Consider the following 57,671-nt stretch of genomic DNA (forward strand, 5'->3'; position numbering starts at 1 on the left):
TAAAAGCTGGGAGACAGCCTCAACCTATCAACTTCTTCTTAGAACCTTTGTTCTAACCGTACTGAAAAATTCCGGAGTAAGGCCCAGGTATGATGCAATTTGTTTTTGAGGAATCCGTTTGTCAAACTCCGGATATTTCTCTCTGAAATCGAGATAGCGTTCTTCAGCTGTCAGCCGCAGCAATTGTAATAGCCTTAATTGATGTCCCGCTATTGAATGTTGATATAATATGCGGAAAAAGTGTTCAAGCTTAGGAACCTTGTCCAGAAACTGCTCCAGGCTGGTTTGAGCTATCTGTACCACTTCAGTATCTTCAATCGCAACAATATTACACAGAGAAGGGACCCGATAAGTCCGGCTGTGTATATCTGATATCCACCAATTCTCTATGGCAAAATAGAAATTTGTTTCCGTCCCTGCTTTGTCCAAACTAAAGGTCCTTAAACAACCTTTGTTGACATAATTCTCGTAGATACATATCTCTCCTTCACGAAGCAGATATTCTTTCTGTTTCAGCCGCCTCACCGTTAACAACGAACAAAATTCATCTGTTTCTTCTTTGGTAAGAAGTACATATCTACTGATGTTGTTAAGGATTTGATCGAATTCCATTTTATTTCAAAACTTAATATATACCTAATGCCAGCTTATCATTCTTAAGAAATCTTATTTTCCAAGCCATTGCAGTGGTCTAATTTTACTAAAGAAAATCTGAGGTTTATAAGTTACATAAGCATTTCTTAAAAATAACTATAAAATAAAAAAATGGCAAACATCATTAATAATAAGCTCACCGCCGACAATTCGCTGGTGATGCTGATCGACCACCAACCGGGGCTGATAATGAATGTAAAAAGCATGGAGCCCCTGGCATTAAAGAATAATCTCCTGGCTTTTGCCAATGCAATCAAAACACTGAATATACCAACCATTCTAACTTTTCAGGGATTAGGTGGCTTTGGTCCTATTTCGCCTGACCTTGTCAGGATATTTCCGGAAAGTAAACCCGTAAACCGAACTATCATCAATTCCTGGGAAGATCCTGCTATCAGGAAACAGATTGAAGCATCCGGCAAAAAGAATATTATACTTGCAGGCGTTAGCGTAGAAGTTTGTCTGGCCTTCCCTGCACTATCCATCCAGGAAGCAGGATATCAGGTTTATGCAGTAATGGATATTTCCGGCACATGGAGTAAGGATATCCAGGACTGGGCGCTTACCCGAATGGTTCAAAAAGGTATTATCCCCGTCAACTTCACAGCAGTACTAATGGAAATACTTGGAGATAATGCACGACCTGAAGCATCAGCTATTTATGGAGCCCTGAGCACCAGTTGGGGACTTCCGACTTTTATCGCAGAATATTCCCAACAATAAAGGCTTATTACAATACCATAAAAAGATAAAAGGCTTGTAAGATTAACTTACAAGCCTTTTTTAATATTGAACAAATGATGGAAATTATTTCACGTTCACTTTTGCTGCCTCTTCAATCACGGCTGCTACAGCCTGTGGCTGGGACATATAGATCACATGGCTCCCTTTGACGTCTGTAGTTTTTGTATTGGAACGTTTGTACATGGCGCGCTGGATCTCCGGAGCAATGCTCTTATCTTCTGTAGCGATGCATGCAAATGCCGGCTTATCCCTCCAGGCGGCATGGGTGATCGGTGTGGTGAATCCCTTCGCATAAAAAGCCCCCTGTGACGCATACATAAAATCGGCGAGCTCCTTTGGAATATCTGCACAGAATCCTGCATGGTATTTGGCTTTGTCGTAGTAAACAATTCCTCTCGAATCCGGAGGCAGCACACCGTTTTCGGGCGCTGGCGGTGCCTTTTGCAGCCATTGTAAAGCAGACTCTCCATTGTCGGGCTGGAAGGCCGCTACATAAACAAGTGAGGCGACTTTAGGATGATTCCCTGCTTCCGTAATAACAGCTCCTCCCCATGAATGTCCTACCAGTATAACCGGTCCATCCTGATTATCCAATACCACCCTCGTAGCAGCCACATCATCTTCCAGGGAGGTCAGCGGGTTTTGTACCACTGAAACATGAAACCCTTTCCTGGTAAGGTTTTCATAAAGCGCTCTCCAGCCAGAACCATCTGCAAATGCTCCATGTACCAGTACTACGTTTTTGATTTGCTGTGCCTGTATACTAACAGCTCCCAGGAAGCTCACACACAGTATCAGGATAAACACAAGACAATTTCTTTTCGCTTTTTTGAGTAAATTTTTCATTGCATTGGGGTTTTGATGATTTAATCAGTCCACTTCTTCGGCTGAATCCGCATCCAGGCGCAAACAGGGCCGGTTGGTGGCAAACAAACTATCCTATAGAACAGGAATGCTTTCAAAAAGTTTTCGGTAGACCTGGTAAGTAATTACCTCATCCGGAGCGGTGTAGTACGGTATATCTAGTCAAGCTTTCAGGGCGTGGCAAACAGGTTTATTTTTTATATTGTACCTGTTTGTATAAAAAAATACCTATGCCAAAGAAACTCGCTTTTTTAGTGCTCCCCGCTTTGACCCTTACCTTTCTGCAGACTGAAGCTCAAACACCAACCTTACAGGAGGTAACCAAACAAGGAAATGTATCACAAAGGGACGGAGAAAACATCATCTTTAAAAACGTTACGCTAAATGGAGAAAACTACCTGAGATGGTATAACTCCGACGGCTCAGCACAGGCCTATATTGGCTATGGCAGTGCCTACAATAGAAATTTCTATATTGACAATGGCAACCTGGGAGGAATTTACCTGCAAGGACGTACACTGATCAATAACGCGGCAGATGATGGCGTTTCTATGTTACAAATTAAAGGCCCCGTATACTCCAATGGTAATTTTCATACCGTGAAAACCAGCGGATACTGGGCCTCCGGTTCCAATAATTATGCGATCGGATGGTACACTCCCAATAACGATTTTCGCATCAGAACAGCAACACTTGACAGGTTCACTATTGATAACAACGGACAAACCGGGATCGGTACCATCACTCCTGCCAGTCAGTTACATCTGGCATCAGATCAGCACCATGCACTGACGATCAGCAGGGCTAACGGTACCTATGGGTTCAGGATCTACAGAAATGCAAGCACCGGTACCATATCTTTCCAGATCGGTATCAGTGCCACACCAGTCTGGGAAACCAAGATGCAAATCGGAGAAGGAGAAGGCCCTAACACCAGTCTCCTGCTCAACCCCACTGGTGGAAAGGTAGGAATAGGCACCACAACACCTCAGGCCACGCTTGCAGTGAATGGTGATCTTTTCGCAAAGAAAGTTAAAGTGACATTGGATGGCTGGCCGGATTATGTATTTGATCCCTCCTATAGTCTTCCTTCATTAGGACAACTGGAAAACTTCATCAAAGAACATAAACATCTTCCGGAAATACCTTCTGCAAAAGAAGTAAGTGAACAAGGGCTTGATCTGGGTCAAAACCAGGCCAACCTCCTGCGAAAGATAGAAGAATTAACCCTGTACATGATTGATCAGCATAAGAAAATGGAAGCGCAGCAACAACTTATATTGAATCAGCAGGAATTATTACAGGAGCAAAGCAAACAACTGAAAGCACTGGAGAATAAACTCTCCGGCGTAAAGTGATCAGGAACCACTACAAAATAAAAAAGGGCCTGCCGGTATAAATGCTGGCAGGCCCTTTTTCTATATAAAGCTGGCTTACTTTGGGTATGAAGCATCGATATCATTAATGAGCCAGTTGTTATTTACTTTTACCAGTTTGTAAATCAACTTATACCTATTTTTAAAACTCAGGGGGACAGTGGCTGTGTTGCCGGATATCACCGGTTTTGATTTTTGCAGGGCCTCCATTATTTCCTTCGTTTCCGGCGGGTCCTGGCTAAGCGTATATTCATCAGCATCTCTGCCGCTGGCATATCCTTCCTTTTTAATATCTTTTTCCATCTGCTGATAATACTTTTCTTTTTCTGCTAAATAAGCAGGAGAAAACAACCCTGTATTTTTGAGGTTATTCAAATACTCTTTGATATAAGGTTTGTTCAGCTTCAGGATGTCCAGACCGTCTACTTCTTTGAAGCATTGATTCTCTTTATTTACTGGACTTTTGGGATTATCCAATAAAGTAAACAGTTTTTTTACTGTTGAAGCAGGATCGTTTTGCTGGGCAGATAATGGGTGAAAAGCAAACAACATTAAAAAGAGGGTGGCAGAAAAAACAGCTATTTTCATTTTCCGATGATGGGTTGAGTTTTTATTTACTTAGGAACTAAATGTTAGTCTCCGGCGCGAAAATAACTAAAACATCCAACTGGAAAAATTAAGTTTCCCAATCATGGGTTTTGTTCCAGCAAAGGATTATTCACCACCGCCATGTCCGGTATCTGGAGTACGTAGTTGTTGCTTTTCCCTGGCAGCTGGTAGGCAAGCGGCTTCTTTTTTTCATCCGTATAATAAAAATGAGTAATGGCCGGCATACCCTGACGGCGCAGATCAAACCAGCGCTGTTCCTCAAAACACAGTTCCCGTCTGCGTTCTTCCAGGCACAACTGTAACAGCTGTTGGGGATTATTGTAATATCCTGCAACAGCCACTGGAACAAAAGCCTTGCTTGAAAACCGGTACTGGCGAAGACGATTAAGATCTGTTACCGCTTTTTGCAACAATCCCGCATCTCCCCTTTGCATATATTTTCTGACACAAGCTTCTGCCCTGTTAAGATAGGCCTCCGGTAAACGGAAAGATTTACCCAGCCGTGCTTTATAATTTACTTTTGAAAATTCGCCAGAGGTTTTCCAGGCATTTAAATAAACATCTGCACGGAAATCCCCTGGCTCGTAAGATGCATTCAGCGCATCAGAGGCACAGTAGCGGGGAGTAGTACTGAATTTGCTCAAACCGAGATAACTGTATTCATTTACACAACCATAAAGAAAAAGTATTTCCTTATTGAATGGATTGATGTAACATTCCTGCGATTTGTCTGCTGTATCCCTGAAAGACATGGAAGCCCAGAACCGCATATTTTCCAGCTGAAACCTTTCCGCCAGTAGTTTATCATCATATACAATCACGTTATCCCAGTTTTCCATATACAGAAATATACGGCTGGCAAGCAGCCAGGCAGCTTCTTTGTTCATACTGAAAACATTCTGATGCTCATCCGTTTTTTCCAACAGCAAACATCCTTTTGTAATATCACTTACAACCTGATTGTACACCTCCAATACCGTATTGCGGCGCAGGCAGGCATCCGTTACCTTACCTGATAATATCAGCGGTACCCCCAATGCTCTGTCAGGTGTATGAAGCAAGTCATTAAACGGCCATCCATAAAGGTTTACCAGCATAAAATAATAATAAGCCCTTAGTGCCAGGGCCTCCCCTTCCAGCTGGTCTTTCTCCAGCTGCCTCCCTTTCACCAGTTGTATATTATCCAGTACTACATTGCATCCTTTGATTCTTTGATAATATTTGCCATAAGTATCCGGATCATTATCCCCATTCAGCCGCATCTCCCGGTACATTTTTTTACTCCACGTAAACGCAGGCCTTCCCTGCCGCCAGCAGGAGGAACCTTCATCAGGCCCCATACATTTGATGTCATCATCCAGCAGACTCATATACGGATGAAACGAGCGGTTGGCATCCGGATATCCCTCGTACCGCAGTATCTTCCGGAGATCCGCCACTGTAGACGGTTTGAACTCATCCGGCGAAGGCTGTTCCAGGAATTTGGTGCAGCTGCCCAAAAAAAGCACCACCACAAACAGGATGCACCTGGCACACCTGCCACTTGTTCTGATATGTTGCTTTACCATTTTTTTCATGTTGCAGAAATATAGCAGTGTTCACCTATCTTATAGCTGCAGATTTATACTCAGCACATAACTCCTGTAGCGGGGCAGTGCAGCTGTATTCTCTGTAGCAGACATACTTTGTATCTCCGGGTCCTGTCCTTTCAGTCTTCTATCTCTTATCACAAAAGCATTATTAACGCTCACCGAAACATTGGCGCCGGTGACTCCTTTCATCCATCTGATATTTTTGTTATCCACCTGATATCCTATTGTGATGTAGTTACAACGCAGATGGTCACCCTTCACGGATATCAGGTCGCTATAATTATACAGATCATAGCGGTATAAAGTATTACCTTCTTTACTCAGGGAAAGGTCTCCAAAATACCTGCCAATAGAATATTCAGCAGGATCATACCTGAAAGAGTAAATAGAAGGGACGTTGGTAAATTTTTCATCCCCGCATTGCTGCCATCGCGCAATCAATTCTTTACTTACATTTTTATCGGGGGCAGGTGGCCGGTAATAACCTCCTGAACCTGCCTGCATCAACGGATTCAGACGCACAGTATATCCCAGCTGTACACTAAAACCGGTGGACAAGGAAAAGCGGCTCCATCGTACTGTTGAATGAAATCCTCCTGAAAAAACCGGTTCGCTGCTACCACTGTATACCAGATAATCAGCAGGGCTACCATGCAGTAAACGATCGGTATCTTTTTCTATGTCAAGGTATCTGAATAGTGGCTGGCCATCTCTGGGAGAAAGGCCCGCATAAGGGAAAGACCACAGGCTGCCCAAAGGTTTCCCATTAACGACGGCCTTGCCTTTTACTAGTGAAGCCAGCTTTGCATTGGCGCGTGTATCCATCACCAGGTTATTGTTTTTCCCCACTATCACCTGCACCTCCCAACTCAATTTTTTCCTGTTAACAGCGATCCATTGCAACGCCAGCTCCCATCCCTTATTCAATATTTCCCCACCATTTATAAACGAATCGGAAACCCCGTATTCTTCCGGTACGCGCTGTTTCATGATCACATCAGAAGTTACCTTGTAATAATAGTCGCCTGTTATCCGGAGGCGGTTGCGGAAGAGCGCCACATCTATACCGGTATTGATACTTCTTGTTTTTTCCCAGCGGAGATCGGTATAGGGTAAATTCCGGATGCCCAGATAATGCTGACCGGTATATGGATCAAAAGACGGGTTCACATTGGTGGCCAGCAAATAAGGAGATATCGATTCTACCGTATTACCCTGATACCCGAAAGAAGCCCGCAGCGCCAGGTTGTCGAGCCACTGTGTTTTTTCCAGCCATTTCTCTTGTTTCATATTCCAGCGGATACCTGCAGACCATATAGGATTAAACCGGTGAGGAGAGCCGGCTGCAAAACGATTGGAAGCATCCGTGCGTGTATTTACACTGACAATATATTTTTGCAGATAAGCATAGGAAATGCTGCCATAAAAAGATAAAAAATTAAAGACGGAGTTGACAGCAACGGGCCCGTCATCTGTTTCGCAGCCTGGCTGGGCTGTACTTTGGGATTGTCCTTCGTATACATTCCGGCGTACTTCCATACCAGCCATAGCGCTGATAGTATGTTGCTGCCGTTTACCGGATGCCTGGTAAAAATGCAACGTGTTACGCCAGGTCAGACTTTTTTTACTAATGACATCAGTATGAAGAATATTAATATCCGCGCCAAACCTATCCTCGTAATTTGCTTTACGTAAAAGAGCAGCAGCAAATGATCGTTCATCTGCCCAACGCCTGTTGCTGGTGGCATCATGCTCAAAAGCATATACAGACTCCCAGCGGAATTTTTGTGCAAACCTGACATTCAGGTTAACAGCCACATTGATAGAATTGCAGGTATTGGTATTCCCGGAATGGGCCAGTTCATCCAGAAAATTAAAGCGTAGTAACGGTTTGCCATATACGAAATCCGCCGGAGCATAGGCCTCGCCCATACTGGCGTAATAATGTTCATCTGCCTTAATCACCCGGTTTGTATTCAAGGCATATTCAAATGGGTTGAGGCCATCAAAAAAGCCCTTTGTACGGTAGGAGGAACTGCTGAAATAAATCCCTGCATCGGCGAATTTCAGCAGTTTGATATCCGCTTTGAAGCGTGTACTGGTCCGGTCCATTTCATTCCCGATGGCATTGCCATTTTCGTTGGTACGTCCCAGTGAGCCAAAGTAGCTGATACGGTTGTTCCCCCCACTTATGTTTGCATAGGAATTAATGGAAAGTGCATTTCTGAATAGTACGTTGAACCAATTTGTATTATTCCGTTCCAGTTGTGCTACTTCCGACTGGAAGGTCTCCGGGCTGATTTCATTTTTGAGCAAGCGGAAGAGGGCCCCTTCGTAACCTACAGATGGCAACACGTCATCCGGGTAGATGATGCCTTTGTCAAAAATTTCTCTGGAGAGAGATATTCTTTCTGAGGCATCCATCCGGTTCATGTTTTTATAACCGGGTTTATCCGTTACCGTTATATCGGTCCGGATATTCAATTGCGGAGGACCTCTTTTTCCTTTTTTGGTAGTAACCACCATCACACCGTTGGCGGCCCTTGAGCCGTAAATAGCCGTGGCCGACGCATCTTTTAGCACAACGATCTCCGCTATATCATCCGGATTGAGCCCGGTGATACAGTTGCCCAATATGCTGAGACCAGCTTCTATGGCAGCCCTGTCTGTGGCTTTCATGAGCTCTGTCTGATTCTCCGTTTTATATGGATAAGGAGATTCGCTCACAATACCATCTATTACCCATAAAGGCTCCTGGTTACCCAACACGGTAGAAGTGCCGCGGATACGTATTTTAGGGGCTGTACCTACCCCGCCGGATGACATCGTTACGTTTGCCCCGGGGATACTCCCCTGCAGGAGCTGATCTATCCTGTTAATGCCCGGTATACGCAGTTCTTCGTTTTTTGTTTTAAAAACAGCACCCGTCATCTCCCACCCTTTTACCCGTTGATAACCGGTGACAATCACTTCATTTACCACCTGCGCATATGTCTTTAATTGCACCAGGAGGACAGTATCTCCCTTTATCTGTACTTTCCTGCCTTCAAAGCCCAGGCAGGAAAACAACAATGTTATGCCGGACAGTGTCTCCAGCTTATACCTTCCGTATTCATCTGTCAGGGCGCCTTTACCGGTGCTGGTATCCACTACGCTGACATAACTCACCGGCTGTCCCTGTTCGTCAGTTACAATGCCCGATACCTGTACAGGTATAACTCCGACGCCTATACTACGTTTATGGTCAGTTACCGGTCTGATAATAATAATGTTCTTATCTACCAGGTATTCCCAGTTGTATTTCGGTAATACCTTATCCAGTACCGTTATTAACGGCACCTGTTTTAAATGGAGACTGACAGGGCCAGGCAACTTATCCTGACCGCTGCTATAAAAAAACTGAAAGGCCACCTGCTTCCTCAGCATTTGTATCAGCTCATCAAAGGAGATATTTTCCACGTCTACGGTTACCAGTGGGAAGTCCTTTGCCGGCGTATCCTGCGAGCATGCAGCATGAACCTGGCATAAGCACAGGTACAAAACAAACCCTATCCGCAGCAATAACCTGCCCGGCAACTGGACATGCAGTATTTTTCTACCAGTGGCATAGATTACTGCGGTACCAAATTTTTCCTTATATAGAGGGTCAACGGCCAAAATTTTCTTTCCTTTATTTAACATTAAAGGCTGGTTGTTACCTGTAAATGTTATACGAGTAAACGCAGGAAATCTAATATTTATGCTGGCGGGTGATTACCTTATGGTCTTTTTTGCAGTATGAGCATATTCCCTTCTTTTGTGACCCGGATATTCAGGGCTTTAGACAATAAGGTATCCATCATAGCAATACTGGGAGCGTTTATCTCAGCAGTAATACGATAGGAAGCCAGTTCCTGATCCTTGAAAACGACCTTACATCCGAAATAATCTTCTATGATCAGCGCGGCTTCTTTTAAAGTGGTATTGGCAAAAATGAAACGTTGCTGTCTCCAGGCAGTATGCAGCAGGGTGTCTACAGGCTGCAGCAACAATTCCTTTTGCGTTCCTCCATATTCCAGCATCTGGCCTGGCTGCAGTTTCCTGGCGGCTTGGCGGTTATCCTTAAACTGCACCGTAACGCTGCCATGGTTCAGTACCACGCGGGTTAGCTCGTGACGGGCATATACATTGAAGGCAGTGCCAGTTACCCAAACATCCAGGTCAGCGCTATGCACTACGAAAGGGCGTAATACACCATTCTCATCTGTAACGTGTGCTACGGCGAAAAAAGCTTCTCCTTCTATCCACAGCTCTCTTTTACTTTGGGTACCGAAGTTGCCCGCATATTTTAGCTGTGAATTGGCATTGAGCACTACTTCAGAATGATCAGGCAATGACACACGGGTAACTTCTCCACTGCCGGTATGCTGATATATGAAGGGCGTTTTTCTCCATTGCCAGAAACCCAGGGCCAGCAATAATAATATACTGGCGGCGGCCAGCATTTTTTTATAGTACTGATTGATACCACGGATGTTATCTTTCCGGGTATGGGTGTCTATGTTTTCCCAGATGCGCCTGGTACGGCTTTCATCAGGGATATGCGTTTTAAACCGCATGCGGTTAAGCAGCTCAAATGCGTCCTGTATGGCCTCCTTTTTTTCCGGATGCTGTTCCTGCAGCCGTTGCCAGAACATGGCTGTTTCCGGATGATTATACTTCACCCATTCCTGGAAGTATTCATCAGCAAGGAAATCATCCGCCTCATACGCTAAATAACTCTCCACCGTTTGATGTTGCTTCATACACGTTTAATTCAGGAAAAACAAGCGAAAGAAAAGATAAGTGATCACGGTGATAAGTGTTTCGCGCAGACAACTTAACGCCCTGAAAACATTTTTATAACAAGCCTTGACGGTAGTGCCCATAATCTGTGCGATCTCTTCATAAGATGCATTTTCATAGAACCGTAGATAAATGGCTTCTTTCTGACGAACAGGAAGCTTTTGCAGGGCAGTTTCCAAACGCTTATCCCTGGCTATTTGCAGCTCTGCATTGATATGATTTGTTTCTGCAGAATATTCTATATCCAGGAAGATATATTGTGATGCATACCTTGACGTTTTTTCTGCCCTGGAAAGCTTTCTGAAAAGCAGGTTGCGGAATGCCTTGAATAAATAATTCCTGACAGAAGCTGGCAGTGAAAGTCTTTTTCTGGTATCCCACAAACGGATAAAGAGATCCTGTATCGTATCTTCAATAACATCTTCATCCTGAGTAAACTTTAAACCGTAGTTATAGAGGCTTCCCATGAATGTATTGAAGAAATATGCCAATGCCTCCTTATCGCCCGTCTGTAAAGCAAGCCAACGCCCCTGATCTTCGCTGAGCTCATTGTTCTCCATTCATTTAAAATAATTCTTTTCTAATATATAATCAAAATAATTTATTTAGAAATTATAGGAAAAAGACAGACTTGCACCGCTGTATGCCGGCACCATTCTGCAAATACCGCCCACACACAATAACCCCGCACGTTGTCTGCCATAACTCAGTGACACACGCGCTGCTTTATAATTACAGGCACCACCTACACTGAAATAATGAATCTTCTTTGATTGGTAGTTCGACATATCACTTACAAAGAATGACCAGCCCGGAACATAGCTATACTCCAGCAATGCAGCAGCCCAGTTTTTTTCATCATCTGTTGTCCACAGATGTTGTAATTCCACGCGCAACGCATTTTTCCTGTTTAAGTTCAGCAACACATCCGCAATGGCAATATTGGCATTTACCATTCCATATCCGGGCCCTTGTATATAGCCCTGGTTGCAGTTCAGATTGATGTAGGAAAAAATTGTTTTCATCAGCGGCGACCATCTTCTTTCCATGCTGAAATTCAGATCACGGTATAATTCCGTAGGCCCAAACCGCCAGAACGCAGATTCAAACCCTTCTTTGGATTTTAACCGGACAGTATCCAGATTACGATACAGAGAAGCCGTCAGCGAAAGTTTGGTACCATAATGGCCACCTAATGCACTTCCTCTTTTCAGATGATAATAGATATCTGCCTTCCCTCCTATCTCTCCCATTGACTGTGCTCCATAGGGATACAGATTAGGCAAAGCATAGGTATAGAGTTTTGTTAATGCAGGCAGATAATTCACCAAAGCAATGTTATCCTTCTGTGTTCTGTCTGTCCTGAAGTCCATACTTTCCACCCGGCGGAAAGCAATATCCATACTCAGATCCTTATTGGTGGTGATGGTCTGGTTGATATACAATACAGATCCTTTTCTAAAGATATTTTTATTGAGATCTGTTGGATCAGCGCTTTTACTTACATATTCCACATTCAGATCGTAATGCGGATGTGTGAGTCCAAGCCTGGCTGAATACGCATTTACTCCCGGAGGAAAAGTTTCATCGGGGCCGGTATATTTCTGATAACGGTTCACCACACTACCTCCTATTGTCAGGCCCCAGCTATGTTTTACTTTCAGCAGGTCCAGCGGATCCAGCTCCAGATCTGCTCCTCTGAAGATGCCTTCCCCGTTTTCCATCAGCACCCGCTGTGAGCCATAGGATACTTTGAGGCGGATACTTTTCAGCGGAGTAAAACGTACATTGACGCCGTCCATTATATTATCGATGCCCAGCTGCCGCTCTTCATAAGAACGGAAGATCAGTCCATTACCATATTGCTCATAAAAATTACCGGCGGTAATATCTATTTTATCTGTTCTGTATCCGGCAAACCGATGCGTAAGCTTCGAACCTTTCAAGCCTTCCGGATATCCCATTAACACCGGCAGATAAGCTTCCAGCTGTATACCGGCATAAAAATTTTTAAGTGTGTAATTAAGGGTAAAGTAACTATTGGTTGCAATTTTATCACGGGGAGCCTGTGCCTGCGTTGCTTTATCATCTACATAATACTGATTGTTTGATTCCAGTCCCCCGCTGAGTTTCCCGGGTATTTCCTGTGCTGATAAACCTTTGCTGATTCCTGTTATCGTGATGACAATAAATATCAGTTTCTTCATAATCCTGCTATTTTTTTCACTGCTTCCAATAAATGATATTCATCTCCCGGATTATACCCGGCATGCCTTTCCACCACCGTCCCGTCGCCATTGAGTATAACCGTATAGGGTACATTGGCGATACCCAGCGCCCGGTACAGATCTTTGTTATAATCATTATATACTTCGTACTGCCATCCCCGTGAGGCAACCAGTGACTTTATGCCGCTACTTGTCCTGGCATCATCAATGGAAATAGCGATCAGTTTTACACCGGATGTTTTTTTCCAGTTATCATAATCATCCGCGATTGTTTCCAGTTCGGATATACAGGGTTTGCACCAGGTGGCCCAGAAGCTGATGATCATCGGTTTGCCGTTGTTGGAGAAGGAACCGACCTGTACCAGCTTTCCTTCCAGATCTTTCACAGACACATTGGGCAGTTTTTGCTGACTTTTATTATCCTGCGCCATGGCAGCTGACAACCAAAAGAGTGACAGTACTACCATCATTATATAGATCGATACCGTTTTTTTTCCCATGTTGTTTGTTTTAATTCAAATACTCCGGCAACCATAGTATCGTCACTGACGATGGTTACCGGAGCATTCCGGATATAAGGTGAGAATACAGATACAAGTATGTTGTTAATCGAATTTCTGGGACTGTCCGGCTACTACTACCTGTGTGTTGTAGGTGTCAACCAGCTTGCCTTCATCATCCTGTCCATATACCAGCGCAATGAGCTGGCAATTGGCCGTTTTGTATTTGCTGATATCAACGCTGTAATCCTTTGAATAAATAGCGCCTTTAGCCTTATAAGCAGCGGGTATTTCATCGCCCTTTGCATCTGTCAGCACTTTCCTTATCACATGGTTATACGTGTACCCGGTGATGTAATGTGGCAGTAGTGTCAGGGGGCCAAGATCCGGATCATTTTTATAATCATTGATCACCTGAGGATCGGAATAATAGTTGGCCTGGCGCGGGCCTGTCAGTCCACTTTCCAGGATATACACCACGATCTTTGCTTTCGCAATGTTCAGGGCCTGGCCCATACCTACTTTTACGGTGATATCAAGTGTATTTCCCTTGACAGCGCTGTTGATAGCTATACCCAATACCGCTTTCTTTTTCATGAACGTATTGACCAGGGAATCTGCCTGGACGAAATTGATATTGTTACTGTTATCATACCAGTCAAGATCAGCGACCCTTTCCAGTTTGCTGGTAGGATAGCCTTGTACGTTCAGTTTTTGTTCAATAGCTGATCTTATATCCTTTCCAACATCAAAGGTGTCAGAAGCATGAAGGGCTGTTACAATCAGATTCGGATATTTTTTGTGCAGCTTCTCCAGCAGGATGGGCATACGCGGACACCAGCCACACCAGGTGCCTGTAAATTCTTCTACTACAACTTTTTTGGTATACGTTTCAGGGGCGCCGGTTTCAATACCGGGTTTGGTAGTGTCTCCGCCTCCGCCAGGACCGTTGGCATTATCCTTTTTGGAGCAGGAGGTGATGAACATGATACCTAATATCAGCGAAATAGCTGATAAGGCTTGGATGGATTTTGATTGCATAGAGTACTTTTTTGGTTTAAATACCTGGGTTTTAACTGGATTCGTTTTTAATAGTGATCTATCGGGCAAACAGTCTCCTCCTGCATGCCAATACGGCTGCAGTAGGGTAATCTTCCGGGTCGTTATTAATAAGTATATACAGCCGCTAGCTGTTTTTACCCACCGGAATAATTTTTTTTTTGAAGATTTTTTTGGGGAGAGATGGGTGCGAATGTAATATCCTTGTTGGGAAAGGATTTCAGCCTGAAAATAAAACTGGCCAAATAGTGTTAAAACTATTTGACCAGTAACCTTTACTACCAATTATCTTATCTGTCAGTATTATTTAGGTAAACTGATAGCTGTTAATTTTATGGTATCGTTCAGAGCGGCTTCCTGTATCAGCCCGATGCCTGGAGCATAATAGGAAACCCAGGTGGAGATACCTTGAGAAGCATCACTTCTCGATCTGCGCTCTACTTCTACCCGCAATACGTTCTGGAATACTTTGTTACCTACTCTGACCGTTTCCTTTCTGCCGGTAATTTTTCTGGAGATAGTAGTCGTAACACCATTTTCCACTTTCTCTTCGGTCCAGCTATCTACTTTATCATCTATCCATTTCCAGATCCGTGAAGTGTTTTTGGGCACGCTGGTGGCGTTTTCAAACTGAAGGTAGGTACCCTGTTTAAACTGATAGTAAAGCAGAGAATCCTTTCCACTGGAATTATCCTGTAGAATAACATATCTGGCCGTATCTGTTACGATATCACGAACACGTTGTATAGTGAAATCGGTCGTTTTATAAGGGTACCAGATCTCTTTTATCTGATAGGATAATTTCATACCTGTTGTATAAGGGAAATAACTGCTATCACCTTTGATAGTGAGCGCGATAGTATCTCCGGCAATACTACCATAGGGGGTATTAGCATTTCCACTTCCCGGATTATTTCCAGGACCATTACCAGACCCATTACCAGGAACAACGGATGTCGGATTGGAACTATCAGATTTGGAGCACGCTACAATACCGAGGGCAATGAGGCCAATAACGGGGATTACCTTCTTGAACATAGAACACTTAGTTTGTGTTTATTAACCATTACATTTAAATATTAAATGTAGTATTAATCTAATAAGGGAGATATAATTTTTGGAACAAGAAAAGAAAGGAGCCTATGCAGTCTTCACTTTTGACGGTTGAATTCCGTATACCCGGCTCCGTTAGGAATAACAATGCCGGCTTTCTTGGAAATGTCGTATCCGGTGGTCAACTTTGTATAAAACTAAGACCGATGATCTTACAATTGCTTCGGAATGCCACACAATGGTTGACAATTAATAATAAACAGATCCTTATTGATCCTATGCTTGCGCCCCGGGGGGCATATCCTGCTGTTGCAGGAACCGGTAATGAAATACGAAATCCTACAGTAGATCTTCCTATTGACGCAGAAGCCCTGGATACATTATTATCGCAGGTGGATGCGGTGCTGCTGACACACCTTCACAGAGACCATTGGGACCTGGTGGCGCAGGAACGGCTTCCAAAAGACATGCTTATCTTGTGCCAGCCCGCCGACGCCGACAAATTAAAGGAAACCGGTTTTACGAATATAACAGTGATAGAAGAGTCCCTGAACTGGGAAGGCATTTCAATATCCCGTACCGGCGGACAACATGGTACCGGTGAGATCGGTATCCGAATGGGTATTGTATCCGGTTATGTACTGGAGCATGGAGGACATCGTCTTTATATAGCCGGTGATACAATATGGTGTGATGAGGTGAAGCTGGCACTGGACCGTTACCAGCCACACGTGATTGTGGTCAACGGAGGAGCCGCACGATTTGAGACAGGCGATCCTATTGTCATGGATATAAAAGACATCCTGGAAGTATGCAGATATGCGCCGGATGCAAGGGTATACGTTGTACACCTGGAAGCCGTTAATCATAGCAGAGAAGATAGGAATGAGGTGAGAGCTGCCCTCCGTAATGCAGGACTGGAGGGGCAATGCTTCGTACCTGATAACGGAGAATTTTTTCTTCGATAAATAGTAATTGGAGGGCTTGTTTGTTCAATAATTCCAGCGCCAAAGTATTCTACGAAATAAAATCACCCAAAATGAAATACTTAATTCCATTCTTACTGATAGCAATCCTGAGTTATCAGGCAACTTCTGCACAAACGAAAGACTATCACGAAAAGTATATCGTTCAGGACAGCATTTCATTAACACTCCCCAGCGGCGGCAATGTGTGCGCGCTGGTGATCAGAAAAGATACCAATATACAGCAGCCATGTCTGCTGATATATAATATTTATGCCGACACCTCCGCCAGGAAATACGAATCCCGCAAAAGCCTTGCCGGCAAAGGATATGTTGTTATTGAAGTTAACGCACGTGGTAAATACTGCAGCACCGATGCCCTGGAACCCTTTGAGCATGAAGCCGAAGACGGGTATTATATTATTGACTGGATTAGCAAACAACCCTGGTGCAATGGGAAAGTGGGCATGCTCTCCGGAAGTTACCTCGGCTTTACACAATGGGCTACTGCCAAACATTTGCACCCTGCATTAAAAACCATTGTACCGGCAGTCGCTGTTGCTCCGGGTGTTGACTTTCCGTTTCAAAATGGTGTTCCTCTAAGTTATATGCTGCGCTGGCTGCATTTAGTGAGCGATCATAAACTTACTAATTATGGCGTTTTCACAGACTCTGCCAGATGGAACAATGTTTTTTTAAAATGGTATCAAAGTGGCGCAAAATTCTCTTCACTCGATAGTATAGAAGGCGCAAAGCATCCTCTGTTTCAACGTTGGCTGCAGCATCCGGACTATGATGAATACTGGAAAAAAATGACGCCACAAGGAAAGGATTTTGCCAATATCAATATTCCTGTCCTGAGTATTACCGGTTACTGGGATGACGATCAGCTAGGCGCCATGTACTACTATAAACAACATTTGCTGCATAATAAAAATGCTAACCATTATCTGGTAATAGGCCCTTACGACCATGGCCACGCTCAGAGTGGCGGCATAGATACATTGGCCGGATTACCTATTGACAGCGCTGCAATTTTGGGCGGCAACCTCGTTTATAAATGGTTTGATTATATTCTAAAAGACAGTAGCAAGCCCGCTCTGCTCAGTAATAAAGTGAACTTTGAAATTTTGGGAAAGAATGAATGGAAGCATGTGGCATCACTCAATGAAATGTACAATGATTCGCTGGAATTATTTCTGAGCAATGGAAATTTGCAAAAAACAAAACCGGCCCACACACAATTTATACAACAAACCATCAATTTCAAAAACAGAGCATCTATTAAACAATCCGGTGATGACATCATAAATTTCCCCACCCTGGTTCTTGATAGTCTTTCTCTGCTTCCTGAACAATTGATATTTGCCAGCGAGCCTGTTGAAACACCTTTTGCCATCAGCGGAAGTTATGAAGCCAACCTGAATTTCAGCATCAATAAAAAAGATGTGGATATCCGAATAGAACTATACGAGCAACTACCCAATGGAAAATATGTGGCATTTAGCTCAACGGTACAAAGAGCCAGCTACGCAAAAAGCAGGAGCCAAAGGCAATTGCTACAACCTGATAAAAAAGAAACCCTGAAAATTAACAACACATATGCTATAAGCAAACAACTCAGCAAAGGCAGCAGGATTGTTGCCGTAATCGGGGTCAACAAAACCCCCTACTGGCAAATTAATTACGGCACCGGAAAAAACGTAAGTGAGGAAGATATGAGTGACGCCAAAGATCCTTTGAAAATAAAATGGTATGATGACAGCTATCTCAAATTCCATATTTTAAAATAGCCCCTCAACAACTTGCCGCCGCTCTCTTCGTTGACAGCGGCGGCAAGCTATTATTCATTTATACGTTTTTAAAATTGTAACGGAGGCCCCACCCCAATCTCTCGGACAAAAGGTCAGGCAATGCTCAGCTTTGGGCGGATAAGGTTTGCAAAATGTTTGTTGGGAGCTATCGAATTGAAAATATACAATTCTATGCGTCCGGACATAACCCTTCAATTGCTGACCCGGTGAAAATTCAAAAAGTACCATTTAAGTTCTTTGGGGTGGAAGGAGTTGATAGCGTGGCTGGTAATGATATCAGCATATTGAAGGTACGACAATTGGCTGATAAATGCATAAGTGTCCATATCATGCCCTATTCCTGTCTGGCTGGACCTTCCATGCCCTCTGCGGTCGAAAGCAATGACTCTGAAACCCTGGTTCAGGAAAAAAATCATCTGAGCATCCCAGTCATCGCTTGACAATGGCCAGCCATGATGGAAAACCAATGGTTGACCTGTTCCCCAGTCTTTGTAATAAATTTCGGTGCCGTCTTTTACTGTAATCCTGTTCATTTTTTTGAGTTTAATTGATGTTGAATAATAATTCAGAACACAGTTTTGCTGAAGGGATGGGAATCAATCAAGCTAACATATGACGTACTCACAGGCCCTTCAACACGTTCTCATTTATTGAACAAAACTCGGCCTTTAGCTATCTGTCGCCAATAATCTACATTAAGATTTAAGGTAAGTAGTCAGGCGTACGCTATAGCTGGATAAGTTATTTTTAACCCGTTGATACACTGTCCTGTCGCTCTATTAAAGGCAAATAGTATTGCATCATAACACTTAACATTGAGTTAACACTACAGTATTACATTGGGCTTCATGTATGGTATAAACACATACTGGATAATTAAATAACTTATGCCTATTCTTTTTTTTCCGCTGTAGCTTGTTGACTTAAACCCCTGTTTATAATAAATATAAATTGGTTCACACAGTCTGACGTGAATGATGGTCTGTAAGTTATACCCTTAAAAGATATTCTGTTATTAAACAATACCTATGAAATATTGTATCCTCAGTGCATTGATAGCAGTGTACTGTTGCGTTTTGCCTGCCGGTCTGCAGGCCCAGTCTACAAAAGAGCCGGGCAGCGGCGAGTACATACCACAACCGGTAGCTCCATCCCCTACCGCTGCTTCGCTTGGGAAGTTCGGCGAAATACCAGTGAGCCTATACACAGGTGTACCTGATATATCCATACCCATATGGACCGTAAAAGAAGGAGATATCAACCTGAATATTTCTGCGGCTTACCATAGCGGAGGAGTTAAGGTAGAAGAAGACGCAAGCTGGATAGGACTGGGCTGGGCTTTGAATGCTGGTGGCGTTATCACAAGATCAGTAAGAGGAAAACCGGACGATGAAGCCTATCTGATAGCAGCCTATCCGAAAATACCAGATCTGTTGCTAAATCCGGATAAAATAGGTGTTACTCCATGTGAAGCCTGGGAGGGTACAAAGTTTGCACGTCTGGTAGGCAGAGGCCTGTATGACGGCGAGCCAGACTCCTACTATTTTAATTTTAATGGTTTGTCCGGCCAGTTTGTTTTTGATCAGAATGGCATACCATATACCATACCTTATCAGAAGCTGAAAATCGAAAGGCTCTCCAAAGTGGATTGGGTGATTACAACAACTGATGGTACCAGGTATAAATTTGGTGGCGACGACTGTAGTGAGTATACACAAGCCTATTCTGTTGTTTATCCCTATTACGACTGGGGTATATCAGAGAAAAACAAAGACCTTGTCATGTCACATTATTCTTCCTGGTATTTAAAGGAAATAGAGTCGCCTAATGGACGGAAAGTATCCTTTGAGTATAGTGATGAAAATTATCAGGTTAATTCAGGCATCTCACAATTCGTGTATTACGAGTTACAGATGGCGCCAATAGTGAAAACACCGGATAATTCAAGTACCCTGAGTGATATAAAAGGTAAGCGACTGAAAAGGATTATTTATTCAGATGGTAGTGTTTCATTTATTACAGATAAAGACAGAGAAGATGTAATGAATGGGCAACCAGCGGCCAGGGTGCTAGGCAGAATCGAAATTGCAGATGCTGCCGGTAATCCGGTGAAATCGTTTGTATTCAATACCGATTATTTTAAAACAGCCGGCGCTCCGGAAACATACTTAACCAAACGGTTACGGCTAAACTCCATAGTAGAAACCGCTGCAAATGGAATCGACAAGGCAGCTCCTTATGAATTCACCTATGATGCCGCCTTTACACTTCCTGCAAAAAACTCCAGTAGTCAGGACCATTGGGGATTTTTTAACGGAAAAAGAAATAAAGATCAGTTTGATCACCCCATACTTGTTCCATCTATCGTTAAAGGATATACTAATGAAACATTTATTGGATACTTCGACAGGTCTTGCAGAAGCTGCCCTGTTGTTGAGTGTAAAGAGTATCCTGCCGGATGTGTGCAGTTCAATACCGGTCTGAAAAACTTCGAGTTCAATGGGGCTGACAGAAGTGCGGATTTTGGCTACGCCAAAACCGGTATACTGACTGCTATCAAATATCCGACCGGCGGCAATACTGTTTTTGAGTATGAACCACATGACTATGAATTACCCAACAAGGTGTATAAAGTCGTCACTATTTCGAATAATGTGCTGGCTGCTTGTCATGATCCCAATAACCCGCCTACTATAGATGGTAATACTTGTTACGTTAAGAAAAGTTTTACCCCGAAACAGTCTATACCTGCGGACCTGCAGCCGCAGAATACCCTTGTGCCTTTTGATCTTTCGCTTGCTGTCAGACTGGATGGAAATGATAACAAATGTTGTAAATGCGGAGCGCCTTATGCATATTTTAAAGATGTTACCACCGGGAAGTTATTGATTGAAGTATATGGGTTTTCGGGACTGAGCCAGGATCCGATAATTGATGAAGCCATTAAGAATGGTGGAGCTACCTTCCGGCAGGGAACCAATGTATGGTATTTCAATAATGTGAGGTTAGAAGCCGGACATACTTATGAAGTATATGCCAGAACGATAGACTGCCCGCCGGAACGTTGTGGCGAAGTTCCGGGTTGCCCTCCCAATCAGTCTCCCCGTATGGAATCATATATTAATGCTTCTTTCAGTTACAGAACAAACGAAGTAGAAGCTTATAATGGTACGAGCAGCGGTCTTCGCATCAAACGTATCACCAGTAATACAGGCCCTAATGATACCAAACCGGTTATAAAACAGTTTGTTTACCGGATGTCTGAATCGAAAAATCTTGTTTCGAGCGGAGTACTGATTGACGTTCCTATTTATTATGATTTTTACACCAAAAAAGGATGGGTACCATTGGGTCAAACAGATGTAAGGTTAAATGTGTTTGCCATGGAAACATTTGATATAAAAACCAAATTGATTTCACTTACCTCCGGTTCAAAATTTGCGTTGGGGCAAAGTCATGGCAGCTTTATCAGTTATCGGGAAGTACAGGAAATATCCTGCCTGGATAATAACTGTACAGGAATTCCGCAGGGCAGGAAAGTTACCACCTTTACATCTGCAGCAGACTATCCCGACCCGAATGCCGGGGTATTCGGGTATGTATGGTTCCCTCAAACCTATCCGGATAATAGTTGCCCTGATAAGTTTGGAGATCCCAGGTACCTATACGACTGGAGGTTTATTACCAGAACCGCAATAGATCGGTTTGAAAACTATTTTCCATATCCGCAAAAGAATAGTATGGACTGGAAACGTGGACTGGTACAACAGGAATTAACTTATGACAACCAGAATAACTTAGTTATGAAAGTGGAGTATAAGTATAATGATGTTGCAGACAACAATAACCGCAAGGTTATTTCCGGTCTGAAGATATCCAGATTCCCACTGGAAGATGAATTCTGGAAAGAATTCAGACCCGTTGGTTATCCTCCTGATGTACTTTATGTGAAAGGATCGCATCTGTTATATGGCAGATACGATATAATAGCTGCCTGGAATTATCTGGCCGAGAAAAAGGTAACAGAATATCATGAAGGATTTGAGCCTATCGTAAACTCCACAAAATATTTTTACGACAATCCCGTACATGCCCAAACTACCAGGATCGAACAACGAAACTCCAAAAATGAGAATATTTCCGTAACGATGAAATATCCGCTGGATTATACTATCAGCGGTGCTGCAACCACCCCTGCGTCAAAGGGTATCAGCCTGTTGCAGGAAAAATTCATCGTAACTCCTGTAGTAGAGAAGATAACACGTCTGTCTAATGAAGATGGAAGCAATAGCAGAGTAACCAAAGGAACTTATGTGCTGTTTAAACCAGATCAGCCTTTGCCGGATATTGTTCATGAGCTTAACATTGCTTCAGGACTTACCGACTTTAAGGCCGCATCCATTACAGCTACAGCAGCTACCATTGATGACAGATACAACCCAATACACTCATTTTACAAATACAATGCAGGAAACGTTCTTGAATATGGAAAAGTCAACGATGTAAAAACAGTGTACTTGTGGGGATATAAAAATCAGCAGCCTGTCGCGAAAATTATCGGCGCCGATTATAATACAGTTAAACAATATGTATCGCAGGCGATATTGGACAATCCTCCCAATGATCAAAGACTCAGAGATGAATTGAATAATATCCGTACTGCCTTACCGGATGCATTGGTAACCACATATACCTATCATCCTTTGTTTGGCATGACAAGTGAAACCGGCCCCAACAAACAGACTGTATATTATGAATACGATGGCCTTGGCAGATTAAAGCTGATTAAAGATCAGAATGGCAAGATCGTTAAACAGTTTGAATACCAATACCAGCGGCCAGTAACAGAATAACGTCATACCCTGTACCATTATGAAGAAGACCTCTTTTGTATTAAAACAGGTTGCACTTGCTGCTTGCCTGATATTAAACCTGCCGGAGATTTCCGCCCAGGCACCGGATGGGTCAAAGCAGCCCACTGCAACCGCTTCTCCCCTGCCTCCGGGTTACGGAAATACTGTTATAAATTTTATCCGTACACGGGAGCCCAATATGCCCACCAGCGATAATGCGCTGGTGGGCAGCACCACCGATATAAAAGCCGTTGCACAGCACACACAATATTTTGATGGACTAGGCCGGCAGTTGCAGACAGTACTCAAAGGTGTCAGCAGTACAGGGAAGGATCTGGTGGCTCCTGTTGTTTATGATGAACTGGGAAGAGAACAATACAAATACCTTCCTTATGTGCCCCAGACAGGTAATACCAGCGACGGTAGATTTAAAGCAAATCCCTTTAATGACCAGCAGTCCTTTTACCAGAATAATGTGGTAAATCCGGGAATGAAAAATGAAAGTGTTTTTTATAGTCAGATAGCGTATGAAGCTTCTCCTCTGAACAGAGTGATGAATACCTATGCAGCAGGCAACAGCTGGGCGAAAACCGGCGGGGACCGGCCCATAAGAAAACAGTACATGGCAAACGCAGTCAATGATTCTGTCAGAATATGGAACATATCCGGGAATAATGCTGTTACCAATGCTATATATGCTCCGGGGCAGCTCTACAAAAATGTGACCACTGACGAAATGGGCAACCAGGTGATTGAATACGAGAACAAGGATGGTTATCCCGTATTAAAGAAAGTGCAACTGTCTGACAACCCCGGTACGGCACACATGGGATGGCTGTGTACCTATTACGTGTATGATGAACTTAATAACCTCCGCTTTGTCATTCCACCGCTGGCAGTTGAAAAGATCACAGACACCTGGAATTTTTCCTTAATAGCAGCCGGATTATGTTTTCAGTACCGGTACGATGGAAAAAAACGGCTGACTGAGAGGAAGATCCCCGGCGCCGAATTAATAGAGATGGTATATGATATTCGCGACCGGCTGGCCCTTTTCCGTGATGGAAATATGAAAAATGATGGCAGATGGTTAATGACATTCTATGACGGTCTTAACAGACCAAGAGAAACAGCCTTATACAAGTCTGCTGCTACTAAGGATGCTTTGCAGAACACCATGAACAGCCCACTCGCCGATGCAAATACATCCTATCAGGTACCTGGAATAAAAGACCTCGTTGTTGCTGTTCATGACCGCAATACTTATGTAGCTACGAATGCAATAACACTGGATAATGGCTTTGAAGCCGCTAGTGAGATGGAAGCTTATATTAACCCATCTCTGACTGGCGGAACAGTTAACATACCCGTCTCAAATCCCTTGCCCAACATCCCGCAGCAGGACCTCACACCCCTAACCTACACTTTCTATGATAAATACAATTTCACCGGAGCGCACCCGGTAACCACTGCGGACTTCAACAAGCTCCAGGCTGGCGACAACCCGTACGCTGAACCGGATGCTTTACCTGGTAATATGACACAGGGAAATATAACCGGAACAAAAGTAAGGATACTGGACACCGATCAGTGGCTGACCACTACCTTCTTTTATAACGATAAAGGAAGATCCGTGCAGACTGTCAGTGATAATATTGCCGGTGGAAAGGAGACACTCAGCACTTTATATGATTTTAGCGGAAAAGTACTCAGCACCTTTCTTCGTCATACCAATCCACGCAGTGGTGCTACCCCACAAACCAACGTGCTGACGATGCTCAGCTACGATGCTGCCGGAAGGCCCGTGAGTGTGAAGAAAAAAATAAATGATGATCCTGCACTGGAAAGGATAATTGCAGCGAGTGATTATGATGAACTGGGACAGCTCAAAACAAAAGCCCTTGGTGTAAAAGCCAATGGTCAGGCTATTGAGCAGCTGACTTACGAGTACAATATCCGTGGCTGGATGAAGAGTATCAACAAAGACTATTTGAATGGCAGTAGTAGTCTGTCTCACTTCGGCCAGGAGCTTGTTTATGATTTCGGTTTCAGCAACCATACCTATAACGGCAATATCGCCGGTGTCCGCTGGAAAGGCTGGAATGACCCGCTGGTAAGAGCTTACGGTTATAGTTACGACAAAACAAACAGGCTTACCAGAGGAGATTTCTCACAACAGAATGTAGCAGGTGGAAATTGGACAAAGGATAAAATGGATTTCACGGTAGAAGAAATCGCCTATGATGCCAATGGTAATATTATGAGAATGGCCCAGAGAGGAATGGATGGCATTGCGTCCCCTGTCATGCTGGATCAACTGACATACAAATACGAAGACAATAGCAATAAACTGTTGCTGGTAAAGGATGATAGCCCCGTTGCATCTCAACTCGGTGATTTCAAGGACGGTAATAAAAACGGAAATGATTACGAGTATGATCTGAACGGCAACCTTAAAAAAGACCTGAACAAGGATATTTCATCCATCAGGTATAATCACCTGAATCTCCCGGCAGTAATTACCAGTGGTAAAGGCGACATCATTTATCAGTATGATGCCCTGGGAAATAAGGTACAGAAGATAGTGACAGATAAAACAACAACACCTGTCCAAACTATCACCACCAGCTATATAGGTAGTTCCTTATACCAGAACGATACGCTTAAGTTCCTGGGTCATGAAGAAGGCCGTGTACGGCTGAAATATAAGACAGGTAACCCTCCGGCTTATGTGTATGATTATTTCGTGAAAGATCATCTGGGTAATACCCGCCTGGTACTCACTGAAGAAAATGATATATCTACCTATGCTGCTACCATGGAAGTTCCTGCAGCTGCCCGCGAAAATGCCTTATTCAGCAATATTGATGTCACCCGTGTTCCAAAGCCGGTTGGTTATCCCGCAGGCAGCAACAATACCAAAAACGAATCTGTAGCCCGGCTAAATGCCAAAGATGGTGGAAAGAAAATTGGTCCTGCTATTGTACTGCGTGTGATGGCAGGCGACACTGTCCGGATCGGCGCCCATGCGTTTTATAAATCGCAGGGCCCCAATCAGAAGCGGCCCTCCGATGCTACTCCCGAAAATATGCTTGCTGACCTCATACAGGCATTCGGAGGAAATAATATATCTTCAGCTGAACATACTGCGGGTGCAGTAAACAATCAATCACTCTTCAATACCAACTTCTATAATCATGATTACAGAAGATTAAAGGAAAAAAGTCCGGATGAAAACAAAGCCGACAAACCTAAGGCTTACCTGAATTTCGTACTATTCGATGATCAGCTGAAGCTGGTAGAGGACAACAGCGGCCTGAAACAGGTGAAGGGAGAACCGGACCAGCTCCAGACCTTGGCTGTAAACCCAATGCCGGTTAAGAAGAGCGGTTTCCTGTATGTTTATACCAGCAATGAAAGCGCTCAGGATGTATTTTTTGATAACGTTGTGGTGACGCAAACAACGGGTAAAGTGATAGAAGAAACACATTATTACCCGTTTGGGCTGACTATGGCCGGTATCAGCAGCAACGCCCTGAAAGGAAAGAACTATCCCGAAAACAGAATGAAGTATAATGGGAAAGAGCTGCAGAACAAGGAATTCAGTGATGGCAATGGGATGGAGTGGTATGATTATGGTGCCCGCATGTATGATGTACAACTGGGAAGATGGAATATGATAGATCCATTGTCTGAAATGTATCAGCAGTATACGCCCTATAACTATGTCTTTAATAATCCGGTGGGAATGATTGATCCGGATGGCCGGGAAGTGAAGTCTACCCATACCGATTCATTGGGAAAGGTACTGGCTGTTTTTAACGATGGAGACCTGGGCGTTTATAAACATGATGATGCGACTACCGCAGATGAGGTGCGCACCAAAAGGCAGGAAACAAAGTCTACCGATGGTGGCGGTACAAAAATGGGAACAACAGAGTACTGGGATGAGTTTATAGACCCCGATACCTATGAGGCGAAAGGCAGGATTATGTTTGGAGAGTCCTGGGACAAAGCCATCAAGGATAAACACGAACTGGCAAAAAGTTATGGCAACTTAGTTGTAGTTGGGCAGCGGTCTAAACTTAACCAGCCACTAGACCTCAAGAATGATGTTAACTATGCACCACATGGAATCATGACCGGCAAGCTGTTGAACGGAAAATATGCATCGGCAAGATCAGCAGGGAACTACCTTGCCGGCTATAATGGCAGGGAAATCACTATGTTTGGGGGATACGCCGGGAATATAAGCTTTGACACCTATATGAGATTAGCAGGAGCATTGCAACAAGGACATTATAATAAATGGAATGCAGCAATGATATTACTGTTCAAAGTGGAATATGGCCCTGCGCCCTGGTTTGGGGAAATGGAATATACCGGCAGAATGGTAAAGAAAGGTTGGCAACATTCAAGCAAATAAGTATGGGTAAATTTAAATCGTATGTATTAGCGCTCATTTTACTGGTATTGCTGGGAGCATTGACACTTTATCTGGTTATCCCCGGAAAAGATGCTTTCGAGGAATATAGGATTATCCGGGTAGCTGCAACGGATAAAAAAGAGGCTGTTTTTATCCGTCAGAAGATATGGGGGCTGACCAGTGATCACCGCATTGTCTACATCACTGCAAGCAAAGAGGATAAGAAGGACCCTGATGGGAAAACAGATTATATATTTAACGGATTTTCATCCGTGTTCTATAAACAGGAAAAGGATACCATCTTTATATTCTGTTCTGTTCCGTCCGACATTCCTCCAAACTGGAACAGTCCGTATCATGTGGTCCAGGTGAAATTGAACAATCCGGATGAAATGGATTTGCTGGATAAAGAAAATTATAAAAAGAAAGCACTGATACTTGTTAACTAGTTCCCCGGACTGAGGTCCAGGGCTAAAATTGTAACGCCAATATCAAGCCTCCCGGCCATCCCGGGCGGCCTGATATTGGCGTTACGCTTATCATCTAATAAAAATAAATTTGCGCAGTTAAATAGTTGCACTTATATTTGCAGTCAAATGGCTGCGCAAAATGGAAACTCGTAGAGATGTATTTCAAGCAATAGCAGACCCAACCCGCAGGGCGATTTTGGGCCTGGTAGCTTTGCAGGCAATGACCCCTGGTGCAATTGCTGAAAACTTTAACTCATCAAGACAAACGATCTCAAAGCACATTCAGATTTTGAACGAATGTGAATTACTGAACCAAACTCAATCAGGCCGGGAAATCTATTATCATTTCAATCCTTCAAAAATGAAAGAAATAGCAGATTGGCTGGATCCATACCGGAAACTATGGGAAGGCAGGTTGTCGGCAATGGATGACTTACTTACGGAAATGCAAACAAAAAAAGGAAAATCAAAAAAATAGTTTACTCACAATCTAAAATCATAAAAAATGAACAAACAAATGTATCCATGCTTATGGTTTGATGGTCAGGCCAGAGCAGCAGCAGATTTTTACTGCACCATTTTTCCTGATTCAAAAATAATCAACGATTCCGGGATGGTTGTAAATTTTGAGCTCAACGGGCAGTTCTTCATGGGCTTAAACGGAGGTGATAACTTTAAATTTAATGAAGCTGTTTCTTTCGTTATTCCATGTAAAGACCAGGAAGAAATTGATCACTATTGGTATAAACTTATTGCAGACGGAGGAAAGGAAGGTAATTGCGGATGGTGTAAAGATAAATTCGGGTTTTCCTGGCAGGTAGTTCCTACAATATTGAGCGAGCTGATGTCAAATCCCGAAAAAGGACAACGTGTTATGCAGGCTTTTCTAAAAATGAAAAAATTTGATATTGAAGCCTTACAAAATGCCTGAGAGCGGGAACTAAGACTGTTCATTAATTTACTTATATCATCACGCAAATATGGCAAAGCAAATTGAAGTTACCAGAATATTTAATGCGCCTATTGAAATGGTTTGGGAAATTTGGACAGATCCTGAATTAGTAAAGCGTTGGTGGGGCCCCAAACATTATATATCACCTGTAGCGAGAATTGATTTTCGCATAGGAGGTAAATCCCTGGTAAGCATGAAGGCTCCGCTGGAAATGGGTGGTCAGGAGTTTTTTTCGATCTGGGAATATATAAAAATTGTTCCCTTAAAAACAATTGAGTTTATTCAAAATCTGGCTGATGAAAACGGTAATAAAACCGATCCTGCAAAACTGGGTATGCCTTCAGATTTTCCTCTTGATATAAAAACTGTCGTAACCTTTAAAGCAGTCTCGGATAAAAAAACAGAGATGACTGTTACTGAATATGCAGAATTTGGTACGATAAGCCACTTCGCACAAATTGGCCTGGAACAAAGTATGGAAAAAATGGTTGCTATTTTTAGTTAATGAGAACATAATAACAGCACTATAGAGATAGGAAAATCAAAATAGAATCATCGGTAAAAATCATTTAAAATAACATTTGTTTCACGATCAATATCTATATACCCGCCAGGTAATAGTTCCATAGTAGGGCCAGCCCATTGTACAGCAAATGCACCAGCATTGTGGTAGTGAAAGCAGGCCGGTTCTGTTCCTTGGACCGGGCATAACAATAGGCCAGGATGATGCCGGGAAAATACATGGTTAACACATAGCCATTGGAATAACTATGGCTGAAAGCGAAGAACAGCGAGGACGCAATAATATAGCAGTGCAGAAACCACCTATGCAGGCCCTTTTTAAAAATGCCGGTGATCGCATAGGGTATAGCCTGGAAAATAAGGGTCTCTATCGGTGGAGCAAGTAATATCATTACGCTGATTCGTTCTGTCATGCTTTTAGGCCGGTACCCGCCAACATCCACCCCCAGGCCGTAGAGGACAAGACTTATCAGGATAGCATACAGAAAACTAATCAAGACCGATATTAATATTAACCGGAAATCGATCCTGCCTCTTGGTATTGGGTTAGTATCCATTTTTACTGGCATAGGTTTAAGCCGGGAAATTACACAAAGGCACTGTATTTTACACCCTACCGGTAGTTTTTATTTTTGCGTGTCCTCTTAACTTTTCTGCGTGATTATATGCTAAACAAAAGAGCCTTTCAAGTTCTCACTTGAAAGGCTCTTGTTAACTGCCCCACAGGCCATCATGAACGCCCAGAGCCACCAAATAAAGTTTTCTCTTTTTATCTTCTTTCAGGTCTTATTATCCTGCCTATCTTATCGATATAATACCATTCGGTTCTACCAGGGATTTTCACACGAGCGAAACCGTTTTTGAACGAAGTAGCCTTATAAAAGGAAGGTTCAATTACCCAGGCTCCATCATGATTAATATACCCAAATCCACTCCGGGATTCTATCAGTGCTAAGCCTTCGGAAAAATTTTCGGCAGATGTTATGGGATATGTATTGAGGATGGAACCTTTAGGTTTTAAAATATCTTTGTTAATCACAACATCACCGTTCCTATTGATATACCCCCAATTGTCATTCAACTTCACCTTAGCTAAGCCTTCGCTGAAATTGCCGATCTCCTCGAATTGTGGCTCTACCTGCCAACGATCTTTGATATTCTTCAACCCGGAATAAGGGCCCCGATATCCTTTCTCAACAAATAAAGCATCTTCGCCCAAATATGCCAAACGTCCCACTGCAGTATTCAACGATTTCCCTTTTGTATCTATGTAACGGATCTCTCTGCCGACAAAATGTCCCCGGGGATAGTATATAATTTTGATGACGCCATTATGGAAATCATAATATTCATTTCTACCTAAATAATGCGCATCATCTGGAGAGACAGCCTCTGCCCGGAGTTCGAATGCTATCTTGTAAGTACTATCGATGTATTGATAATATGTTCCACCATCTGCCTGTTTCTCAACAAATGCATAGCCTTCATGAAAATCACGGACTGCAGAGAACTGCGGTAAAACCACTTCTACCCCTTTTCCATTAATGAATCCCCACTTGCCATCCCGATATACACGCGCATAGCCGTTTTTGAAGTCGCCGATCTTGTCGTAGCGAAACTGCGTAATGAGCTTACCTGTTGTATCAATACATCCATACAACTTATCTACTCCGCCAACCACTGCAAATCCTTCTGAGAAATTGCGGGCTTCCCTGAAATACTGATTGAATTGATTTTTACCTGCTTTATTAATGAAATGAGGATTTGAACGATACTCCGACTGTACAATCGCAAACCCATCTTTGAAAGGTTGGGCACTTTCGTATATCGGTAAAATTTGAAACACTCCGCTTTTATTAATATAACCGAACTTGTTATTCTTGCCAAAGCTTTTAATCATTACTTCGCCATATTTATCGGCTGCAACAACTGCTAATCCGTCACTAAATTCCTCCGCCTCCATAAACAAGTAGTGAGCGGGTCTTAACTCAAAATCAGCCGTATTCGTGGCTCTTAGCGTATCTTTATTACCGGTACTCGCTTTGGAACGACCTGCAGCTATACCTTTCTGTACAATTGCCCGTATATTCTCCGGCAATTTACTTACATCGGTAGCATGATATTCCCAGGTAGCCCCTTCCCTCTTCGTATAAATTTTGTAGTAATAATCATAAGCATCCGAAAAATACATGTCCCCAATTTTTTGCTGAAACCCCATTCTTTTGACACTTGTTTCCAACTGATCCTGCGGTATATCGGGGAACTGCTCTTCCATGTATTCATACTTTCCATTTACGACGATGTAATGCGTGCAAACATTATACAAACGCTCATTAAACAGATACCAGAAATCCTGGTAACACATGGTTACATCATCCACTCCATCTGCCCGATGTGTTGAATCTACAGTATACTCTGGCTGCTCGAACTCATTGAGTTGAATGGTCAGATTCTGAAGATGTGCATACTTTTGTACAGTGTATTGCACCGTTGGTAAATCATCTCCGAATTGGGGACGGGGATCGAAAGACTGAGCCTGGGAACTTATTCCTGCCAATGCTAATGCAGTTATACAGAATAGAGATTTCATATTGATAGTCTTCATTAGAATTCGGTATTCGGATCAGGAAGATAGATTGGAATTTGTGTTCCATCCCGGCGTATATATTTCCATTCTTTATTGCCTTCCGAAAAAACAACGCAGGCAAAACCGTTTTTAAACGGACGGGCATTTTTCAAAGTCGGTTTGATAAACCAATGCCCATTGATGTCTATATATCCATATTTCCCATTCACTTTCACAACAGCGAGTCCTTCTGAGAAGTTAGATACATAGTCGAATGAAGCTTCCTTTTGTACTGCACCCGGAGGATCAGCGACACCTGGGTTAATAATGATGCGGCCGGATTTATCTGCAAAACCCCAATTACCATTACGCATAACAGCTATGCGGTCGTCAGACATATTGCCAATCTCATCATACACTGATGGTATTACCCAATCTCCATTTCGATCTATCAGGCCCATTTTACCACAGGCTTCTACCCTGGCATATCCATTCACAAAATGATGAAGTGTTAACTCACAACCACGGGATTTGACACGGATTACTTCTTTACCAGTGATATTGATATATATTTGTTTGCCATCTCGTTCAATAATGGCAATACCATCATAAAAATCTCCCGGTAACAGTGTCTCATTTCTTAATTCATTTAAGGTTGCAGGAACTGCTCTTTCATTTGATCTAAACTCATACGCCACCTGTCCGTCCTTGCCGATATAATAGCTTCTATATCGCCTATCTCCTTCTTTTCCCACTAAGGCATACCCTCCTTTGAAATCATGTGCGTTGTCAAATTGTAATATCAAAGCTTCTTTCCCGCTTAAGTCAACAAAGCCCCATTTTTTTTCATACATCACAGCGGCCATACCTTCAGAAAAGGAACGGGCATCATCATATTGCATCCTGGTAACCTGTGCTCCCTGGGTATCAATAAATCCGAAACCAACATCCCGATATACAAGGGCACGGTGTTCATTGAACAAGTATGCATGCTGAAATTCACCATCAATATTTCCGGCATATTGATCAGGAATATATTCCCAGAGATCAGTATTAGGGTTCATTACCAGGGCATAATGCTCCTGATAGTCTGAAGCCTTCAAATAATATGGCTCGTCCTGTATCAAAACACCCGCCGTATCAATATATCCGTATAAGGTGACTGAATTACCGTCTTTATCGGTTTCTGTACCTGCTACACCGATAGCAGCAAGACCACCATGGAAGTCATTTGCTACATGCACAGCATTCTCCAGAGCAGCTTTCCGCCGCTTTTCGTCTTCTTCCGCCATACGTTTAGCATAACTGGCGATAGAATCTTTAACACGTTGTTGTAAAGAAACGGGAAGCCTGGCTACTTCCATGGGATAATGTTCCATGACCACCTTACCTGCGTGGTTTTTATAAAAGCGGGAATAACTGCTATAATCACTATAACAATAGATGTCGCCTACCAGGAGCATACCCAGGGATTTGAATACTTCACTATTTGTGATTTCCGCGATATTGGTACTGTTATACTCCGTGTAAGTGTAATGCAGGGCGTTATTTACCAATACACAATGCATAACCTCATCGATCTGCTTTACATCATTCACCGGAAACCATTCTGGCTTCGTTAATATGGCTTCCATAGTAGTGTCGTTGATTTTTGGGTAGGAAATCGTAGCCCGTTGTTTACCTGCTGGTTGGACTAGATTAATGATCTCCAGTTTCGAGTTGAGAAACTCCTTCACTTTCGCCAGATCTGCTAAATACAAATTCTGTGCTGCAAGTTGATGGCAACTGAGTGTTATAAGGGTTAACACAACCACCCATACGAATATAGATTTCATGAATTCTTAGGTATAAGTATTGTGAATATAATACATATTTAAATATTAAATCATTCTTATATATGCATTATGAATCGTCACTTGAGTATACGGAGAGAAGTTGTGGGGAAGTGTTTAAAAGAACTTTTCTGCTGGCTCAAAGCGGGAAAACCTGACACTCACAAAAAACAAAAAAAGGTTGCAAATTTTTGATTTACAATCTTTCCTAGTTCCTAAGTGGCGGCATATTATCGAATCAGTTTTTATCGGTTTTAATTCAATTAAATGCTGACACCAGCTGCGGTATAGATTTTTCGGATACGGTTTCCAGAATTTTTTCAAATACATCCATAGATAATGAATTGATACTGCTTAATTCCTGTAGTGATAAAATATTCCTGTATCAAAGATGGTCCAGCGACAGGCCTTTTGTCCGCAGCTTTTTAACCCGTTGTTAGCCCAGGTATTGCAGGTGCAAAACAGGTTATATCTCCCTTGGGCCTCGTAAAAAGCGTCGTCATCGCTATAATTGGCATTTGTATTTATTTTGATCGGCATACCATCTATGCCAGGTTTAAAGGTATTACTGATATATTGTATTAATCTTGTATACTGGGATTTATTGATCATGATCTTGCGACAGTTTTCATTTTCCTGCAGCTGGCGATAATAAGTAGCATGGATAGCAGCTGTACTTAAGGCAAAAGCTGCTTTGAATGCGGTACTGAATTTAAGATCGGCCCAAGTGGGTGTTTGCAGGTAGAAGCCCTTATCTCCCCAGCCGAAAGCCAACAGCTGAGCACTGCTGTCATTGGCTATGGTGTTGTCAAAACGAATGCGGGTGCTCCAGTCGATCTGCTCTGTGTGTACAGGTACCACCAGATCGGTATGTACACCGTTAGTGAGTATGTATATAGGAATATCAGCATCTGCGACCTGCTCTTTTGAGGTGCTCATACGGGAAAGGATATACGCCGATGAAAGGTACAGGCCAACAAACAGGCAAAAGGTTAATAGCGTATAGGTAATAATTTTAAAGACTTTCTTCAAGGACTTGGTTTTTGAGCCGGTAAAATAGAGAATTCTGTTTATTATAGCAATTCACTTTGACATAAGGTTTTCAATTAAATTTGTGGAGATGTCAAGGACAGAATAGATGAACCCTTTCTCATTTCTACACTGCATTTTAAGAAAAAAACGGAGTTACACCAACAGAAAGCCTGACAATAAGCGCCGGCTGCTGAATATGTAAGTCTGCTGTTTCCAGAGAAAGGTGGCATTCATCGAGGATAAGCCAGATTTTATAAAAATCCCGCCGGGCAGGCGCCAGATCCATAGGTCTGTTATTTAACTGATAGTCTGCTGCCCTAAAGGATGTCATCCGGAAATTATTCCCATTATTTGCCATATCTTAAAAGTATAAAAAACAAATATTTTTCATTCCGAAATTCTCCCGGCAGAGCATCAACACAAAAAACCTCAAGCAAAAGATTTCCTGCCTGCAGTTGCCGTTAAGGATTGTCCGACTCACCGAAACCCGATACAACCTAAGCGCTAAATAAAAAAGTCTTCCAGGTTTTACTTGAAAGGCTTTTATAACCTGTGGCCCACTAGTGGAATGCAAGGCTTTCTTTGCTTGTGGTAAATTTTCTTATCACTGTATATATACTGCATAGGATAGTACTATTTTTAAAATTACTAACAAGGAACCTTATCTTTTAAAAGAAATATGTTTAAGTTTTAAAAATCCTTAATGAATTTACAGAACACATCGATTAGTATTTGCAGTTAATAAAAAGAATTGTTAGTTTTTTTTAACTTTTCTACATAGATTTATTAACCCCTTTTTCTTCTGCACTGAATCCAGTGATTTGTGCTTTTCTTTTTTTCCCGATGAAAGTATCTACTCTGTAGCTGAGTGACGGCAGAGCCGTGCAATCACAGTCGGGGTTTATTGATCAATTAATATTTGAAGTTTTGTAACGTGATATACGTATGTATACATGGAAAGTCCGTGTTTGTTAATTATCATAATGTAATCTTATTCAGTTACCTACCTGGATAATATTCATTCAGGAAGAATCATGTCTGTCTCATATATGATTCCCCTTAAAGCCGGTTACCATAGCACATGCCTGATGTTATCGTATGCTATTACCCTCGCAAAAAAAACTATTGTAAAATCCGTTGTTAACACGTTTATTTTATGAAGAAACAAGATAGTCCTGCAACACTGTCAGCAATGTTGATAAGGCTCAAAGATGTTAAAGATAAAGGGATCACTTTTATCGGAACAGGCAACAAGGAAGAGTTCCTTTCATACGGCCAACTTTATGCAGATGCCTTGTCCTGGATGTATTATTTGCAGGAGCAGGGGCTGCGCTCTGGTGATGAACTAGTGTTACAGGTGGAAGATAATAAAACCTTTCTGCAGATTTTCTGGGCCTGTATATTAAGTGCTATTATACCAGTCCCGGCTTCTGTTGCCTACCATACAGAGAACGTAACCAAATTAACCAGGATAAGCGCATTTTTAAATCATCCATTCCTGGTCACTAACCGTCCACATTATGAAAAACTATGTGAACAAAAGAATACAGACAGGAACTTCGAAGAACATTTTGATCGTGTGCTTTTTACGGAAGATATGAAGCATGCAGGCAGAGAAGGACAGATATATCCTGTAACTGCGGATATGATTGCATTCCTGCAGTTCTCTTCTGGTTCTACAGGCGATCCTAAAGGAGTAACATTGACCCATGCCAATGTGATCGCCAATATATGCGGTTCTTTATTGGTGAACGATTGGAATGAGCAAGATAGTACGCTGAGCTGGATGCCGTTAACACATGATATGGGTCTGATCTGCTTTCATCTATATCCGCTCCAAATAGGCATACAACAATATTTTATGCCCACGGATTTGTTTATAAGGGCTCCTTTAGTATGGTTGCAAAAGATATCAACTCATCGCGTTACGATAACAGGTTCTCCCAACTTTGGTTATAAATACTACCTGACTCAATTCAGGGAGCATAAAGCGAGCGACCTGGACCTGTCTTGCCTGCGTATCATTAATAATGGTGCAGAACCCATATCAGCAGCTTTATGTCGCCGTTTTACAGATACGATGAAGAGCTGTGGTCTTCATCCTCATGCAATACGGACAGGATATGGATTGGCAGAAGCCACACTGAAGGTGAGCTTCACGCGTTCTTTTCCTGCGTTGAAAACTATTCTGGTAAAGAGAAAAATGTTGACCCTGGGCAACTGTGTAATAACACATGACAGCGTACAGCCCATGCCTTCGGAAAGTACACTTGAGCTGGTAAATGTGGGAGAACCCATCATCGGTATGAATATCAGGATCTATGATGAACAGGACAATATATTACCGGAGGGTTATATGGGGCTTATCCGGGTCAAAGGGGATAGTGTAACCCGAAAATATTATAACAATGCAGCGGCTACAAACGCTTCCATCAGTAAGGATGGATGGTTGAACACAGGTGATACAGGATTCATGTGGGAAGGGTGTTTGTATGTCGCAGGAAGAGTAAAGGATATCATCTTTGTAAATGGTGCAAATATATATCCGCATGATATAGAAAATACATTAGAACAATTAGAAGGTATCGATACGGGAAAAGTGGTGGCTTGTGGTATACCGGACAAAGAAACTGGAGTAGAGGCTATTGTCATCTTTGTGGTGCACAAAGCCTCAGTAGAGGCATTCAAGCCTCTTGCCGATGCTATAAAAGGATTTATTGCAGCACGTTTGGGCTTGGAAATAAAACAGGTCGTACCAGTGAGAAAAATACCAAAAACCACCAGCGGAAAAGTGAAACGGTATTTATTGGCGGAATCCTTTGTACAAGGCGATTATACAACTATTATCAACACAATGGAGGAAGTGCATAAGGGTACTGATAAAGTATCCCCGCTGTCTGCTCCTTCTGCCCTGTCTAAAGATACAATTGAGCAATGGTTATGTGAATGGTTACAACAGCGTTTTAATCTTACAGCAACAGATCTGGTGGTAGACAAGCCATTTTCTGCGTATGGTATGACTTCCATGCATGTAGTTGTCCTGGCAGCCGATCTGGAAGTGTTGCTGGGCACTACGGTTGAGAAAACCATTATTTATAATTTCCCTACCCCGGCTACCTTATCAGCATATCTTTCGGGCACAGGTAATGATGCAAAGAAAGAATCTGAGCTGCGTCATAGCGAGGGTGATGATAACGACAGTATTGCAATAGTGGGTATTGGGTGTCGTTTCCCCGGAGATATTAATACCCCGGAAGCATTCTGGACATTTTTAAAAGAACAGCGTAGTGCCATTACCGTTACCCCGGAAGATCGTTGGGATGTGGCAGCCAATTCTGCCACAGAGGAGATAACCTCCGGAAAGATGTATACTCAGCACGGTGGCTTTCTGAAGCAGGTGGATAAGTTTGATCCGATGTTTTTTGGTATCTCACCGAAGGAAGCTGCTTATATGGACCCGCAGCAACGGCTGTTACTCGAAATATGCTGGGAAGCACTGGAGCATGGAGGATTTTCAGCATTAAAGCTGAGAGGTAGTGATAGCGGGATTTTTATTGGCATGGGATCGGATGATTATGAAACGATCATTCATGATAACAAGGAGCATTCTTTTGGTGAAGACATGGACAGCCTCGGTGTTGAAAGAAGTATCGCTGCTGGCAGGATCGCCTATACATTCGATTTTCATGGCCCGGTAATGCAATTGGATACAGCTTGTTCCTCCTCTCTGCTCTGCATCCACCAAGCCAGGTTAAGCCTTATACGCAGAGAGTGCTCTCTGGCCCTGGCAGGCGGGGTAAACCTGATGCTGACACCTGATACTACTGCTAAGCTATGTCAGATGAATGCACTTTCTCCAACCGGCTTATGTAAATCATTTGATGACAGCGCAGATGGATACGTGAGAGGAGAAGGCTGTGGTATAGTTGTAATGAAGCGATTGAGGGATGCATTGGCAGATGGCGATAATATCCTTGCGGTGATCAAAGGTTCAGCAGTTAACCACGATGGGCTCAGTAACGGACTTACAGCGCCGAATGGTACCATGCAGCAGCAACTGATCAAAAAAGCATTGAGAGATGCTTCTGTTGGTGCAGAAACTGTGCAATATGTGGAAACGCATGGAACAGGTACCCGTCTGGGTGATCCTGTTGAAGTACAGGCTTTACAGGCTGTATATGGAGATGCCAGTACAAAAGACAAGCCATTATTGATAGGGGCTGTTAAATCAAATATCGGGCATCTGGAAGCAGCGGGAGGTGTAGCCGGGTTTATCAAAACGGTGCTTTGCTTACAACATGGAGAAATACCGGCCAGTCTGCATTATGAGGTTCCCAATAAATTTATACCCTGGAATGAAATGGCCGTTAAAGTAGTCGACAAACTGGTGGATTGGCCCGCTGCTGTAATAAGAAGAGCTGCCGTGAGTGCATTTGGATTGAGCGGGACCAACGTACACGTTATCGTGGAGCAGGCACCCGATGTAAGCAGTGGTGCGGAGGCCCAGCAACGACAGGTCGTGTATCCTTCTTATCCTTTGCTCTTATCTGCTAAAACACCCGCAGCACTGAAAGCATTGGCACAGCAGTATATTCACTTTTGTAATAATAACTCCGCTGATTGGCGGGATATAGCTTATAGTACAGCAATAACCCGTGATGTATTCCAGCACCGGCTAGCATTACAAACAACTTCCAAACAAGCAGCTGGAAAATACCTGCTTGATTATGTAAACGGTATAACAAATGAAATAAGGTCTGGGGTTGCCCAGGCGTCGAAAGGTAAACTGGTATGGCTGTTTACTGGGCAGGGAACCGAAAACTGGAATACGGGGAAAGAATTATATGAACATAATCCGGTGTTTAAAAATGTAATAGATCAATGTGATGCTTTTCTGAAAAACCGTTGGGATATTCAGTTGGTAAAAATATTTTATGAGACGGATGGCGCTGAAAGAGATAAAATTTTACAACAACCCATGTTCGCCCAGCCGGCCGTATTTGCTATTTCCTGTGGCCTGGCAGCTGTATTGAAATCCTGGGGCGTATCTCCATCTATAGTAGTAGGGCATGGTGTTGGGGAATATGCGGCTGCATGCATTGCCGGTGTGTTTAGTCTGGAAGATGGATTGACACTGATTGCTGCAAGGGCTCAATTAACGCAATCAATTAAAGAACGGGGAACAATGGCAATTGTTTTTGCAGATAGTGAATCAGTAGCATCACAAATAGCAGCATATGGTAAAGACCTGTCAATTGCCGCAATCAATGGTCCTGTGAACACCGTAATATCAGGAAAGGAAGACGCTGTAACCTTGGTGTTACAATCGCTAAAGCAGCAAGGTATCAGAAGCAGGAAACTTCCGGTGTCGCATACCTCCCACTCCGCTTTTATGGAGCCCATGTTGGATGAATTCAGGGAAGTTGCCGCCGGGGTTAAGTTTCATCAACCTGTAATTAATCTGATCTCAAGTGTCACCGGTATGCTGGCCACCCCAACTATAGCCAGTCCGGATTATTGGTGTGAACATATTACGGCTCCTGTACAGTTTTATAAAAGCCTCACTACTATAACAGAGCAGGGCGGAGATATGCTGATGGAATTAGGGCCGCATCCTGCACTCCTGCCTTTGGCACAGATGACGCTGGAGTATCCGGAAGATAGCCTATTAACCAGTTTAGAACATGGTGTATCATCCTGGAGTATTATGTTACAAAACTTAATGGCCTTACATGTAAAAGGTATCTCTGTGAATTGGGAGGAGTTTTATGCGGAATGTCTATGCCAGAAAGTAACATTACCTGTATATCCATTTCAACGCCAGCGATATTGGATACAACAGGTAGAAAATACACCGGTAGCAATGACATCTCCTGTAAAAATTAAGGAGATAACGGATACCAGGGATCAGACTGCAGACAGTCATATGGATACCTTAGCGTATCTCCGCGGGACATTGGGTGAACTCTTGAAAATTCCTGCTGCAGAGATTGACATACATAGAGAAATACTATTGCTGGGCGCCAATTCTCTTACTTTGATCCGTATGGTAAAAAGCATAGAGAAAAAGTATGAGGTGAAATTCACCATCCCCCAACTATTCGAAGCACTGACTACGCTTGATCAACTGGCAACATATATTGAAGCGCATAAAACAGTTCAGACGGCTCCTGAAAAAACTGATCCGATACCGGCAACAAGTGATGTCATACAAGCTCCGGCCGCGGCCTCAGATCTGAATAGCGTAGTTACTGCAGTGTCAGCAGTAATACAGGAGCAAATGGAAAATATGCGGCAGCAGATTCTGGTCAGTATGGCGCAGCAATTCAAACTGCTGGCCCTACAACTTGATAGTGTAAGGAGCGTACCTGGTGCAATTGAAACAGTTGCATCCGGCGAGATGAAAAACATTCCGGAGAATGGCCATCACCCAATGGAAGAGAGAAATCCCAAAGGCGAAAGTTTCTCATCAGAAAGCAGCTTATCTGCTATCACCAGGCAGCAGTCAAGGCCCTTACATATCCCATTATCCTTTGAGCAGGAAAGTTTGTGGTTTATTGATCAGCTAGAAGGATCAGTTGCCTATCATGAATACCTCGTTTACAGGGTAGAAGGGGCGATTCAGGTACCGGCTTTAAGATATGCATTGCGGCAGATTGTTAATCGGCACGAGGTGTTGAGAACAGTATTCACACTTGAGGATGAAACGCTGTTTCAGAAGGTATTGGCAGCCGACCAATGGGAATTGGAAATAAATGATCGTACTGTTTATGAGGCGCATTCCCAAACATTGGAAACGTATCTCATCCAATTAGTAAGTGCCCCTTTTGATCTGTCAAAAGATTATATGCTGCGTGCACAGCTGATTCACCTTTCTGAGGTGGAGCATATATTGGTATTAACGACACATCACATTGCTTCTGATGGTTGGTCTATTGATATTCTTTACCGCGAGCTGGTTGAGTTTTATACCGCGTACATGGAATCGCGCACTCCTCAATTACCTTCTCTAAATATGCAGTATGCAGATTATGCGATATGGCAACGGGAGTCCCTATCAGAAGAAGTATTGAATAATAAACTGGTTTATTGGAAAAATAAGCTGGAAGGGGTTATTCCGCTAAACCTGCTTACTGATCATCCACGGCCAGCTGTTCCGGGCATTCAGGGAGCAGCTTTTACTTACAATATTGACTTCGAACTGACAGACGGTTTGCGAAATCTGGGCAAACAGCACGGGTCAACCTTATACATGACCCTTCTGTCTGTATTTAATGTGTTGCTGTACCGCTATAGTGGTCAGGGAGATATTTGTATTGGTACTTCAGTTGTAACAAGAATGAAAGAGGGCGTAGAAGAACTTATCGGTTATTTCGTAAACACGCTGGCTATACGGAATGAACTGAAGAGTGATATTTTGTTTACGCAGTTGCTGAAGCAGGTAAGACAAACAACATTGGATGCATTTGAGCATCATGATGTACCTTTTGCAAAGGTAGTAGATCAGATAACAACAAAAAGAGACCTGGGTCGGAATCCTTTATTTCAGGTTAGGTTTGAGTTGCATGAACAGCCGGATATCTCTGTATTGGATTTGGGAGGGGCACGGTTGTCCGGAGAAATGCTGAATTATACCGCTGCCAAATTTGATTTGATGTTCTCGCTTTATGAGACTAAAGAAGGGTTATACGGAAGAGTGGAGTACGATAAGGACTTATTTGATGAAGATACTATTGTGCAATTAAGCCAACATTTTAAGCAGTTATTGTATGCTGTTGTAAAATCACCTGAAGAACAGATTGGTCGGTTATCCATGTTGAGTCCGCAGGAGCAGGAGCAGTTATTGATATCTTTCAATGACGTCTCAGGAGAGCTTCCTGCAAACAGAACGATGATGGACTTATTTATGGCGCAGGTATATCACACACCGGATGCCATTGCAGTGATGTTTGAAGATCAGCAGCTCACATATAGTGAGCTTGCTGCATCCGCAGATCAATTAGCACACTACTTACGGGCTAAAGGGGTCAGAGAGGAAACAATAGTGCCTATCTGTATAGAAAGGTCCCTGAATATGATCATCGGGATACTGGGGATTTTAAAAGCTGGTGCAGCTTATGTGCCTATCGACACCGAATATCCGATAGATCGGATCAGACATATCCTGGAAGATACAGGTGCGAATATAATAGTAGCCGATACTGCTACAAAGAGTCTTTTTGCATTCATAGAAGAGACCAGCAATATTATTGTCCTGGATGCCGATAAACATATCTTCAGCAAGCATCCAGCTATTACACCTGAGGTGTTCGTTACACCTTCCCACCTGGCATATGTGATTTATACTTCCGGTTCTACGGGTCAACCTAAGGGTGTAATGGTGGAACATGGTGGCATGTTGAATCATTTGTATTCAAAGATAACCACCTTAAATGTCACATCAGATACTACAATAGCATTTACAGCGGCATATACTTTTGATATTTCAGTATGGCAGATGTTTGCTTCCTTGATAAAGGGAGGTAAGACGATCATCTATCATGAATCTCTGATTTTGCAACCGGCGTTATTTCTGGATGCGCTGATTCTTGATCGAATTACTATTCTGGAACTGGTTCCTTCTTATTTGGCTGTTCTGCTGCGGGAAAAAAAGTTGACGTTGCTGAAAGACCTGTGTTTCCTGATTGTTACCGGTGAAGCAGTCAGTCATCATTTGCTGGAGTTGTGGTTTAAATGTCATACTGAAAGAGTGATTCCGGTAGCGAATGCATATGGGCCAACAGAAGCTTCAGATAACATCTGTCATTATGCCATGTATGAATTACCTGAACAGGTGAATATACCCTTAGGCCGGCCCATTCAAAATATGAAAATATACATATTGGATGACTCGCTGCAATTATGTCCTGTAGGGGTGGCCGGGGAAATTTGCGTAACAGGTATTGGGGTGTCTCGTGGTTATCTGAATCGTCCGTCACTCACAGCGGAAAGGTTTATCAAGGACCCATTTTATCCGGAATCGACTATGCGGATGTACCGTACCGGTGATCGGGGAAGGTGGTCGTCGGAAGGCATTATCGAATATCTTGGTCGTGTTGATAATCAGGTAAAGATACGTGGTTATCGAATAGAACCCGGCGAGATAGAAAGTGCGCTGCAGGCATCAGGTATGGTTAACGAGGCAGTAGTGATAGCCCGGCAGGATCATCTGACAAATAACAACAATAATAGTAATCTGATTGCCTATGTAGTACCACAGGAGAACTTTGACAAGGCAGCTGTCCTTTCCTATCTGAAGATGCGGTTGCCGGGATACATGATCCCTACTTTACTTATCGAAATAGATAAATTACCATTAACCGCTAATGGAAAGATTGATAAAAAGGCATTGCCGGACCCTGGCGAGATGGCATCTGTAGGAAACAGGCATGTTCCTCCGGGAAATGAGCTGGAATCTCTTCTGGTTGGTGCCTGGGAGCAGATATTGGGCATATCCGGCGTTGGTATTTACGATAATTTTTTTGAGTCGGGAGGGCATTCTTTGCTGGGTAGCTTGCTGATATCCGTTTTGCGCCGGCAGCTGAAAGTAGAGCTGACCGTTAAAACACTGTTTCATTTTCCTACTGTTGCAAAAATGGCAACATATATTGAATCACAAACGAAGGAATTACTGTTGCCGGTTAAACACCGCCGCATTGTCATATAGTCAGGAACGTCTGTGGTTCATTGATCAGTTGGATGATAGTATTCATTATCACACAATTAAGTTGGAAGGAAAAAGTAAACAGGACTGCACTATAATAGACGTAGACTATTTATAGTCTACGGTGACCGATGGCTCACGGATGCGATAAAAATTGTATTACAGAGTGAAGTGATAGGGGGCTGCACTGCACATTTTATGCAGAGGCTTCAGTTAACTTAGCTGTTCACCCTAAACTTCACACATGAAAAAGAAACAAGTTCACCTGAAGAAAAAATTGATTTTGGAAAAGATGGTGATTGCATCCCTTGTGCGGCAGCCGGAACAAGTTGTTGGAGGTGCAGCCTTTATCTCGCAGGCTAATACCGTATGCAACACGATCAACTATACAGTCTGCAATACTGTATGTGAAAATCATGCCTGCGCATAGTTCAACCTGATTGGGGCTGACCAAAAAGCAAAACGCTTTGAGGTCAGCCTTCTTTTTTAGGTGATAAATTTTCATTTTAGGGGATCGGCAATTGGCACCAGGTAAGTACTGCACTTCTTTGTAAAACCTGTTAGTTTAAATTTTCTCCAGGTATGCCTGTGTGATGCAGGCGGGACGCCAATCATTTGTGAATGTTTTTTTAGTCTCAGGGATAATGAGAAGAAGTGATAAAAAGCGGGGTTTATCGACACTCATGGAAATAAATAAAAAAGGGTCGTAAATCTTTGATTTACGACCCTTTAGCGTACCCAGAACTGGATTCTTTATGTTCTGTTTTTTAATATTTTATGAGCAAAGTGTGTCAAGGAAGTGTTGTGATATGAAAGATACGCTCTTTCTCCGGCCCTTGCTTCAACTGATAATTTCTCAAATACCGTTGTCACTTTCTCCGCAATACTCAGGAAAACTGCAGCTGCGAACGAAGCGCTTCCCTGACTTCCGTTACTGAAATACGATCCATACAGGCTTTGTCATAAGGACACTTTGCAGCAAATATAAGATCCAGACAAGGTGAACAGCGCATGGGCTTATAGATATTGATATTGTTGGGATGGCCCCAGATATCAGGTTGCGCAGGACCAAATATCACAACACCCGGAATGTCAAAAGCGTTGGTAGCATGTGAAAAAGAAGAATTCACCCCCACAAAGCTGCTGGCATATTTAATGAGCGCCAGCGTTTCCCGGAAGGAAAGCAGCCCCCGTAGGTCTACCGCCTTTTCTACTTTCTCTTCCTTCATCACGCCCAGCTGCAGGAAAGTACAATCCGGCATCGAGGTGATCAGCTCATCCCAGTTACTGTGCTTCCACTCCTGATTCTTCGACGTTTTGGAAGTAATATGCAACAACACGGGATTTTTATATTTTGACAACAGTTGTCTGGCTTTCTCTTCCTCCTGCTGTGTCAGGAACACCTGTACCTTATCATCCTGCAGTTCTACGTCATACAAGCCGGCAATGAGCATTTTGGCGTTCTCATTGTAAAACACGGTAGGGATCAACCCACCATAAAAATCCTTATAAAACTTTCCCCATTTCATGCTTACACGGATATAGGAAATCGGGTTGCTCCAGAAGGAGGTAGTATACACTTTGTCTACATGCGGATTGTTTTCGAATATGGACTTCTGGCGCTCATTAAAGCAGAAGAGCATGATTTTACTATTGGGATAGGTCTGCTTAATGGCTTTCATGGTAGGCGTGAGCAGCAGCACATCCCCCAGCCCGCCTTTTACAACGATTCTGAAAATTTTCTTTTCCACACGAAATATTTTATGATGATTATTTTTCTTCGAGCAACCATTTCATTTGTTCAATAGCAAACTGCCATACGCATTTTTCTTTATGCAGAAACAACAATAGGCTCTTGTTCCTTTTTTCATAATGCTGCGTCAGCTCTTCACTAATGCAGGCTTCTACGTGCAACAGGCGATCACTGAATTCCGCGATTCTGGCTATAACTTCTGATTCTTTTCTCATAACAGAACAAATATTTAAAAGAGTAATCCCCAGGAAAAAAAGCAGGCATTGACTGCCAGCAACGCCAGTACTGCCACCCAGGAAAAGGCAGTGCCCTTGAAACCGGATTTCCCGTTAAACCGGATGAGTAATAGGATGGCCAGCAATGCTAACACCAGTAACAGGTACAACAACACAAACAGGTAGGAGAATTTCACCGGCAGCCCAACAGACAGAATATACGCATTAGTGGCAGCCGTGGCATTAATCGCATAGACGAAAGCAGCGCCCGTCAGGATCGTAAGCAATGCCGCCAGCATGATCACCCAGTGTATATATTGTTTATTGCGCCGTATCAGCTGAATAAGCAGATACAATACCAACACCCCCAGCGCCAGGGTAACAGGCCAGATCAAAGATAACTTCGGATTGTTCAGGATACCGGCCACCCTGGAAATGCCGCCATTGGCATGCACACCAGTGATAAACCGTACCTTTTCCGCTTGCAGGTCCTGCCGGTCTGTTGCACTGAGCCCACCATTAAAAAAGTGATGGATAATGGCCGTGCCCCGCGGCGTATAGCCGGGTACGTGCCCTTGTCCGGGAAATGACAACACCTCACTGCCGGGAATCATCGCCTGCAGTTGTTGGGTAACAGCCGGCGGCGTTACCGGATCGAATTCGCCGGAAATAATCAACGCCGGAATGTTCAGAGGGGCTGCCGGCAATACCGCCGTAGTATCCTTCACCAGACTGTTGCTGCTGCGCCACTGGTTGCAGATAGTATAATCTCCTTTGTAGAAAGGCAATCCTCCTGCTGTCAGCGCCTGATGTTTCGCGGCATCCTGTACAAAAGTATCGATGGAGTTCAGCGGTAATGTTTCATGACAAAGCACACAGTAGTAGGTACCATAGTCCAGCGAAAGCCTGCTGCGCAAAGCAAAGAACAGGGAGGTTATCATCGCTTCATTACGCTGATTGAATTCCTTTATGATGAGCGGCATCACTTCAAAAAAGCGGGGATCATACAACCCTTGTTGCACCGCAATCATAAAGTCCTGCGCATTGAGGGTAAACTTACCGGTACTCACCAGGCTTTTCGGTACATTGATCGTTATCGGATTTTTCTCCAGGTCAAGTACTGTCTGATGATACAAAGCCTTCAGATCGCCATATTCGCTGCTGCAGGATTTATCCTGCCGGCATTTTTCAAACAGCACTTCCAGCGACCGTACATAGTTACTGGTGTTGTGATCATACAGACCGGCTGCAGGCAGCACCGGCGAATCAAATACCACCCGGGTTACTTCCTGCGGAAAATTCCGGGCATAGGCCAGCGCCATCCGGGTACCATAGGATACACTGTACACCATCCAGTTATTGTATCCCAATGCCTGACGGAGCGCATGAAGGTCGTAGGACACGCTTTCACTGTTGTACGCACTTATATCAATATTCCTTTTCAGCAATTCGTCCCGGCAGGCAACAGCTGCTTTTACCCGGGAAGCAATCTCCTGGTCATCATTATCATTTTCAGCCATCACCCCCATAAACTGCCGTCCCAGATCAGGGCACAGCTGTGGAGTTGACAACCCAGCTCCCCTTGTGTCCACCAGGATAATATCCCGCTCCTCCAGGATAGGATTGTTCAGCCATTTGCGGATACCTCTGACAGCATTTCCGCCCGGGCCGCCTCCCAGAAAAACCACCCCTTCCCGGGATTGTTTATTGTGACTTTTGATAACAGCAACTGCCAGTTGTACTGTATTGCCATTGTCCTTTTGCCAGTTTTCCGGTACTGTCAGATAGCCCCATTCCACAGCGGGGTGCGTTACTTTCAGACCAGGGAAACCGGCCACTTTTTTGTAAACGGGCGAGGCAGGTGAACCCTGCTGCGCAGATGTTTCCAGCAATAATGAGATGCAGGCAAACAGCCAGATGAAGATTTTGGAGCCGTACGCTTTCATAAATGTAGGTTGTGTATAAGTGAGAGTTCTATTAAAATTCAAATTCGATTTCAAAGCTGTTTTGGCGCAATGTCTTTTCCATATCCAAGGCTATGTCCAGACTACCAATCGCCGTTTTAGGCTGATGAGCCATTTCCTCCAGCAGTTTTTTAAAGCGGGCTGTCAGCAGCAGCATCTGCCCTTCTTCGTACAAACCGCTGTCATATTCCGTCTCTACTACCAGCTGTGTTCCTTCTTCATAAAAGTTAAATGTCAACGGAATACGGATGCCGCCCTGTGTGAGCCGCTGCCGGGTCAATGTCAGGTCGGATGTTACGGTGAGGGCATCCAGACTGAAAGCCGGATGCTGCCAGGTCACCATCACATCAAACAACATTGTATCTGCTTTCTCTCTTCCGTTCATGATCGCTTCCAGGGGAAATGCCTGGTGCCCGATCCCTTGCAGGAACTGATCCCGGATATGTTCACAGACCATTTCAAAAGTATCCGTTGCAGTCAGCTGCCCCCTAACCAATACCGTATTCACTAACATCCCCAACAGCTCCTGCAGCTGCGGATGTTCCCTGCCGGCAACCGGAATACCGGTACAGTAGTCATACTGCTGCCCTACCCGGGCAATCAGGGTATGTACGGCTGCCAGCAACACGATGAACACCGACATTTCCCTGTCGGCAGCCAGTGTATACAACGCATCGCGTACCGGCGGTTTCAGGCAGGTATAGATCCGGCGACCATAGAAAGAGGGTTCACTGCCCGCACGTTTAAATGCCGGCAAAGGGGTAAAATCCTTCAATACTTCCTGCCAATAGGCGGCATGCAGGACGGCTGCGGGCGCCTGCAGCTGGTGGTTGCTCCAGGCGGCATAGTCCCGGTATTGCAACGACAACGGCGCCAGGGAATGTATATCCGGTAGCTGGCGGTAGGCTGCCAGCGCTTCCCGGACCAATATCTCCAGAGACCAGCCATCCAGTATCAGGTGATGGGTAACAAAAACAAACAGCTGCCGGCCATCTCCTACCCGGACCCGAAATGCTTTCAAGAGCAACTCCGTTTCAAGATCAAAAGGAGTGGCCGTGATGTCCTGCAGAAATGTATCCAGCTCTTCTGGCAAGGCAATTTCCACTTCCTGTATGGCAAAACGAAACGCATCGCCGGTATGCAGCTGCAGCCGGGGAATACCGGCTACTTCTATAAAGCAGGTACGCAAAATCTCATGCCTCCGGATAAGCAGCTGTATGGCCTGTTCCATTGCAGCCACACGGAAATCACCGGTAATGCTGAAGATGGCGTGCATGTTATAGGCGGCTGAGATAACCGGCCGCTGACATGCCAGCCACATCATTCGCTGTACAGGCGCGGCATCGTCCTGTACCTGCGGCGCCGTCCGGAGAATCTCCTCCTGCGGCACATAACGTTGTGCAGTCAATAATGCCGCCTGCCCGGCAATGGTCGGCTGTTCAAAGATGTCTTTCAATCCCAGTGAAACGCCAAACTGTTCGCTGATACTGGTCGCCAGTTCCACCGCCTTGATGGAATGACCTCCCAGCCTGAAAAAGTTGGCATATCTATCGTCAACGGATATACTGAGTATTTTTTCCCAGAGGGCTGCCAATAATCTTTCAAGGGGCTTTTGCGGTGGCACGGCAGCTACCGTCGGTTGTACAGTGGCAATATCCCAGGCAGCCAGACTGCGCCGGTCTATCTTTTGATTGGGCGTCAGCGGAAAAGCGGCCAGCGGCACAATGAGTTGTGGCACCATATAGTCAGGCAACCGAGCCTGCAAGGCAGTAATAACGGTTTCCGGAACGAAGTCCGGGTTATCTGTTTTTACAAATCCGATCAGGAAGGCATCCTGACCTTCTCTTTTGCGGGCAACCACTACTGCTTCGTTCATGCCTGGCAGACGGGTAATGCATTGCTCTATTTCTTCCAGCTCAATACGATATCCCCTTACCTTCACCTGCGTATCACTGCGACCGCCAAAGAGGATTTCACCTGCCGCCGTCCAGCGGCCAATATCACCGGTATGGTATATCCGCTGATGATTATCGAATGGGTTGATGATAAACTTTTGCCTGGTCAGTGGTTCATTATGGTAATATCCCTGGGCTACGCCCGCCCCGCCGATATAGATATCGCCGCTAATGCCTACCGGCAATGGCTGCAGGTGTTCATCCAGGATATAGATAACGGTATTGTGGATAGGCTGCCCTACATTGCTGCTGTCTTCCGGTCGCCGGATTTGTTTTACGGCCGACCAAACGGTCGTTTCGGTAGGGCCATACATGTTCCATACCGCTACGGCCTGCTGCAGCAGCTTAGCGGTCAGCGTTGTGCTCAACAAGTCGCCGCCGCACAGGATCACCAGGCCTGCTGCCCCCTCCCAGCCTGCGTTAAACAGCAGCTGGTAAAAACCGGGCGTAGCCTGCAGGATCGTAGGCTGCACCTGTTGCAGTTTTACAATGGTCTTCCAGGGATCCGCCAGGGTATGTTTATCTGCTACATACACCGTTGCACCGGTAATCAGCGGTAGGAAAAACTCCAGCATGGAGATGTCGAAAGAGGGCGAAGTAACGCTGAAAAGCAGGTCCTGTTCCTGTAACCCAGGGCACTCCCGCATGCTGACCAGGAAGTTGGCCAGCGAACGATGGCTGATGGCCACCCCTTTGGGGTTACCCGTTGAGCCGGAGGTATAGATGATATAGGCTGTATCTTCCGGCGCTGGCAGGGGTAAAACAATATCCCTGCTAGCTTCGGCAGTCTGCGCCATCAGATCCTCATAAGTCAGCAGGCGCATACCTTCCTTCTGCCAGCTGCTATACACAGCATCCGCTATCAGGATATCGGCATGGCTGTTATCCAGAATATATTGCAGCCTTGCTGCCGGAAAGGAAGGGTCCAGCGGAATGAAGGGGCGGCCGGCTTTCAGGATGCCCAGCAGTAATACCGGCAGCCGGGCCGTACGTTCCATCATCACGGCAATGGGCTTGCCGGCTGTGGCACCCGGCAGCGCGGCCAGGGCATGCGCCATTTGTGTAACCATTGCCGTTAGCGATGTATAACTGTAGCTGCATACGTCGTCCCATATGGCTGTTTTCTCCGGTATACGCTCCGCCTGACGGGCGATCAGTGATAACAGCAACGTTGCCGCCACATCGGGTGCAGGTGCCGGATTGAATGCCTTTAACAGCATATTGGTTTCTTCAGGCCTCAAAAAAGAAAGCGTTTTCAACGGAAGAGGCGCTGCCTCCAGTACCGTTTCCAGCAACGTATGAAAGTGCCCGGTAAACCGTTGCATACCCACTACATCAAAATAATGCAGGTTATAGTCGAAGTCTATTTTTACATCTTCGTCCTGACTGAACTCCCTGACATATACTGCTAATGCTGCCTGCTCGGCACTATGCGTCAATGGAATTACCCGGGTAACCGTATCCCTGAAAGCTTCTGCATAGTGGTGTTTTTCATACGACACGGATATATTGTACAGCCGGTGTTTCTCCTGTATCATCCCCACTTCCTGCAACAGCCTGCCTAACGGAAAACGCTGATGCCGGTAATCCTGTCGCAGCTGCCGGCGGATACGCTGTACTAACGCTGCAAAGTTTTCTTCCGGATCCAGGGAGATACGAAGGGGCGATATACCCATGAAGAGACCTACCGTTTTTTTATGTACTGCCTTGTCGCGGTTCAGTACCGGCAGTCCGATGACCAGGTCGAGACTATGATAACAGCGGCTCAGGTATACAGACAGTACACCCAGCAGTATATGAAAAGCAGATACCTGATAGCTGGCAGCCAGCTCGTTCAGCCGGTTATAAACGGCTCTTTTCACTGTCAGCTCCTCCCGGCCGCTAACAGCGGTAAAAGGAGTATTATCCAGGCAGGGAATCACCGGATCAGGCACCGTTCGAAACTGTTCCTGCCAATATGCCCGGTCTGCTGTAAAGGCTGTACTGCTATGATAAGCTTTGTCTTCCGCTACATAGTCCTCATAGTAAAACGGATAGGAGGCCGTGATGGCGCCTGTTGTCACAATATCATTGTAATTGCTAACGAGGCGTTGGAACATCAAAGAGGTACCCCAGCCATCTGTGATGATATGATGATAGACTGAAAACAGGAAATGAAAATCGGCAGCCACGCGGATCAAACAGAAATAATGCAGGTGTTCCGCAGTCTCCAGGTCAAACGGCTTGACAAATGCAGCTTGCATAAAGTTGTGTGCAGCCGCTTCCGGCGCTGGTTCTGCAGACAGATCCAGCCACTCCAGCGGAGTACGCCACGCATCCGCTATCCGGAACTGCGGAGCCTTGCCACTGGTCACGACAGCCCCTCTGAAACTATCATGCTGATTGATCAGTGCCACATATGCCTGCTGCAGGGCCGGCAGCTGCAAAGGTCCCCGGATCTCAATCCTGGCACCGATGTTATGTATGGGCGCGCCGGGGTGCAACAGGCTCTCGTAGTAGATATCCTGTTGCTGTGAGGTGAGCGGTATCAGTTTCATAAATTGCTATTGCATTATAGTTCCCACAGGGAGGCGGCTTCTATTTCCTTTTCCCTGGGTCGGATATCTTTTACAATGGTGCCATAATCGAATTTCAGTATCCGGTCGGCATGTTTAAAGTAGGCGTCATCGTGGGTAACGGCGATGATCGTTTTGCCGGCAGCTTTTAACATGGGTAACATCTCTTCATAGAAATACCGGCGGAAATAAGGGTCCTGATCTGCCGCCCATTCATCCAATACCATAAAGGGCTTTTCATCCAGCAGGGCAAATACCATGGCCATACGTTTGCTTTGCCCCTTGGAAAACTTCCGGCGGGCCGATGCGTCATCATCATCGGCTACCACCTTATCCAGCTTCATTAGTTTCAGCAGGTGTTCATATGCTTTATTGCCACTAAGGGAATAACTATCATAGTTGCGGGAGAAAAGATGATTATCCGTAAAAATGGCGGATATCTGGTCTTTATAGCGCGCATCATTATTACATATTTTTTTCCCATTCAGGTAGATGTTGCCGGCAGAAGGCTGATATAACCCTGTAAGGCAATTGATAAAGGTGCTTTTACCACTACCATTACCACCAATCACAAAAATGGTTTCCCCTTTACGGATGGTAAAGTCCAATGGGCCCAGCACAAAAGACGCCTCTGTTTGTTCATCCACATGCTGATAGCTGACACCTTCAAAACGCAGCGTTTCCATGATTTCCAATGGCTCCTTTATACCGTCGTTGTCAGCGGCCAGCTGTATGACTTCCAGCTCCTCCATGAAAGCGGTAATGCGTTTATTGGCCACCCTTACCTTGACAAAAAAGTTCTGTGTATTCAGTAGGTTGCTCAGCGGTCCCAGTATAAACAGTAAAATGACAACAAAAGAGATCACCTCGGTTGGCTCCAGCAGCTTAAACAGCGGCAGTACAAATAGTATAACGCCTATCAGCAGATAAAGACCATACTGATTGAAAAGGTTCATCACGGAATAGCGGTTACCAACTGTGGTTTCCACATCCCGTACATGCGCCCGGTTTTCTCCCAGAAAATCGTTGAACAGGTTGTCTGATTTCACACTGCTCATCTTCAGTTCCTTAAAACCACGGATCATGTCATCCACCACCTTAAAATATACATCATTGAGTGAACGGAGTAACATCACTTTACTGAAAATACTTTTCCGCGCCAGCTTGTATATGAGCCCGATCAGGCCGATGAGTGCCACTACAATCAATGCGGAATACGCAGACAATACAAAGTAATAGACAATGCCGATGAACAACGACAAAGTGGAACTGATCGTGGTGGTGATCACGTTTGGAAAAAAAACAAACAGCCGCACATCTTCCACAATACTGTAAATACGTTCAGGCCCTATTTTCTCCAGCTGCTGCAGACTGGTACGTTGCAGACAGTGGAAGATCTTCATTTCATTCCTGTAAATCGAATGGAAGGTAAAGGCAATAATTTTCCGCTGCAGAAAAACATTCAGGCCGAATGACAACACCACCAGCAAAAAAAATACTGGCGCCTGATAGGCGGCGAACAATACATTGCGCCCCGCCACGATGCTGTTTATAATATACAGTATCCCGAATGTAAAGCAGGTATTGGGAATAGCGACCACGCATAGGAACACAAGATTCCTCCAGGTAATTTTAAACATACACACTTATAGTTAGCAGCGGGAAGCCGGGTTTGCAATAAAAGTTGGTTTGAGTAGAAAGGCATGCTGCCTGTCTACTCAACGACGGTTTGTTTCTTTTTCCCGCCGTTCGTTCTGACTGGCTTTATTAAATCGGTAAGCAATGCTTAAACGGTACCGGGCTGCATTGCTGTTCATATGCTGCCGGAAAATATAGTTTTGGGTTTTCGTTTCCTTCCTGATGATACGGGTATCAAACACGTTGCTGACATCAAATACAATCGTCATTTTGTCTTTCAGGAGGTTTTTGCCCAATCCCAGATCTACATAGTTGTAAGACTCCGTTCTTGTCTGCGCATTGTTCTGCTCACCGATCAGGTTAAAGCGGCCCTGCAGGTTAAACTTATAGGGCAGCTTCCAGCGTCCGTTTAACCGGATGCTCCAGGAAAAATCGGAATGATCAAAATCCCGCCCTTGGTATACACCTGCCTGGTCGAATCCATATACATTAAACTCTCCACCGAAGTTCAGGGTCTTAACAGGATCATAGGTCACCGATATGGTAGTACCATAACGGTTCTCTCCTTTCAGGTTAATGGGAATGGTCATAAACATGTTCTGGTCCTGGTCCAGGTAGGTATAAAACAATATAAAATCCTTTGTATGCTGATAATACAAGGAAGGGTTCAGCGATACCTTGCGCCAGCGATGCAGCAGGTCCAGGTTAAATGCGTCCGTATAGGCCGGGTTCAGCTCCGGATTGCCGAGGTATTGTGAGTTATAGTTGGTCAGCTCATTAAATGGATAGATAAATTCCAGGGAGGGGCGGCTGATCCTTTTGCTGTAGTTCAGCTGGAGTGTGGTACCGGTTTTAAAATGATAAGACAGGTTGGCCGTCGGGAACAAACGATTATATTCTTTCCGATTGCTGAACTCTCCTTTTCTGTCATCTATCTTCACCAGCGTGTATTCATCCCGCAGTCCCAGTTGATAGGAAAACTGCTGAATCTTGCTTTGAAACTGCACGTAAGCGGCCCCTATCTGTTCTTTGTAATCCAACACGTTGTTAAGGCCATTGTAGATGCTCCACTCCGACCCTTGTAATTGCTCTGCCTTATAGTCACTCGTTACCAGGCGGTTTTCCAGCTGTATACCGGCTTCCATGGAAGATTGTTTACTCAGCGGACTTACGTAATCCGATTTCAGAAGGAAGTCTTTGCTGGCGCCAATGGAACTGGTACGTATAGCCGGTAACGTTACCGTATCCGGATATATTTTCTGGGTTTGAAGATCCCATCGTTTGTCACTGTTCCAGAAGTCATACTGCATATCTACGGTCAGCTTGCGGCCTTCCTTGTTGAAGGTTCTGGTATAGTTAAACTCCAGCTGGCTATAATTACGCCATTCTTTGGAATCTCCCCGCCGGAAAATGCTACTGTCTTTCATACCGGGCGCCCCATAATTGTAATTCAGTTTATCTTCATCCGAATCGGTGGTACCATTCCGGAAAAAAGCCGCTGTAATGGAGTTTTTGCTGTCGATAAAATAGTCCGCTCCTACATACAGTAACTTGCCGTCATCATGTCTTTTTTCATTTTGTGAGAAGTGCATGATACGTTTACTGTTGTTGGCAGGGTTAGTAATCTCCTGATCAGAGCCGTACTCTCCGATGTAATTGGTGTAACGGTAGCCCAGGGTAGAAAACAGGTTGAATTTACCGGCCTTGTAGTTAAGACTGACGTTGGCCCGGTAGTCGGCTGGGATACCGCCTGTCAGCCTGGCTTGTCCATTCAATCCGTTCTTTTTGTTCTTTTTCAGGATGATATTGATAATACCAGCCGACCCGTCTGCTTCATATCTGGCAGACGGGCTGGTGATCACTTCCACTTTATCGATGTTATCAGCAGGGATTTGATCCAGGGCATTCCCCAGGGTAAGGCCGGAAGTTTTGCCATTGATCAGTACATTTACCTGACTGTTCCCCCGCAGGCTCACCTTACCTTTGGCGTCCACTGTAACGGAGGGAATGTTATCAAGTATATCTTTGGCAGATCCGCTTTGCGACAGCAGATCCTTTCCCATTGTATAAATTTTCCTATCCAGTTTTATCGCGACATCATAGGCTTGCCCTTCTACCACCTGTTCCTTCAATGTAGTGGCATTTGCCGCCAGTTGGAGTATCCCGGCCTGCAGATGTGGCTTTTCCGTCGTAATGGTAATCCGTTTTGAAAAGTGGCTATAGCCGATATATTGTACTTCCAGGGTGAAGTTGCCTGCCGGCACCTCCGTTATCTCGAAGGTGCCTTTTTCAGTGGTCATGGCGCCTGCCACTACTTTCGCACTGTCATTCTTCACCACCACGGTGGCAAAGGGTATACTCTTGCCGGAGCTGCTATCTGCTATTCTGCCTGTTACAATGCCGGGATAGGTGGAAGCTTTTGCGGGCTGTACTTGTCTTGCCTGAACGCCAACACTCAGTAGCAATAAAAAAAATAGGATTCTCTTCATTTATTAACCTTTAGAATAAGTATAAATTATCAGGCAGTTACAGCCGTTGCACTGTATTCGATTATTTTTTCTCCAAAAAGCCGTTCAGGGTCCATACCTCTTTCCCTGCAATATTCCAGCAACCGGTTTGATTCCACGATCGGTTTCGACTCATCGGTATATTTGATGGAGCTGATGTATTTCAGCCAGGGTTCCATACCCATCGCATATACAAACACGTTTTTCGGATTAAACACATCAATGATCGCCCTGGACTGCTCAAAGTTGCAACCGGCCAGGCGGCGGGATTCGTCTTTGTCACGCGCCAGCGGCTCCGGCATCAGCGGTCCGTACAACCAGGACAAAGGAGCGCCTTCACATTCCATACCGAGGAAGATCACATCAATGTCGCCGATGGCCTCGTGAATACGTTCATACAGACGGGGGGAAACATTACAGGAATCTGCCGCAAACAACATTTTCCA

36 protein-coding genes (1 of these 36 running past the window's edge) are annotated in these 57,671 nt (G+C 44.2%); 12 read left to right on the plus strand and 24 right to left on the minus strand.

Features of this window, described 5'->3' with window-relative positions; genetic code table 11:
• Nucleotides 1–27 precede the first annotated feature (27 nt).
• Nucleotides 28–612: a Crp/Fnr family transcriptional regulator gene (locus DF182_RS31845; protein WP_113619947.1), complete on the minus strand. Its 585-nt coding sequence runs from the start codon at nt 610–612 to the stop codon at nt 28–30.
• 153 nt (nt 613–765) lie between these two features.
• Here DF182_RS31845 and DF182_RS31850 point away from each other — a divergent pair, with 153 nt between their 5' ends.
• Nucleotides 766–1,377 (plus strand): isochorismatase family protein, encoded by a 612-nt coding sequence (locus DF182_RS31850; RefSeq protein ID WP_113619948.1) that lies wholly within the window; start codon nt 766–768, stop codon nt 1,375–1,377.
• Nucleotides 1,378–1,461: 84 nt separating this feature from the next.
• On the opposite strand, the gene DF182_RS31855 is transcribed toward DF182_RS31850, so the two are convergent.
• Complete coding sequence (locus DF182_RS31855; RefSeq protein ID WP_113619949.1) at nt 1,462–2,244, minus strand: alpha/beta hydrolase; 783 nt, start codon at nt 2,242–2,244, stop codon at nt 1,462–1,464.
• Between the two features lie 248 nt (nt 2,245–2,492).
• Here DF182_RS31855 and DF182_RS31860 point away from each other — a divergent pair, with 248 nt between their 5' ends.
• Entirely contained in the window at nt 2,493–3,620 is a 1,128-nt protein-coding gene (locus DF182_RS31860) for a hypothetical protein (protein WP_113619950.1), read from the plus strand.
• 75 nt (nt 3,621–3,695) lie between these two features.
• Here DF182_RS31860 and DF182_RS31865 read toward each other — a convergent pair whose 3' ends face one another.
• The 9 genes from DF182_RS31865 to DF182_RS31905 all read right to left on the minus strand — a co-directional run bounded on the left by DF182_RS31865 (nt 3,696) and on the right by DF182_RS31905 (nt 15,488).
• Nucleotides 3,696–4,226: a hypothetical protein gene (locus tag DF182_RS31865; protein WP_113619951.1), complete on the minus strand. Its 531-nt coding sequence runs from the start codon at nt 4,224–4,226 to the stop codon at nt 3,696–3,698.
• Between the two features lie 101 nt (nt 4,227–4,327).
• A complete protein-coding gene (locus tag DF182_RS31870; RefSeq protein WP_113619952.1) occupies nt 4,328–5,824 on the minus strand; it encodes a RagB/SusD family nutrient uptake outer membrane protein in 1,497 nt (498 codons plus the stop codon).
• 30 nt (nt 5,825–5,854) lie between these two features.
• Nucleotides 5,855–9,496, minus strand: a complete 3,642-nt coding sequence (locus tag DF182_RS31875) for a SusC/RagA family TonB-linked outer membrane protein (RefSeq protein WP_161964345.1) — start codon at nt 9,494–9,496, stop codon at nt 5,855–5,857.
• A gap of 101 nt (nt 9,497–9,597) precedes the next feature.
• Nucleotides 9,598–10,623 carry a FecR family protein gene (locus DF182_RS31880; protein ID WP_113619954.1) on the minus strand — a complete coding sequence of 342 codons (1,026 nt, stop codon included), beginning with the start codon at nt 10,621–10,623 and terminating at the stop codon, nt 9,598–9,600.
• A gap of 6 nt (nt 10,624–10,629) precedes the next feature.
• A complete protein-coding gene (locus tag DF182_RS31885) occupies nt 10,630–11,223 on the minus strand; it encodes an RNA polymerase sigma factor (protein ID WP_113619955.1) in 594 nt (197 codons plus the stop codon).
• 45 nt (nt 11,224–11,268) lie between these two features.
• A complete protein-coding gene (locus DF182_RS31890) occupies nt 11,269–12,870 on the minus strand; it encodes a DUF6029 family protein (RefSeq protein WP_113619956.1) in 1,602 nt (533 codons plus the stop codon).
• Complete coding sequence (locus DF182_RS31895) at nt 12,867–13,391, minus strand: TlpA family protein disulfide reductase (RefSeq protein WP_113619957.1); 525 nt, start codon at nt 13,389–13,391, stop codon at nt 12,867–12,869. Before DF182_RS31895 ends, DF182_RS31890 begins: the two co-directional genes overlap by 4 nt.
• Before the next feature lie 105 nt (nt 13,392–13,496).
• Nucleotides 13,497–14,432: an Omp28-related outer membrane protein gene (locus tag DF182_RS31900; RefSeq protein ID WP_113619958.1), complete on the minus strand. Its 936-nt coding sequence runs from the start codon at nt 14,430–14,432 to the stop codon at nt 13,497–13,499.
• A gap of 321 nt (nt 14,433–14,753) precedes the next feature.
• A complete protein-coding gene (locus DF182_RS31905) occupies nt 14,754–15,488 on the minus strand; it encodes a hypothetical protein (protein ID WP_113619959.1) in 735 nt (244 codons plus the stop codon).
• A gap of 221 nt (nt 15,489–15,709) precedes the next feature.
• On the opposite strand from DF182_RS31905, the gene DF182_RS31910 reads away from it, so the two are divergent.
• Together DF182_RS31910 and DF182_RS31915 are read left to right on the plus strand one after the other, a co-directional pair.
• Nucleotides 15,710–16,471 carry an MBL fold metallo-hydrolase gene (locus DF182_RS31910; RefSeq protein ID WP_113619960.1) on the plus strand — a complete coding sequence of 254 codons (762 nt, stop codon included), beginning with the start codon at nt 15,710–15,712 and terminating at the stop codon, nt 16,469–16,471.
• A 71-nt stretch (nt 16,472–16,542) separates the two neighbouring features.
• Nucleotides 16,543–18,261, plus strand: coding sequence for a CocE/NonD family hydrolase (locus DF182_RS31915; RefSeq protein WP_147243615.1), 1,719 nt, complete (start codon nt 16,543–16,545; stop codon nt 18,259–18,261).
• Nucleotides 18,262–18,473: 212 nt separating this feature from the next.
• On the opposite strand, the gene DF182_RS32950 is transcribed toward DF182_RS31915, so the two are convergent.
• Entirely contained in the window at nt 18,474–18,815 is a 342-nt protein-coding gene (locus tag DF182_RS32950; protein ID WP_211327335.1) for an alpha/beta fold hydrolase, read from the minus strand.
• 495 nt (nt 18,816–19,310) lie between these two features.
• Between DF182_RS32950 and DF182_RS31925 the strand changes: the two genes are divergently transcribed.
• From DF182_RS31925 to DF182_RS31950, 6 genes are all read left to right on the plus strand, one after another.
• A complete protein-coding gene (locus DF182_RS31925) occupies nt 19,311–23,135 on the plus strand; it encodes a hypothetical protein (protein ID WP_113619962.1) in 3,825 nt (1,274 codons plus the stop codon).
• A gap of 19 nt (nt 23,136–23,154) precedes the next feature.
• Nucleotides 23,155–27,561 carry a DUF6443 domain-containing protein gene (locus DF182_RS31930; protein ID WP_113619963.1) on the plus strand — a complete coding sequence of 1,469 codons (4,407 nt, stop codon included), beginning with the start codon at nt 23,155–23,157 and terminating at the stop codon, nt 27,559–27,561.
• Between the two features lie 2 nt (nt 27,562–27,563).
• The gene (locus tag DF182_RS31935) at nt 27,564–28,010 is read left to right on the plus strand and encodes a hypothetical protein (protein WP_113619964.1); all 447 of its coding nucleotides are present in this window, start codon (nt 27,564–27,566) and stop codon (nt 28,008–28,010) included.
• A 160-nt stretch (nt 28,011–28,170) separates the two neighbouring features.
• Nucleotides 28,171–28,509 (plus strand): ArsR/SmtB family transcription factor, encoded by a 339-nt coding sequence (locus DF182_RS31940; protein ID WP_113619965.1) that lies wholly within the window; start codon nt 28,171–28,173, stop codon nt 28,507–28,509.
• 27 nt (nt 28,510–28,536) lie between these two features.
• Nucleotides 28,537–28,962 (plus strand): VOC family protein, encoded by a 426-nt coding sequence (locus tag DF182_RS31945; RefSeq protein WP_113619966.1) that lies wholly within the window; start codon nt 28,537–28,539, stop codon nt 28,960–28,962.
• Nucleotides 28,963–29,011: 49 nt separating this feature from the next.
• Nucleotides 29,012–29,488, plus strand: coding sequence for an SRPBCC family protein (locus DF182_RS31950; protein WP_113619967.1), 477 nt, complete (start codon nt 29,012–29,014; stop codon nt 29,486–29,488).
• A 94-nt stretch (nt 29,489–29,582) separates the two neighbouring features.
• Here the strand turns inward: DF182_RS31950 and DF182_RS31955 are convergent, their stop codons facing one another.
• From DF182_RS31955 to DF182_RS31975, 5 genes are all read right to left on the minus strand, one after another.
• Nucleotides 29,583–30,002 (minus strand): CPBP family glutamic-type intramembrane protease, encoded by a 420-nt coding sequence (locus tag DF182_RS31955; RefSeq protein WP_161964346.1) that lies wholly within the window; start codon nt 30,000–30,002, stop codon nt 29,583–29,585.
• Between the two features lie 272 nt (nt 30,003–30,274).
• Nucleotides 30,275–32,110 carry a WG repeat-containing protein gene (locus DF182_RS31960; RefSeq protein ID WP_113619969.1) on the minus strand — a complete coding sequence of 612 codons (1,836 nt, stop codon included), beginning with the start codon at nt 32,108–32,110 and terminating at the stop codon, nt 30,275–30,277.
• On the minus strand, nt 32,110–33,906 hold the full coding sequence (locus DF182_RS31965; RefSeq protein ID WP_113619970.1) for a WG repeat-containing protein: 1,797 nt from the start codon (nt 33,904–33,906) through the stop codon (nt 32,110–32,112). The genes DF182_RS31960 and DF182_RS31965 overlap by 1 nt, the downstream gene beginning before the upstream one ends.
• Nucleotides 33,907–34,257: 351 nt before the next feature.
• On the minus strand, nt 34,258–34,935 hold the full coding sequence (locus DF182_RS31970) for a TIGR02117 family protein (RefSeq protein ID WP_262511123.1): 678 nt from the start codon (nt 34,933–34,935) through the stop codon (nt 34,258–34,260).
• 136 nt (nt 34,936–35,071) lie between these two features.
• Nucleotides 35,072–35,293 (minus strand): hypothetical protein, encoded by a 222-nt coding sequence (locus tag DF182_RS31975; protein ID WP_113619972.1) that lies wholly within the window; start codon nt 35,291–35,293, stop codon nt 35,072–35,074.
• A 798-nt stretch (nt 35,294–36,091) separates the two neighbouring features.
• Between DF182_RS31975 and DF182_RS31980 the strand changes: the two genes are divergently transcribed.
• Nucleotides 36,092–44,641, plus strand: coding sequence for a non-ribosomal peptide synthetase/type I polyketide synthase (locus DF182_RS31980; RefSeq protein ID WP_113619973.1), 8,550 nt, complete (start codon nt 36,092–36,094; stop codon nt 44,639–44,641).
• 241 nt (nt 44,642–44,882) lie between these two features.
• A complete protein-coding gene (locus tag DF182_RS31985; protein WP_113619974.1) occupies nt 44,883–45,068 on the plus strand; it encodes a hypothetical protein in 186 nt (61 codons plus the stop codon).
• A gap of 457 nt (nt 45,069–45,525) precedes the next feature.
• On the opposite strand, the gene DF182_RS31990 is transcribed toward DF182_RS31985, so the two are convergent.
• The 7 genes from DF182_RS31990 to DF182_RS32020 form a co-directional block, all read right to left on the minus strand.
• The gene (locus DF182_RS31990) at nt 45,526–46,389 is read right to left on the minus strand and encodes a glycosyltransferase family 9 protein (RefSeq protein ID WP_113619975.1); all 864 of its coding nucleotides are present in this window, start codon (nt 46,387–46,389) and stop codon (nt 45,526–45,528) included.
• 19 nt (nt 46,390–46,408) lie between these two features.
• Nucleotides 46,409–46,606, minus strand: a complete 198-nt coding sequence (locus tag DF182_RS31995; protein ID WP_113619976.1) for a hypothetical protein — start codon at nt 46,604–46,606, stop codon at nt 46,409–46,411.
• Between the two features lie 14 nt (nt 46,607–46,620).
• Complete coding sequence (locus DF182_RS32000) at nt 46,621–48,552, minus strand: alpha/beta fold hydrolase (protein ID WP_147243617.1); 1,932 nt, start codon at nt 48,550–48,552, stop codon at nt 46,621–46,623.
• Nucleotides 48,553–48,583: 31 nt separating this feature from the next.
• Entirely contained in the window at nt 48,584–53,062 is a 4,479-nt protein-coding gene (locus tag DF182_RS32005; protein ID WP_113619978.1) for a non-ribosomal peptide synthetase, read from the minus strand.
• 14 nt (nt 53,063–53,076) lie between these two features.
• Nucleotides 53,077–54,720 (minus strand): cyclic peptide export ABC transporter, encoded by a 1,644-nt coding sequence (locus DF182_RS32010; protein ID WP_113619979.1) that lies wholly within the window; start codon nt 54,718–54,720, stop codon nt 53,077–53,079.
• Nucleotides 54,721–54,798: 78 nt separating this feature from the next.
• Nucleotides 54,799–57,207 carry a TonB-dependent receptor domain-containing protein gene (locus DF182_RS32015; RefSeq protein ID WP_113619980.1) on the minus strand — a complete coding sequence of 803 codons (2,409 nt, stop codon included), beginning with the start codon at nt 57,205–57,207 and terminating at the stop codon, nt 54,799–54,801.
• A 29-nt stretch (nt 57,208–57,236) separates the two neighbouring features.
• Nucleotides 57,237–57,671, minus strand: the 3' end of a protein-coding gene (locus tag DF182_RS32020) for an MBL fold metallo-hydrolase (RefSeq protein ID WP_113619981.1). 1,191 nt of this gene lie beyond the right edge of the window; 435 of the gene's 1,626 nt are visible here — the last part of the coding sequence; the start codon falls outside the window, past its right edge; the stop codon is at nt 57,237–57,239.

Source organism: Chitinophaga flava (genome assembly GCF_003308995.1).
Taxonomy (GTDB): domain Bacteria; phylum Bacteroidota; class Bacteroidia; order Chitinophagales; family Chitinophagaceae; genus Chitinophaga; species Chitinophaga flava.

Coding starts and splice junctions, on each gene's coding strand:
- DF182_RS31845 (WP_113619947.1), bottom strand. CDS start 612: ATGGAATTCGATCAAATCCTTAACAACATCAGTAGATATGTACTTCTT.
- DF182_RS31850 (WP_113619948.1), top strand. CDS start 766: ATGGCAAACATCATTAATAATAAGCTCACCGCCGACAATTCGCTGGTG.
- DF182_RS31855 (WP_113619949.1), bottom strand. CDS start 2,244: ATGAAAAATTTACTCAAAAAAGCGAAAAGAAATTGTCTTGTGTTTATC.
- DF182_RS31860 (WP_113619950.1), top strand. CDS start 2,493: ATGCCAAAGAAACTCGCTTTTTTAGTGCTCCCCGCTTTGACCCTTACC.
- DF182_RS31865 (WP_113619951.1), bottom strand. CDS start 4,226: ATGAAAATAGCTGTTTTTTCTGCCACCCTCTTTTTAATGTTGTTTGCT.
- DF182_RS31870 (WP_113619952.1), bottom strand. CDS start 5,824: ATGAAAAAAATGGTAAAGCAACATATCAGAACAAGTGGCAGGTGTGCC.
- DF182_RS31880 (WP_113619954.1), bottom strand. CDS start 10,623: ATGAAGCAACATCAAACGGTGGAGAGTTATTTAGCGTATGAGGCGGAT.
- DF182_RS31885 (WP_113619955.1), bottom strand. CDS start 11,223: ATGGAGAACAATGAGCTCAGCGAAGATCAGGGGCGTTGGCTTGCTTTA.
- DF182_RS31890 (WP_113619956.1), bottom strand. CDS start 12,870: ATGAAGAAACTGATATTTATTGTCATCACGATAACAGGAATCAGCAAA.
- DF182_RS31895 (WP_113619957.1), bottom strand. CDS start 13,391: ATGGGAAAAAAAACGGTATCGATCTATATAATGATGGTAGTACTGTCA.
- DF182_RS31900 (WP_113619958.1), bottom strand. CDS start 14,432: ATGCAATCAAAATCCATCCAAGCCTTATCAGCTATTTCGCTGATATTA.
- DF182_RS31905 (WP_113619959.1), bottom strand. CDS start 15,488: ATGTTCAAGAAGGTAATCCCCGTTATTGGCCTCATTGCCCTCGGTATT.
- DF182_RS31910 (WP_113619960.1), top strand. CDS start 15,710: ATGATCTTACAATTGCTTCGGAATGCCACACAATGGTTGACAATTAAT.
- DF182_RS31915 (WP_147243615.1), top strand. CDS start 16,543: ATGAAATACTTAATTCCATTCTTACTGATAGCAATCCTGAGTTATCAG.
- DF182_RS32950 (WP_211327335.1), bottom strand. CDS start 18,815: ATGAACAGGATTACAGTAAAAGACGGCACCGAAATTTATTACAAAGAC.
- DF182_RS31925 (WP_113619962.1), top strand. CDS start 19,311: ATGAAATATTGTATCCTCAGTGCATTGATAGCAGTGTACTGTTGCGTT.
- DF182_RS31930 (WP_113619963.1), top strand. CDS start 23,155: ATGAAGAAGACCTCTTTTGTATTAAAACAGGTTGCACTTGCTGCTTGC.
- DF182_RS31935 (WP_113619964.1), top strand. CDS start 27,564: ATGGGTAAATTTAAATCGTATGTATTAGCGCTCATTTTACTGGTATTG.
- DF182_RS31940 (WP_113619965.1), top strand. CDS start 28,171: ATGGAAACTCGTAGAGATGTATTTCAAGCAATAGCAGACCCAACCCGC.
- DF182_RS31945 (WP_113619966.1), top strand. CDS start 28,537: ATGAACAAACAAATGTATCCATGCTTATGGTTTGATGGTCAGGCCAGA.
- DF182_RS31950 (WP_113619967.1), top strand. CDS start 29,012: ATGGCAAAGCAAATTGAAGTTACCAGAATATTTAATGCGCCTATTGAA.
- DF182_RS31960 (WP_113619969.1), bottom strand. CDS start 32,110: ATGAAGACTATCAATATGAAATCTCTATTCTGTATAACTGCATTAGCA.
- DF182_RS31965 (WP_113619970.1), bottom strand. CDS start 33,906: ATGAAATCTATATTCGTATGGGTGGTTGTGTTAACCCTTATAACACTC.
- DF182_RS31975 (WP_113619972.1), bottom strand. CDS start 35,293: ATGGCAAATAATGGGAATAATTTCCGGATGACATCCTTTAGGGCAGCA.
- DF182_RS31980 (WP_113619973.1), top strand. CDS start 36,092: ATGAAGAAACAAGATAGTCCTGCAACACTGTCAGCAATGTTGATAAGG.
- DF182_RS31985 (WP_113619974.1), top strand. CDS start 44,883: ATGAAAAAGAAACAAGTTCACCTGAAGAAAAAATTGATTTTGGAAAAG.
- DF182_RS31995 (WP_113619976.1), bottom strand. CDS start 46,606: ATGAGAAAAGAATCAGAAGTTATAGCCAGAATCGCGGAATTCAGTGAT.
- DF182_RS32000 (WP_147243617.1), bottom strand. CDS start 48,552: ATGAAAGCGTACGGCTCCAAAATCTTCATCTGGCTGTTTGCCTGCATC.
- DF182_RS32005 (WP_113619978.1), bottom strand. CDS start 53,062: ATGAAACTGATACCGCTCACCTCACAGCAACAGGATATCTACTACGAG.
- DF182_RS32010 (WP_113619979.1), bottom strand. CDS start 54,720: ATGTTTAAAATTACCTGGAGGAATCTTGTGTTCCTATGCGTGGTCGCT.
- DF182_RS32015 (WP_113619980.1), bottom strand. CDS start 57,207: ATGAAGAGAATCCTATTTTTTTTATTGCTACTGAGTGTTGGCGTTCAG.